At 50.5% G+C, this 56,171-nt stretch carries 63 protein-coding genes and 2 pseudogenes (1 of these 65 running past the window's edge); 45 read left to right on the top strand and 20 right to left on the bottom strand.

Annotated elements, in window-relative coordinates; all coding sequences use genetic code 11:
* The 9 genes from BUB68_RS09700 to BUB68_RS09660 all read left to right on the top strand — a co-directional run.
* Positions 1–211, top strand: the 3' portion of a protein-coding gene (locus BUB68_RS09700; RefSeq protein ID WP_073090690.1) for a DUF5662 family protein. The gene continues 383 nt to the left of window position 1, outside the view; the window shows 211 of its 594 coding nt (coding positions 384–594); its start codon lies off the left edge, out of view; its stop codon occupies positions 209–211.
* Positions 177–512, top strand: coding sequence for an arsenate reductase family protein (locus BUB68_RS09695; protein WP_073090687.1), 336 nt, complete (start codon positions 177–179; stop codon positions 510–512). Before BUB68_RS09700 ends, BUB68_RS09695 begins: the two co-directional genes overlap by 35 nt.
* A 32-nt stretch (positions 513–544) precedes the next feature.
* On the top strand, positions 545–1,582 hold the full coding sequence (locus BUB68_RS09690; RefSeq protein ID WP_073090684.1) for a Gfo/Idh/MocA family oxidoreductase: 1,038 nt from the start codon (positions 545–547) through the stop codon (positions 1,580–1,582).
* A 239-nt stretch (positions 1,583–1,821) separates the two neighbouring features.
* The gene (locus tag BUB68_RS09685; protein ID WP_073090681.1) at positions 1,822–2,307 is read left to right on the top strand and encodes a MarR family winged helix-turn-helix transcriptional regulator; all 486 of its coding nucleotides are present in this window, start codon (positions 1,822–1,824) and stop codon (positions 2,305–2,307) included.
* Positions 2,308–2,368: 61 nt separating this feature from the next.
* Entirely contained in the window at positions 2,369–3,463 is a 1,095-nt protein-coding gene (locus BUB68_RS09680; RefSeq protein WP_073090678.1) for an HlyD family secretion protein, read from the top strand.
* A complete protein-coding gene (locus tag BUB68_RS09675) occupies positions 3,444–4,595 on the top strand; it encodes an ABC transporter permease (RefSeq protein WP_073090676.1) in 1,152 nt (383 codons plus the stop codon). The genes BUB68_RS09680 and BUB68_RS09675 overlap by 20 nt, the downstream gene beginning before the upstream one ends.
* 127 nt (positions 4,596–4,722) lie before the next feature.
* The gene (locus BUB68_RS09670) at positions 4,723–4,995 is read left to right on the top strand and encodes a hypothetical protein (protein ID WP_073090673.1); all 273 of its coding nucleotides are present in this window, start codon (positions 4,723–4,725) and stop codon (positions 4,993–4,995) included.
* A 61-nt stretch (positions 4,996–5,056) separates the two neighbouring features.
* Positions 5,057–6,466, top strand: a complete 1,410-nt coding sequence (locus tag BUB68_RS09665) for a hypothetical protein (protein ID WP_073090670.1) — start codon at positions 5,057–5,059, stop codon at positions 6,464–6,466.
* A gap of 85 nt (positions 6,467–6,551) precedes the next feature.
* Positions 6,552–6,923 carry a hypothetical protein gene (locus tag BUB68_RS09660; protein WP_073090667.1) on the top strand — a complete coding sequence of 124 codons (372 nt, stop codon included), beginning with the start codon at positions 6,552–6,554 and terminating at the stop codon, positions 6,921–6,923.
* Between the two features lie 93 nt (positions 6,924–7,016).
* Here BUB68_RS09660 and nadE read toward each other — a convergent pair whose 3' ends face one another.
* From nadE to BUB68_RS09640, 4 genes are read right to left on the bottom strand one after another with little or no spacing between them, the layout of a single operon-like run.
* Positions 7,017–7,802, bottom strand: a complete 786-nt coding sequence (gene nadE / locus BUB68_RS09655; RefSeq protein WP_073090664.1) for an NAD(+) synthase — start codon at positions 7,800–7,802, stop codon at positions 7,017–7,019.
* A 17-nt stretch (positions 7,803–7,819) separates the two neighbouring features.
* The gene (pncB, locus tag BUB68_RS09650; RefSeq protein WP_073090661.1) at positions 7,820–9,037 is read right to left on the bottom strand and encodes a nicotinate phosphoribosyltransferase; all 1,218 of its coding nucleotides are present in this window, start codon (positions 9,035–9,037) and stop codon (positions 7,820–7,822) included.
* Positions 9,038–9,082: 45 nt separating this feature from the next.
* Positions 9,083–9,637 (bottom strand): cysteine hydrolase family protein, encoded by a 555-nt coding sequence (locus BUB68_RS09645; protein WP_073090658.1) that lies wholly within the window; start codon positions 9,635–9,637, stop codon positions 9,083–9,085.
* A 14-nt stretch (positions 9,638–9,651) separates the two neighbouring features.
* Positions 9,652–10,449 (bottom strand): NUDIX hydrolase, encoded by a 798-nt coding sequence (locus tag BUB68_RS09640; protein WP_256625861.1) that lies wholly within the window; start codon positions 10,447–10,449, stop codon positions 9,652–9,654.
* A gap of 262 nt (positions 10,450–10,711) precedes the next feature.
* Here BUB68_RS09640 and BUB68_RS09635 point away from each other — a divergent pair, with 262 nt between their 5' ends.
* Positions 10,712–11,848, top strand: a complete 1,137-nt coding sequence (locus tag BUB68_RS09635; RefSeq protein WP_073090653.1) for a cation diffusion facilitator family transporter — start codon at positions 10,712–10,714, stop codon at positions 11,846–11,848.
* A gap of 199 nt (positions 11,849–12,047) precedes the next feature.
* On the opposite strand, the gene BUB68_RS15815 is transcribed toward BUB68_RS09635, so the two are convergent.
* The 3 genes from BUB68_RS15815 to BUB68_RS09620 form a co-directional block, all read right to left on the bottom strand.
* Positions 12,048–12,428 (bottom strand): rubredoxin, encoded by a 381-nt coding sequence (locus tag BUB68_RS15815; protein WP_371914855.1) that lies wholly within the window; start codon positions 12,426–12,428, stop codon positions 12,048–12,050.
* 33 nt (positions 12,429–12,461) lie between these two features.
* Positions 12,462–13,148 (bottom strand): response regulator transcription factor, encoded by a 687-nt coding sequence (locus BUB68_RS09625; RefSeq protein ID WP_073090731.1) that lies wholly within the window; start codon positions 13,146–13,148, stop codon positions 12,462–12,464.
* Between the two features lie 104 nt (positions 13,149–13,252).
* The gene (locus BUB68_RS09620; RefSeq protein ID WP_256625859.1) at positions 13,253–14,050 is read right to left on the bottom strand and encodes a DeoR/GlpR family DNA-binding transcription regulator; all 798 of its coding nucleotides are present in this window, start codon (positions 14,048–14,050) and stop codon (positions 13,253–13,255) included.
* Positions 14,051–14,260: 210 nt separating this feature from the next.
* Here BUB68_RS09620 and BUB68_RS09615 point away from each other — a divergent pair, with 210 nt between their 5' ends.
* Together BUB68_RS09615 and BUB68_RS09610 are read left to right on the top strand one after the other, a co-directional pair.
* The gene (locus BUB68_RS09615; protein ID WP_073090647.1) at positions 14,261–14,644 is read left to right on the top strand and encodes a PTS sugar transporter subunit IIA; all 384 of its coding nucleotides are present in this window, start codon (positions 14,261–14,263) and stop codon (positions 14,642–14,644) included.
* Positions 14,645–14,839: 195 nt separating this feature from the next.
* Positions 14,840–16,150 carry a histidine-type phosphatase gene (locus tag BUB68_RS09610; protein WP_143188149.1) on the top strand — a complete coding sequence of 437 codons (1,311 nt, stop codon included), beginning with the start codon at positions 14,840–14,842 and terminating at the stop codon, positions 16,148–16,150.
* Between the two features lie 100 nt (positions 16,151–16,250).
* Here the strand turns inward: BUB68_RS09610 and BUB68_RS09605 are convergent, their stop codons facing one another.
* The 7 genes from BUB68_RS09605 to BUB68_RS09575 all read right to left on the bottom strand — a co-directional run bounded on the left by BUB68_RS09605 (position 16,251) and on the right by BUB68_RS09575 (position 21,496).
* Positions 16,251–17,210: a bile acid:sodium symporter family protein gene (locus BUB68_RS09605; RefSeq protein ID WP_073090644.1), complete on the bottom strand. Its 960-nt coding sequence runs from the start codon at positions 17,208–17,210 to the stop codon at positions 16,251–16,253.
* 94 nt (positions 17,211–17,304) lie between these two features.
* Positions 17,305–17,853, bottom strand: a complete 549-nt coding sequence (locus BUB68_RS09600) for a hypothetical protein (RefSeq protein WP_073090641.1) — start codon at positions 17,851–17,853, stop codon at positions 17,305–17,307.
* A gap of 136 nt (positions 17,854–17,989) precedes the next feature.
* A complete protein-coding gene (locus tag BUB68_RS09595) occupies positions 17,990–18,469 on the bottom strand; it encodes an acyl-CoA thioesterase (RefSeq protein WP_073090638.1) in 480 nt (159 codons plus the stop codon).
* Positions 18,470–18,632: 163 nt separating this feature from the next.
* On the bottom strand, positions 18,633–19,115 hold the full coding sequence (locus BUB68_RS09590) for a hypothetical protein (RefSeq protein ID WP_073090635.1): 483 nt from the start codon (positions 19,113–19,115) through the stop codon (positions 18,633–18,635).
* An 11-nt stretch (positions 19,116–19,126) separates the two neighbouring features.
* On the bottom strand, positions 19,127–19,351 hold the full coding sequence (locus BUB68_RS09585) for a hypothetical protein (RefSeq protein WP_073090632.1): 225 nt from the start codon (positions 19,349–19,351) through the stop codon (positions 19,127–19,129).
* 141 nt (positions 19,352–19,492) lie between these two features.
* Positions 19,493–20,491, bottom strand: a complete 999-nt coding sequence (locus BUB68_RS09580; protein WP_073090629.1) for a Gfo/Idh/MocA family protein — start codon at positions 20,489–20,491, stop codon at positions 19,493–19,495.
* Positions 20,492–20,725: 234 nt separating this feature from the next.
* Entirely contained in the window at positions 20,726–21,496 is a 771-nt protein-coding gene (locus tag BUB68_RS09575) for a response regulator (protein WP_178139505.1), read from the bottom strand.
* A gap of 310 nt (positions 21,497–21,806) precedes the next feature.
* Here BUB68_RS09575 and BUB68_RS09570 point away from each other — a divergent pair, with 310 nt between their 5' ends.
* Positions 21,807–22,202, top strand: coding sequence for an RrF2 family transcriptional regulator (locus BUB68_RS09570; protein WP_073090623.1), 396 nt, complete (start codon positions 21,807–21,809; stop codon positions 22,200–22,202).
* 845 nt (positions 22,203–23,047) lie between these two features.
* Positions 23,048–24,418 (top strand): replication initiation protein, encoded by a 1,371-nt coding sequence (locus BUB68_RS09565; RefSeq protein ID WP_073090620.1) that lies wholly within the window; start codon positions 23,048–23,050, stop codon positions 24,416–24,418.
* Between the two features lie 57 nt (positions 24,419–24,475).
* Here the strand turns inward: BUB68_RS09565 and BUB68_RS09560 are convergent, their stop codons facing one another.
* The gene (locus tag BUB68_RS09560) at positions 24,476–25,777 is read right to left on the bottom strand and encodes a histidine-type phosphatase (protein ID WP_073090617.1); all 1,302 of its coding nucleotides are present in this window, start codon (positions 25,775–25,777) and stop codon (positions 24,476–24,478) included.
* Positions 25,778–26,023: 246 nt separating this feature from the next.
* Between BUB68_RS09560 and BUB68_RS09555 the strand changes: the two genes are divergently transcribed.
* The 5 genes from BUB68_RS09555 to BUB68_RS15630 all read left to right on the top strand — a co-directional run bounded on the left by BUB68_RS09555 (position 26,024) and on the right by BUB68_RS15630 (position 30,154).
* Entirely contained in the window at positions 26,024–27,031 is a 1,008-nt protein-coding gene (locus tag BUB68_RS09555) for an ROK family protein (RefSeq protein WP_073090614.1), read from the top strand.
* On the top strand, positions 27,028–28,203 hold the full coding sequence (locus BUB68_RS09550) for an MFS transporter (protein ID WP_081371948.1): 1,176 nt from the start codon (positions 27,028–27,030) through the stop codon (positions 28,201–28,203). The genes BUB68_RS09555 and BUB68_RS09550 overlap by 4 nt, the downstream gene beginning before the upstream one ends.
* Before the next feature lie 14 nt (positions 28,204–28,217).
* The gene (locus tag BUB68_RS09545) at positions 28,218–29,087 is read left to right on the top strand and encodes a histidinol-phosphatase HisJ family protein (protein WP_073090611.1); all 870 of its coding nucleotides are present in this window, start codon (positions 28,218–28,220) and stop codon (positions 29,085–29,087) included.
* 17 nt (positions 29,088–29,104) lie between these two features.
* A complete protein-coding gene (locus BUB68_RS09540) occupies positions 29,105–29,941 on the top strand; it encodes a Cof-type HAD-IIB family hydrolase (protein WP_073090608.1) in 837 nt (278 codons plus the stop codon).
* An 84-nt stretch (positions 29,942–30,025) separates the two neighbouring features.
* Positions 30,026–30,154, top strand: a complete 129-nt coding sequence (locus BUB68_RS15630) for a hypothetical protein (protein ID WP_256625858.1) — start codon at positions 30,026–30,028, stop codon at positions 30,152–30,154.
* 179 nt (positions 30,155–30,333) lie between these two features.
* Here the strand turns inward: BUB68_RS15630 and BUB68_RS09535 are convergent, their stop codons facing one another.
* Both BUB68_RS09535 and BUB68_RS09530 read right to left on the bottom strand, forming a co-directional pair.
* A complete protein-coding gene (locus BUB68_RS09535; RefSeq protein ID WP_073090605.1) occupies positions 30,334–30,852 on the bottom strand; it encodes a phosphatase PAP2 family protein in 519 nt (172 codons plus the stop codon).
* Positions 30,853–31,023: 171 nt separating this feature from the next.
* Positions 31,024–32,397 (bottom strand): DUF389 domain-containing protein, encoded by a 1,374-nt coding sequence (locus BUB68_RS09530; protein ID WP_073090602.1) that lies wholly within the window; start codon positions 32,395–32,397, stop codon positions 31,024–31,026.
* Positions 32,398–32,617: 220 nt separating this feature from the next.
* Here BUB68_RS09530 and BUB68_RS09525 point away from each other — a divergent pair, with 220 nt between their 5' ends.
* The 11 genes from BUB68_RS09525 to BUB68_RS09475 all read left to right on the top strand — a co-directional run bounded on the left by BUB68_RS09525 (position 32,618) and on the right by BUB68_RS09475 (position 41,381).
* Entirely contained in the window at positions 32,618–32,797 is a 180-nt protein-coding gene (locus tag BUB68_RS09525) for a MerR family transcriptional regulator (protein ID WP_073090599.1), read from the top strand.
* Positions 32,798–32,823: 26 nt separating this feature from the next.
* A complete protein-coding gene (locus BUB68_RS09520; RefSeq protein ID WP_073090596.1) occupies positions 32,824–33,033 on the top strand; it encodes a hypothetical protein in 210 nt (69 codons plus the stop codon).
* A 73-nt stretch (positions 33,034–33,106) separates the two neighbouring features.
* Entirely contained in the window at positions 33,107–33,319 is a 213-nt protein-coding gene (locus BUB68_RS09515) for a MoaF N-terminal domain-containing protein (protein WP_073090593.1), read from the top strand.
* A 118-nt stretch (positions 33,320–33,437) separates the two neighbouring features.
* Complete coding sequence (locus BUB68_RS09510; protein WP_081371947.1) at positions 33,438–34,070, top strand: helix-turn-helix transcriptional regulator; 633 nt, start codon at positions 33,438–33,440, stop codon at positions 34,068–34,070.
* Positions 34,071–34,141: 71 nt separating this feature from the next.
* Positions 34,142–34,531 (top strand): RidA family protein, encoded by a 390-nt coding sequence (locus tag BUB68_RS09505; RefSeq protein ID WP_014431124.1) that lies wholly within the window; start codon positions 34,142–34,144, stop codon positions 34,529–34,531.
* A 57-nt stretch (positions 34,532–34,588) separates the two neighbouring features.
* On the top strand, positions 34,589–35,683 hold the full coding sequence (locus tag BUB68_RS09500) for a threonine synthase (RefSeq protein WP_073090590.1): 1,095 nt from the start codon (positions 34,589–34,591) through the stop codon (positions 35,681–35,683).
* A 181-nt stretch (positions 35,684–35,864) separates the two neighbouring features.
* Entirely contained in the window at positions 35,865–36,773 is a 909-nt protein-coding gene (locus tag BUB68_RS09495) for a LysR family transcriptional regulator (RefSeq protein ID WP_073090587.1), read from the top strand.
* Positions 36,774–37,361, top strand: a complete 588-nt coding sequence (locus tag BUB68_RS09490) for a chromate transporter (protein WP_073090585.1) — start codon at positions 36,774–36,776, stop codon at positions 37,359–37,361.
* A gap of 14 nt (positions 37,362–37,375) precedes the next feature.
* Positions 37,376–37,948, top strand: a complete 573-nt coding sequence (locus BUB68_RS09485) for a chromate transporter (protein ID WP_073090582.1) — start codon at positions 37,376–37,378, stop codon at positions 37,946–37,948.
* A gap of 191 nt (positions 37,949–38,139) precedes the next feature.
* Positions 38,140–39,792, top strand: a complete 1,653-nt coding sequence (locus BUB68_RS09480) for an FAD-dependent oxidoreductase (protein WP_073090579.1) — start codon at positions 38,140–38,142, stop codon at positions 39,790–39,792.
* Positions 39,793–40,028: 236 nt separating this feature from the next.
* Positions 40,029–41,381 carry an MATE family efflux transporter gene (locus BUB68_RS09475; RefSeq protein ID WP_073090577.1) on the top strand — a complete coding sequence of 451 codons (1,353 nt, stop codon included), beginning with the start codon at positions 40,029–40,031 and terminating at the stop codon, positions 41,379–41,381.
* A gap of 77 nt (positions 41,382–41,458) precedes the next feature.
* On the opposite strand, the gene BUB68_RS09470 is transcribed toward BUB68_RS09475, so the two are convergent.
* The 3 genes and pseudogenes from BUB68_RS09470 to BUB68_RS09460 form a co-directional block, all read right to left on the bottom strand.
* A complete protein-coding gene (locus BUB68_RS09470; RefSeq protein WP_073090574.1) occupies positions 41,459–42,304 on the bottom strand; it encodes an alpha/beta hydrolase in 846 nt (281 codons plus the stop codon).
* 16 nt (positions 42,305–42,320) lie between these two features.
* Positions 42,321–42,527, bottom strand: a pseudogene (locus BUB68_RS09465) (phenolic acid decarboxylase); the annotation flags it as partial.
* A gap of 257 nt (positions 42,528–42,784) precedes the next feature.
* Positions 42,785–43,156 carry a MerR family transcriptional regulator gene (locus BUB68_RS09460; RefSeq protein ID WP_073090572.1) on the bottom strand — a complete coding sequence of 124 codons (372 nt, stop codon included), beginning with the start codon at positions 43,154–43,156 and terminating at the stop codon, positions 42,785–42,787.
* 191 nt (positions 43,157–43,347) lie between these two features.
* Between BUB68_RS09460 and BUB68_RS09455 the strand changes: the two genes are divergently transcribed.
* From BUB68_RS09455 to BUB68_RS09385, 15 genes and pseudogenes are all read left to right on the top strand, one after another.
* Positions 43,348–45,096: a 1-deoxy-D-xylulose-5-phosphate synthase gene (locus BUB68_RS09455; RefSeq protein ID WP_073090569.1), complete on the top strand. Its 1,749-nt coding sequence runs from the start codon at positions 43,348–43,350 to the stop codon at positions 45,094–45,096.
* 177 nt (positions 45,097–45,273) lie between these two features.
* Complete coding sequence (locus tag BUB68_RS09450; RefSeq protein ID WP_073090567.1) at positions 45,274–45,909, top strand: TetR/AcrR family transcriptional regulator; 636 nt, start codon at positions 45,274–45,276, stop codon at positions 45,907–45,909.
* Between the two features lie 39 nt (positions 45,910–45,948).
* Positions 45,949–46,506 (top strand): flavodoxin family protein, encoded by a 558-nt coding sequence (locus BUB68_RS09445; RefSeq protein ID WP_073090565.1) that lies wholly within the window; start codon positions 45,949–45,951, stop codon positions 46,504–46,506.
* Between the two features lie 41 nt (positions 46,507–46,547).
* Positions 46,548–47,609, top strand: a complete 1,062-nt coding sequence (locus BUB68_RS09440) for an amidohydrolase family protein (protein ID WP_073090562.1) — start codon at positions 46,548–46,550, stop codon at positions 47,607–47,609.
* A 112-nt stretch (positions 47,610–47,721) separates the two neighbouring features.
* Entirely contained in the window at positions 47,722–48,672 is a 951-nt protein-coding gene (locus tag BUB68_RS09435; RefSeq protein ID WP_073090561.1) for an aldo/keto reductase, read from the top strand.
* 15 nt (positions 48,673–48,687) lie between these two features.
* Positions 48,688–48,990 (top strand): YciI family protein, encoded by a 303-nt coding sequence (locus BUB68_RS09430; RefSeq protein WP_073090558.1) that lies wholly within the window; start codon positions 48,688–48,690, stop codon positions 48,988–48,990.
* Between the two features lie 36 nt (positions 48,991–49,026).
* Positions 49,027–49,512 (top strand): acyl-CoA thioesterase, encoded by a 486-nt coding sequence (locus BUB68_RS09425; protein ID WP_073090555.1) that lies wholly within the window; start codon positions 49,027–49,029, stop codon positions 49,510–49,512.
* Positions 49,513–49,556: 44 nt separating this feature from the next.
* Entirely contained in the window at positions 49,557–50,546 is a 990-nt protein-coding gene (locus BUB68_RS09420) for an alpha/beta hydrolase (RefSeq protein ID WP_073090552.1), read from the top strand.
* A gap of 35 nt (positions 50,547–50,581) precedes the next feature.
* Positions 50,582–51,625: an aldo/keto reductase gene (locus BUB68_RS09415; protein WP_073090549.1), complete on the top strand. Its 1,044-nt coding sequence runs from the start codon at positions 50,582–50,584 to the stop codon at positions 51,623–51,625.
* A gap of 27 nt (positions 51,626–51,652) precedes the next feature.
* Positions 51,653–51,838: a twin-arginine translocation signal domain-containing protein gene (locus BUB68_RS09410; RefSeq protein WP_073090546.1), complete on the top strand. Its 186-nt coding sequence runs from the start codon at positions 51,653–51,655 to the stop codon at positions 51,836–51,838.
* A gap of 424 nt (positions 51,839–52,262) precedes the next feature.
* The gene (locus BUB68_RS09405) at positions 52,263–53,093 is read left to right on the top strand and encodes a carboxymuconolactone decarboxylase family protein (protein WP_218587690.1); all 831 of its coding nucleotides are present in this window, start codon (positions 52,263–52,265) and stop codon (positions 53,091–53,093) included.
* A 20-nt stretch (positions 53,094–53,113) separates the two neighbouring features.
* Positions 53,114–53,794, top strand: a complete 681-nt coding sequence (locus BUB68_RS09400) for a flavodoxin family protein (protein ID WP_081371945.1) — start codon at positions 53,114–53,116, stop codon at positions 53,792–53,794.
* Between the two features lie 83 nt (positions 53,795–53,877).
* A complete protein-coding gene (locus BUB68_RS09395; RefSeq protein WP_073090543.1) occupies positions 53,878–54,504 on the top strand; it encodes a flavodoxin in 627 nt (208 codons plus the stop codon).
* 56 nt (positions 54,505–54,560) lie between these two features.
* Positions 54,561–55,694 (top strand): DUF362 domain-containing protein, encoded by a 1,134-nt coding sequence (locus tag BUB68_RS09390; protein ID WP_073090540.1) that lies wholly within the window; start codon positions 54,561–54,563, stop codon positions 55,692–55,694.
* A 198-nt stretch (positions 55,695–55,892) separates the two neighbouring features.
* A pseudogene (locus BUB68_RS09385) lies at positions 55,893–56,171 on the top strand (transposase); the annotation flags it as partial.

Raw genomic sequence — 56,171 nt, 5'->3', positions numbered from 1 at the left:
TCAGGCCGAATACGAATGGTGGCAGAACAAATGCGCCACCGGCATCGGCATGAGCCCCAATATGCAGGCCTTTGTGGAAAGAATAATGAGCCAGCTGGCCAAAACAAACGATTTGACTTTGCTGCGCCCGGAATCAACCTGGGCCATTTATAAAGAAACTGTGAAAGAGGGAAAACATGAACATCCAGATTTTCGGTACCAAGAAGTGTAACGATACCAAGAAAGCCCAGCGGTTCTTCAAGGAGCGCGGGATAAAGTTCCAGTTCATCGACATGCTGGACAAGGGCATGAGCAAAGGTGAGTTCCAGTCCGTCGCCAAGGCCCACGGAGGCATCGATGGCATGATTAACCCAGACTGCAAGGACAAGGACGCCCTGGCCCGGGTAAACTATATGGCCGATAAGCTGGCAACCATCCTGGAGAACCAGCAAGTCATCAAGACACCAGTAGTAAGGAACGGCAAGGAGTCCACCTTGGGCTATGCGCCGGATGTTTGGAAAAACTGGCAGTAATTCATTCCCTGCCCCGGAGGAGGTAAATGCTTATGCATAAACAGCAGGAACTTGTAATCAGCTATATCGGCAATGGCAAGAGCACCAACCGCTATCATCTGCCCTTTGCCCTGAACAGGCCGGAGAAAATCAAGGTCAAGACCGTGTACCAGCGTACGCTGGGCAAAGGCAGCTGGACACCTGTTGCTGGCATCACGTATACGGATAATCTGAGCGAAATGCTGGCGGACCAGGAAATCCAGGCCGTGATCATCTGCACTCCTGTAGGAAGCCATAAATCGTTGGTGGAACAGGTGCTGAAAGCCGGAAAGCACTGCGTCGTGGAAAAGCCCTTTGCCCTGAACCTGAAAGACGCGGAAGATATGTTCCGTCTGGCTGAGGAAAAGGACTTGATTCTGGAATGTTATCAGAACCGCCGCTTTGACAGCGACTTCCTCACGACCCAGCAGGTTATTGAATCCGGCAGACTGGGCCAGCTCTTTGAAGTCAATATGAACTATGACTACTATCGCCCGCAGGTGCCGGAAGGCGAAAAAAACTATCGGCAGGACCAGGCATTCCTCTACACCCATGCCTGCCATACCGTGGATCAGGTGTTGTCATACTTTGGCCAGCCGCAGGATGTCCGCTGTGATGTGCGGCAGCTTCTGGGCAAGGGTCGCATGAACGACTACTTTGATCTGGACTTCTACTATGACGGACTGAAGGTCTCGGTTAAGTCCAGCTATTTCCGGGCCAAAGCCCGGCCAAGCTTTGCCGTATACGGTACCCGGGGCGTATTCATCAAAGAAACCGAGGACCGGCAGGAAGCCGACTTGAAGAAGTTCTATCTGCCTGCGGGCCACGAAGACTTCGGACAGGACCTGCCGGAACATTATGGCACGCTGATCTACTATGATGATGCCGGCCTTTACCACGAAGAAAAAGTTCCTACCATAACCGGCGACTACGCCCGCTACTACGATGCCCTCTATGAAACCATCCTCAACGGGGCACCACCGTTGGTAACCAAGGAACAAACACTGACACAAATGAAGATATTGGAACAGGCCGGGGAAAATCTGAGCTAAAAGCGGAAAAAGAAGCGTTTATGCCTGACAATCGTAAACTTTCTTGTCCGTCCATAAGAGAAATGATATCGTGAAGCTACAAATGGAATAATGAGAGCAGGCCATTGGTTTGCAACGGTAAGAGAGTCTTCAGGCTGATAACCTGCGAGGCTCTTTTATTTTGACCTTGACTTTTCTCAGAAAATCCTTATAATCGATAGTTAGTAAGCTAATTATCATTTTTACGAAAGGCAAATTTCATGAAACGGGAAATAATACCCAGCTTTGCCGAGCTGGAACAACACAAGCGGCTGATTCCTGAGATAAATCCGGCAGCGGTCATGGCCATGCTGAACATCAAGACCGCCAGCGAAGAGATTCAGCAATCCATCCTGGATGTGATACAACAACAGCATCATCTATCTGAGGGCAAGTTCTGCACCATGATTGTCCTGCATCAGCAAGGTGCTCAGGGCATAGCCCCTTCCGTATTGGCCGAGAAGGTAGGCGTGACCCGGGCTACCATCAGCAATATGCTGCAACGCATGGAACGGGACAATCTGGTTACCATCCGGCCGGCCGAGTCCGATGGACGGGCCAAGGTCGTATGCCTGACCGAGGAAGGCACCCGGCTGATGGAGGAAATCCTGCCGCCCCACTACCTACGAGTCAGCAAGCTGATGGAAAAACTCTCTCTGGCTGAACAGAAACAACTCATCATGCTATTGGAAAAGTTAAGTGCCTAAATCTTAGGTACTTTTCTTTCGCCCATATAGTTAGCAAGCTAATTAAAAAGGAGCAAAACGAATGAACACCATGAACAAAGCCAAACGAACTGGCATTATTTTCCTCATCCTGCTGATTGTCGGCGGGCTGGTCCTGATGTACAAGGGCAATGACGCCCTGGTGCTGGCCACCGAGAAGAAAGAAGGCATCCTGACGGCCGAACAGGTAAAGATGTCCTTTGATTCCGTCAGCGGCCGCCTGATCAAGGAAGCCGTCAAGGAAGGGGATTTCGTCAAAAAAGGCGATGTGATTATGGAGCTGGATTCCACAGACACAGATCTGGCCATTGCCAAGCTCAAGACTCAGATTGCCCAGATGGATGCCAATATCGCCTCCACCAGCGGCACGCAGGGCATCAACTTCATGAAAGCGGATACCGATGAAAGCCAGAGCTACCGGGGCATTGACCAGCAGCAGGCTGCCGTACAGTCGGCCAGCGTCACGCTCAAGAACGCCCAGCTGGATTACAACCGCAAGGCCTCGCTGGTGCAGGCAGGCGCCATTTCCCAGTCCCAGCTGGATGATGCGGAAATGACCCTCAACGTGGCCCGGGCTAATATGGAACAGCAAAAGCAGCTCTTGAGCAAGCTGACTGCTGCTACCAATGGCAGCGGCACGGATACCATTGCCCAGGAACGTCAGGCGGCCGCCAATATGTCCAACGATGTGGAGGCCCTGCGCCAGCAGAAAGCCGCTTTGGAAGTACAGCTCAAGGAACTGGAAGTGGCCAAGGAACGTCTGACCCTGCGGGCTCCGGAAGACGGCAAAGTCCTGAAGGTCCTGGCCAAAGAGGGCGAAATGATCAGCCCCTCCACGCCGGTTGTGCTGCTGGAAAGCAACCGCAGCTACTATGACATCTACATCAGTGAAAAGCAAGCCGCCGGACTCAGCGAAGGCATGACCATCAAGGGCTTGACCGTAGCCGGGGAAAAAGAAGTCACGGGCACCGTCCGTCTGCTCACGCAGGCACCGGGCTTTGCCGACCTCAAGAATTCCCGGGAAAAGGGCCAGTCTGACCTGTCTGCTTTCCAGGTACGCATTTACATCGACCCTCAGGAGGGCATTATCCCGGGCATGACGATTGGAGTGAACGCCAGTGAATTCGCTAAGAGATGAACTAAGATTCCTGTTTTCCGGACAAGGCATGCCCTATGAAAAGGTTTGCCTGATGGTGGCCATGGTCATCACCATCTTTATGTCAGTGATCCTCTCTGGCAATATTGCCAAAGATGCCAAGGTGGCCATTATCGACCTGGACAATTCCGCCTATACCCGTTCCCTGATCAACCGCATCGAGGCTTCGGAATTCATGAAGGTAACGGCGGTATTGAATACCCCGCAGGACCCCAAGGAACTGTTTTATCAGGACAGGGCCGTTACCGTGGTCTACTTCCCGCAGGGGCTGGAAAAAGACCGCTACACAGGCACAGCTGCCAATATTGGCGTCTTTTACGACAACACCAACACCGCCAATACCAGCAATATCAAGGAAGCGCTGAATGAAATCATCGGCCTTGACAATGCGGCGGCCAGTGGCGATGTCGGCAGCAGCAACGACAATCTCCAAGGTTCTGTGAGCCTGGCCGTCCGCAATCTCTTCAATCCTCAGGATTCCAAGGACAACGGGGAAACCCTGGGCTTTCTCCTGTTCTTCGGTTCCATGTTCTTCACGTTTGCCACCATCGGCATGATTCCCCGGCTGCGGCTCAGCCATCAGCTGGATGAAGTCCTGCTGCATGGCACGCCCTGGGATTTGCTCATCCGTCTGCTGCCTTACGGTTTCTGCCTCCTGGTCTCCTGGGTGGTGGGCCTCGCCATCCTGCGAGTCTGGGGCGACCTGACTTTTTCCGGCAGTCTGCTGGCATTCCTCTTCGTGCAGCTCTTCTTCATCCCCACCGTGGGAGCCCTCTCCCTGTTCTTTGGCTGGACTGCCGCCAATCCCGGCATTGCCTCCAGCCGCATGATTCTCTTTGTCCCCGGCGGCTTTATCCTGGGCGGCATGACCGGCCCCACCACGTTTTTTGCCGACTGGGTGGTAAAATTCAGCCATATCTTCCCCCTGACCTGGGAATTCCACTTCCAGCGGGATATCATCTCCCGGGGAGCCGGCCTTGCCGATATCAGTCAGACCTTCGGTGCCTTCATGGTCTACATGGGCATTGTGGGCATAATCTTCTGCCTGCGCTTCTACTCCGCCAAGAAAGAGCTTCTGGCCCAACAAGCAGCTGAACAGCAGGAAGCGGTATGATTGTCATGCCCCCCTGACATCTTTAATGAAAATATAATGTCTTTTTAATCTCAATCCAATATGCCATATTTATAATGATCCTCATGGAAAATAAACACATGGATGACGATAGATGAGGAGAAGAAATATGAACAAGAAATTTATGGCAGCAGCTGCTTTGGTGGCAGCAACGTTTTCTGCCGGTCTTATCGGCAATGTGGCCAGTGCCAATCCGGCACCAGCTGCCAAGGCACCGATTGTCCAGCAGCAGGATCAGAAGGACGTCAAGGCTCCTAATGAAAAGCCCCAGAAGAATGACATTAAAAAACAGCATGGAGAACAGGTAAAGCAGCAGCCTGCTCAGGGCGGCCACGAGAAACAGCAGCCCAGTGACAAGCAGCCGCTGCCCAAGACACGTTGATTTTACCTAAGGCAGGAGCCACCAGCTCCTGTCTTTTTCTACCTGAAGGAGCGAGACAAATATGTCCTTTCTGACACCAAAACAAAAACAGCGCCTTATCGCTGCCAGCCTGGCCTGTCTAGGCGCTATGGGCAGCTCATATGCCGCGGTTTCAGCTGCCGGCAATATGCAGCCACCGGCCATAAATGGCATGGCCCAGCCACCGGTTCCCCCAGAGGGGAAGCTGCCCCCCGGGCCACCGCCTGACGGCAAGTTCGGCGGCATGCAGGAGGCCAAGAATGATGCCCAAGACCTCAAAGCCACAGAAACGATTGATGGCACGGCCCGCAACATCAATGAGGTAAAGCTAGCCAATGGCAATACCGATGAGAACGTCCTGCTGGTACGCAATAACGGCAGCCTTACCCTTCAGGGAGCAGAGCTTACCAAGTCCGGGGACAGTTCCAGTGCCGATGCCAGCAACTTTACCGGACAGAATGCCATCATCTTGGTCAATAACAGTACCGCTGAGCTGGAAAACCTGAACCTCTTCTCCGATGCCGATGGCGCCAATGCCATCTTTGCCACGGGCGAAAAGGCACAGATTCAGGCCAAGCACATCAAAATCCATACCAGGAACAACTCTTCCCGGGGCCTTGACGCGACCTATGGCGGCACAATACAGGCCGAAGATGTGGACATCGTGACCGGAGGTGCCCATTGCGGCGCTTTGGCCACCGACCGGGGCGAAGGCAATGTCATCGTCAATGACGCACGGATCCAGACCTCCGGCGAGGGCAGTCCCTGCATCTACTCCACAGGCAATATCCAGCTGACCAATGGCACTGGAGAGGCCCGCGGCAGCGAGATTGCCGTCGTGGAAGGCAAGAATTCCATCGTGCTCAAGGATTCCACCCTAACCGGCCATGTAAAGCACGGCGTGATGCTCTATCAGAGTTTTTCCGGGGATGCCAACGTGGGAATTGCCCAGTTCTCTGCCACCAATTCCACCCTGAACAACCAGTCTGATGGCCCCATGTTCTATATTACCAACACCACGGCCACCGCTACCTTAGAAAACACGACACTCAACCAGTCAGGCGACATCCTCGTGAAGGTAACCAGTGATCGCTGGGGCAGCGAGGGGAAAAACGGCGGTGACTTTACCCTGAAGGCCAAAAACCAGCTGTTGACCGGTCAGATTCTGGCCAACAACATCAGCAAGGTCACGCTCGAACTGGGAAGCGGCAGTACCTTTACCGGCACCATCAACAAGGATTATCAGGCCGAAGCCGCCAATGTAACCCTTGCTCAGGATGCCAGCTGGAACCTGACCGCCGATGCCTATGTGACGACCATCAGCGATGCGCAGCAGGATTTTGGCAATATCCAAAGCAACAAACATAATATCTATTATGACAAGTCCGCCAATCCCGCCCTGCAGGAAAAAAGCCTCAAGCTTCCCGGCGGTGGGAAACTTATGCCGCGCTGACAAAAATTCTTCTTTACAAATTACCGTTTTTCATTTATGCTTTGCCTAAGAAGCATTATCTATCATATATGAGGGAAGTGAGAGCATGACATCACTTAATGGTATAGCCCCCAATATGTTTTATGGCAGGCCTCCCCAGCCAATAAAACAACCGTCCTACAAAGAGGATGAGATTACAGCCCTGAAAGCTCAGGAGAGCAATTACGAAACGCAAATCACCCAATTGCAGGGAAGCAACAATGAGGACAGCCAGGCCAAGGTGCAAAGCCTGCAAAGTGACCTGGCGACAGTCGAAGAGAAACTCGATAACTTAAAACCGATTTCCATGGTCAAGCCCCATGATGCTCCTCCGCCACCGCCCCACCGGGCAGTCCCCACGGACGAAGAGATGAATGCCCGCTTTGGTGCTGCCTACTCGGTGGAAATCAGCAGCTTGAAGATGACCGACAGGGAATAACGTTTCCCCCATTACCAAATAAACGCAAAGAGATGTCCAGATCATGATACCGATATCTGGACATCTCTTTATTTTATCAGGCTGAAGAGTCCGCTACCGTTCCACTACGGGCAGCAGCTCCAGCTTATGTTTGTTCATTTCGTGACGGCGGTCAATATTGGCCTTGACTGCTTCGTCCTCGCATATGCCGGTCCGGATATACTCGTCCAGGACGGCATAGGTAAAACCGAGGTTGTCTTCGTCGGTCTTGCCGCAAAGCCCGTCAGAGGGGGCCTTATGGACCAGCTCAGCCGGCAGGCCGAGGCTGTCGCCGATGGCCAGCACTTCCGTCACGGTATAGGCGGCCAGCGGTGCCACGTCGCCAGCACTGTCCCCGAACTTGGTGGAGTAACCTACATAATCCTCGCTGGCATTGCAGGTATTGATTACCCTTCCCCCTGCAGGGACGCCCTGTGCCACGGCATACAGCACGGCCATGCGGAGCCTTGGCGCCAGATTCTGGGTCAGCGCCTCTGTCACGGCAAAGTGGAAGTTATGGTGGTTCGGAACTTCCGTATATTGCAAGGCCTTCAGCATTTCCTTGAACGGCGTGCCAATATTCACGATGCGGTATTGGATGCCCAGATGGTTGACCAGCCGGAGCGCATCATCCATATCCGCCTGCACGCCATTGGGCATGAGCACGCCCACCACCCGGTCTTTCCCCAGGGCCTCTGTGCACAGGGCAGCTGTCACCGAAGAATCCTTGCCGCCGGAAATGCCCACGACCGCTTTCGTTTCCGGGCCGCCGTTCTTAGAAAACCACTCCTTGAGAAATGCCACTATCTTCCGTTTATCCTCCTCCGGATTGAACGGAGGATATTTTTTTGCCTCTGCCATGTTCATCGCCTCATTTCTTAGTCGTTGTGTTTCAGCCGCCAGTCAATCGTCCGTTGCAGGTAATCCACATACTCCTGATTCCTGCACATGCCCTTGCCAGCCGTATCACTGATCTTGGCCACATCCTGCCCATTGCACTTTGTAATCTTCATCACGATGTTCAACGGCTCGACATAGGTATCATTGGCGATATAGGTGCCGATGCCAAAGGCGACCTTGGCTTTGCCGGCAAAATAACGGGCAATCTTATCGGCCTTCTCGAAGTTCAGGGAATCGGAGAACAGCAGGGTCTTGGTGGCCGGGTCTATGCCCAGACGGATGTAGTGGTCAATCAGCTTGTCTCCCCAGACATAAGGGTCGCCGGAATCATGGCGCACACCGCTGAACAGGGTGGCCAGCGGTTTGTCAAAATCCCGCAGGAAGCAGTCCGTAGTAATGGTATCGGTCAGGGCTATGCCGTTATCCACGCCGTACTCTCTTACCCAGGCCTCCAGCGCCACCTTGTTGGAATAGCTCGGATTATAGAGATGGTTGCCCTGCCCCATGGCCATGATCCATTCATGGGCCATGGTTCCCACAGGCTTTACCCCATACTTCTTGGCCAGATAAACATTGGAAGTGCCGACAAAATAGGAGCGGAGCACATCCTCACGGTCGAGCGCAGCGAACTGCTCGATGGCGTATTCCTGCGCCTCGGCACAAAGGCGTCTGCGCAGGCCGAATTCCGAGAACACCGGCAGCCAGTAATGGCCCTCGCGCAGCATATCCGCCTTGGCCCGGGTGCGCTCCTTGGAAGACTCCAGCAGCGCATCATAATCGTCACGGAATCGGAAATAAACCTCATTCACGATGGCCAGCGTGGGAATCTCATACATGGAGGTGTCCAGCCAGGTGCCCGCCGCTTCGATATGCAGGCCGTTGTCCCCGCCAGCTTCGATGAGGAAATCTGCAAAATTCGGTTGCCACAGGCGGAGATGGTTGATGTAGGATTTCTTGAGCCATTTGATGCCCGCAAGATACTGCAGCTCGTCTTCGGTAAAACGCAGGCTGCAATAAGCCTTGAGCTGCTCCCGGATTTCTTCCACCATCTCCGAAGTAAACTGCACATCCGTATTGCGGCATTTGAAAGTCCAGGTCGTCTCGTATTCACTGGCCTGATGAAAGATGGCCTGTCCCATGCTGAATTTATAAAGGTCTGTCTCCAATAAGGAGTTGATAATCGGATTGAACTTCATTTTGCCTGCGGGCCACGCCTGCCCGCTTCACCTCCCTTTCCCAGGTTATTTCCGCCAGGGCTCCTGTCCCTGATGGACCACTTCCACCTGAATCGCCTTCATGGCGTTGAGGGCCGTGTCATGTGATTCCGGGCTGACACCTGCACAGCAGGCAGCATCCACCAGGATATGGGCATTGGGGCAGGCCGTCTTGGCCACCACCGCATTGGACAGGACGCAGATATCGGTGCATAAGCCAACGAGCTCGATGGTACCGAGGTCCGCTGCGTTTTCATGAAGATAATTCCCGAGGTCAAACGAGCCAAAGGTTTCCTTGTTGACGATTTTGTCCTCTGCCGCGCTGCCGAGGCGCCCGTCCAGCTGCCAACCTTCCGTATCCTTTAGGCAATGCGGCACCGGCAGGTTCCTGCCCTCCTCGGTCTCCCGATAATCAGCGCCATGGGTGTCCCGGGTAAAGATGATGCTGCTGCCATTTTGGCGGGCTTCCGCAATCTTTTGGGCAACCTGCGGAACAATGGCCACAGCTGCCGGCGAGCCCAGCGCTCCATCCACAAAATCCTTCTGCATGTCAACTACAACCAATACATTTTTCCTGCTCATTGCTATCCGTCCTTTCAAACCTCAAATTCGGCCGCACCCAGATATTTATACATGGTTGTCGGCGGTTTGCCCTCCGCGTCAAACTTGCCCAGTTCCTTGACCAGATGCTTCTTCACATATTCCCGCAGGAACATCTTGCGGAAATTTGACCGGTCCAGTTTCTGGAACAGGATGGCCTCATGGACCTTCATCAGTTCCGCAATGTCAAATCTTGACCGGTCATTCAGCAGGGCAAAGGCATCATTAGTATAATTCAGCCTGCCCCGGAGCCGCTTCATGGCGGCCAGAATCAGTTCGCCATGGTCAAACGCGAGATTGTTCATGGTGATGGAGCACCTGTTCCCCACAAAGTAGGTGGAAAGCTCCCCATTCTCATCATAGCCCTTGCGAATCTTGAACAACTTGGCCTCCTTGGCATCATCCCCAGCCTTGATGGTCAGCAGCCGTTTGGGAACCAATGCCGTATAGACCACGCTGACCACATGGGTACGGGGGTCCCGGTCAGGTGTACCCACGGTGATAAGCTGCCGCAGGTCAATGCCATCGGAAACCTTGACACCCGTCTCCTCATACAGCTCACGGGCCGCCGCCTCGTCAATGGACTCCTTTCCCGCCTCCAGGAAGCCGCCGGGGATGGCCCAGTGGTTTTTGTAAGGATGACCTCCGCGCTTGATCAGCAGCACATTGAGCTCATTGTCCTCATCCACCGTGAGTATCACCACATCCGCAGTGACAGAGGGCCGCTCATACTTGCTGGCGTCATACTGTTTCAGGAACTCCTGCTCCTCTTTGTTCATTCCTTCTGTATCCATTGTCATGCCTCGCTTTTGTCCTTTTCCCGTATTTCCTTGAATCATTCCAGATAGGTAATAACTACCATAAATAAAGTAGTAACCTTAACTACGTTTAGTATAGTATAAAGTACCATACTATGTCAATCTTTTTCGCACAAAACTTCGCCGTTTTTTATTTCCTATGGATAAATCCTGACAAGATAAAGGCGTTTTCAGCCTTTCGTCGAAACATCATAGATATAAGAACTTATACAATAATCACAAAGGAGGAAGATTTCATATGAATGACATCATCTCACCTATAGAAACAACCACCAACCGGGACCGCATCATCATCAGGACCAGCATCATCGGCATCCTGACCAATGTGCTGCTGGCCGCCTTCAAGGCCGCAGTCGGCCTCATGTCCAATTCGATTGCCGTGATCCTGGATGCCGTCAACAACCTATCTGACGCCCTTTCGTCCATCATCACGATTGTGGGAACAAAACTGGCAGGAAAGCTGCCGGACAAGGAACATCCTCTCGGATATGGCCGGATTGAATATCTCAGCGCCCTGACGGTAGCAGGCATCGTGCTTTATGCAGGCATTACCTCAGCCGTTGAATCGGTCAAGAAGATCATTTACCCAGAGGAACCGGTCTATGGTATGGTCGCCCTTGTCATCATTGCCACAGCCGTAATCGTGAAGATTGTCCTGGGAAAATATGTCAAGACGCAGGGCGAAAAAGTAAATTCCGGCTCCCTGGTGGCTTCCGGCGCGGATGCCATGTTCGATGCCGTGCTTTCTTTTTCCGTGCTGGTTTCGGCCATCATCTTCCTCACCACCAGCATATCGCTGGAAGCTTATGTGGGTGCCGTAATCTCCGGCTTTATCATCAAATCCGGCATCGACATGATACGGGACACGGTGGATGAAATCATCGGCAAGCGTGCGGACAAGAAAATCTCCCGGCAAATCAAGGAAATCCTGACCAGCGAGCCGGAGGTGCGGGGGGCCTATGACCTCGTCCTGTACAACTATGGCCCCAACAAGGATTTGGCTTCCGTCCACATCGAGCTGCCCGACACCATGAGCGTCAAGGATGTCGATACGCTTACCCGCAAGGTGGAAACCAAGGTCTATGAGCAGACCGGCATCATCCTTGCAGGAGTAGGGGTATACTCCTGCAATACCGAAGATAACGAGACGGCAAAAATACAGCACGATGTGCGGGAAAGGATAACCGCCTACGACTGGGCCTTGCAGATCCACGGCTTCTATGTGGATACTGCGTCCAAGGATATGCGCTTCGACGTGGTCATGAGTTTTGACATCAATCCCAAAAAAGGCCTGCATATCCTTTATGAAGAAATGAACCAGGCCTATCCGGATTACACCGTCCATATCGTGTCGGATGTGGACGTATCCGATTAAACCGCTGTGTACAGACAGCAAAAAGGGTTGCCACCCATTTGTTATCCATGAAATGATAACAAATGATGTGACAACCCTTTTTTATGCTTGAAAAGAGCGAACAAGCAGCGCTCGATATTCCTCGTGAAAATTTCCCACGTATTACCGACGGCGGCAGACCGAAACCTGCCACCCAATCGGCAAAATGCCCGGCCTGCCCTTACGCCTTGTTGAACTTATCCTTGCTCTGCTTGCAGCGCGGACATTTCCAATCGGCAGTCAGGTCCTCAAAGGCCGTCCCTGCCGGTATGCCATGTTCCGGGTCGCCAACGGCCGGATCATAGACCTGCCCGCAGATGGAGCAGATATATTTGCCCGTGGCCTCCTCTGCCGGCAGGAGATAATAGCGGGTCTCCCAGACCAGCAGGAGACCGCTGATAAGAATCATCAGCAGGCTGTCAATCCCCAGCAGGACCGGCAGAGAAAGGGAAATGCCGACGATATTCACCAGCCCCCAAACGATGGTGCAGGCCAACGGGCAGACGAAACCGATGGTCAAAATAGCGGAAGCCGCATGGAAAAAGCGGATAGGAAGAACCAAGCGGCCCTTCGCGCCAGAATTGGCGCAAGATGTTCATAGCACTTCTCCCTGCTTGAAAACAGCCTTGCAACCTAAGCCACGCACCGTAAGGATCTCAAAGTCAGGATAATTCATGAACTTATGGCGCAATTTCTTGATATGGGCATCCACATTCCGGATATCGGTGTCCTTTTCCATGCCCCAGATTTCATCCACCAGTTCCTGCCGGGTAAAAATCTTGTTCGGCTGATTCAGCAGTTTGAACAGGAGGTAAAACTCCTTGGGCGGCAGCTCCCATCTTTGCCCCTGCGTTTCCACGGAAAGCGCGGCATAGTCCAGTACCGTCCCCCGGATGGTCAGCCGTTTCTCACTCAAAAGCTGGGCCCTTCTTAAAAGTGCTCCGATGCGCAGGAGCATTTCCCGCAGGTTGATGGGCTTTACCATGTAATCGTCCATCCCGGCCAGGAACCCCTTTTCCATGTCCTCCATGCTGTCTTTCGCCGTGATCATCAATATGGGCAACGGATAGCGCGCACCGCGCAGCTCCCGCGTCAAGGCATAACCGTCCATGTGCGGCATCATGACATCGCTGACAATGATGTCAATATGCTCCTTGTCCAGAATAGCCAGCGCCTCCTCGCCGTCAAAAGCCGAAAACACATGATACTGGGCCTGCCGCAGCTTGGCACAGATCATGCGATTGAGGCTCACATCATCCTCCGCTACCAAAACAGAAAACACCGCACACACCCCTTTTCCATTTTTCATTGCCTGTATCTTACTATTTCTTTATGACCTCAATATGACATTTCCTGCTGCTTCCAAAAAAATTTCCTTTCCCTTCCTCAGACCAGATAGACTTCTGTGCCACCAGCCTTGATTTCCTGCACCAGTTCAGGATTGGCACCGCTATCCGTGACCACAGCCTCGATTTCGGGGAGCCTGGCCACTATCTCGAAAAAGTCCCCGCCCAGCTTGGCATGGTCAGCGGCCACAATCACATGGCGGGACTGGCGGATGAGCACGCGCTTCGTTTCTGCATCGGCATAATCCGGCACTGTAAGGCCATGCTGGGCATTGAGGCCATTGGCACCGAGGAAAAGGTAATCGATGCGGAAACGCTGGATGAAATCCGTGGTCAACAGGCCATTGAACCCGCGGATATCCTCATTGAACTCCCCCGGAACCATGATCAGCCGGATGCCCTTGGCACTGCTCAGCACCTGAGCTGTATCCAGAGAATTGGTCAGCACGGTAATGTTCTTCTTGCCCCTCAGGGCCTCGGCGATGCGTTCCGCCGTTGAGCCGCAGTCAATGAAAACCGAATTGCCCTCGCTGACCATGGCGGCACAGCGGGCAGCAATCCGCTGTTTCTCCAACGGCAGCTGCGTCTGCCGGAATTTCAGGCTATATATGACCGCTGTGCCATGATTGATGGCCGCGCCCCCACGAATCAAGGTAACCAGCCCCTGCCCCGCCATGACTTCCAAATCCCGCCGGATGGTCATGGCGGAAACGTCCAGCACCTTGCATAAATCCGACGTATAACCGGTATGATTCTCTTCCAAATACCGGAGTATCTCTTCCCTTCTTGCCGCCGCCTTCATCCGCTGCCGCCACCTTTCCTGTATGACTTCACTCAAATATTCTGTCTTTTGTTACTTTATATTGTTATTTTACCATATAATCAGGCTATGAATTAACATTTTTGCTTATTTTATCCGCCAAGATAACAGAATATGTGTTTTTAGCCTTGTCTCCGTATTTCTCGCTTGCTACAATACAGACAACAAGCAACATCCGGATGACCGAACAGAAGAATCAATCGTATATGAAAAGAAAGGATGTTTCCAATGAAAACCATCATTGTTTCCAATACTACCCTTGCCTCTGCTCTGAAGGAATCCTTGGCAGAATACATCTACCGGCCTGCCTGCGCAGCCTTTTGCTTCGCGCATCCTGCCCATCAGCAAACAGCAGCCAAGCTGAACGAATATCTCCAGGCCTGCGAAGAACAGAATCCCCATGAATCCTACCTCATCCTCGCAGATGCCTTCGCCTCCACCGCCTACAATGAAACAGCTCTCCTGTTGGAACGGCTGAGCCTCCAGGACCGTGCGGTCATCTACACCGGCGCCAGCCTGCCCATGCTCCTCCAGCTCTATGATGAAGACGAGTCCGCCACAGATATGGAACTCTGGAAAAAACTCCAGCCCATCCTGCAAAAAACCGCATAAAAAGAAAGCGTCCCCACCCAGTCGCCACAGACAGGCTGATTTGATGGGGACTTTCCCTTCGCCAAAAACAGATTACAGGATCGAGCATAACTTCATGTTCAAGGATATTTCATAATCTTTCGGATTGTTTTGTCCAACATATCCGTTTATAATTGATGCTATAAGAAAGATCAATATATTTTAGGAGGATTTGCCATGAACTTGAAGAAAATGGCCGCTGCCATCTGCCTTTCTCTGGTTACCCTGTCCAATGTGGTACAGGCGGAGCACCCCCCTGCGTTCCAGAAGAACTATCAGTTGAAAGAAATGGTGGTCCTGAGCCGCCACAATATCCGCTCTCCCCTGTCCGGCAATGGGTCTGCACTGGACAGCCTTACGCCCCATACCTGGTTCAAGTGGACCTCCGGTCCCAGTGAGCTTTCCCTGCGTGGCGGCCAGCTGGAAACCATGATGGGACAGTATTTCCGCCAACGCTTGGTACGGGATGGCCTGATTACGGAAAACTACCTGCCGAAAGAAGGCGAAGTCCGCTTCTATGCCAATTCCATGCAGCGCACCATTGCTACGGCTCAGTATTTCTCCAGCGGCATGCTGCCAGTAGCCAATGTCACCATCGAGCATAAATACGCCCCCAGCAAGATGGACCCGGTTTTCAAATCCCAGCTGACCTTTGTCAGCGACGCATTCCTCCAGCAGGCCATGAAAGAAATCAGCTCCCTAGGCGGAACCAAAGGACTGCAAGGTATAAATGACAAATTGTCCCGTGAATACCGGGTACTGGAAAAGGCACTGGACCTGAAGGATTCTCCCCTAGCCAAAAAAGACGGCTTCACCAGCTTCCGCCATGACGATTTGCAGATCATACTGGAAGTGAATAAAGAACCGGCAATGAAAGGTTCTCTGAATCTGGCCAACTCTGCCAGCGATGCGTTCATCCTGCAATATTACGAAGAAATGGACAAGACCAAAGCCGGCTTCGGCCACAAGCTTTCCCAGCAGGAATGGGAAGATATTGCCCGGGTGAAGACCGTGGCCAGCGATGTGCTCTATGCGGCGCCAAGTGTGGCCGTGAATTTGGCTCATCCCTTGTTGAAGGAAATGGACAAGGAGCTAAAGACCCAGGGACGCAAGTTCACCTTCCTCTGCGGCCATGAACCCAACATCGCCAGCGTGCTGTCGGCACTGGAGGTGGAGGCATACAGTCTGCCCAACAGCATCGAGAAAAAGACGCCCATCGGTTCAAAATTGGTTATCGAAAAATTTGCCGGCAAGGATGGCCAGGAATACGCCGCCTTCAGCCTGGTCTACCAGAGCACAGATCAGCTCCGTGATCGCACGGCGCTGACCCTGGAGAATCCCCCGGAAGTTTTCCCGCTGAAACTCAAGGGCTTGAAAGCCAATGCCGATGGCCTGTATCGCTTACAGGATGTACAAGCCCGTTTCCAGCAAGCCATTGATGCCTACAACAGCCTGCCACGGGATAAAACAACAGCCAAGGCAGCCTAAACTACGCCCTCATCCCTATAATGAACGAACTCCCCCATAAGCAAAGCAGTCAGCTTATGGGGGAGTTTGTTATACCTGCGCAAGCCGATATAGATGCGCGTTATTTGACGGTCTGTACGGCAGGCATTTCCTCTTTGCTCATACGGCTCGACAGATAGTTGGCCGCCAGTGAGCCGGAAATATTGTGCCATACGCTGAAGATCGCACCGGGAATTGCCGCGGCGGGACCGAAGTGGAGCATGGCCAGGGAGGTTGCCAGCCCGGAGTTCTGCATCCCCACCTCGATGGAAACCGCTTTCGCCTTGGCCATATCCATATTGAAGGCCTTGGCCAGCAGGAACCCCGTACCGTAGCCCAAAAGGTTATGGCACATGACCACAGCCATAATGAGCAGCCCCGTCTCCAAAATCTTCTGGGCACTGACCGCGACCACGCCACCAACGATCAGGACAATGGCGATAACGGAAACCAACGGCAGGAGTTTGACCACCTTCTGCACCTGCTGTTCAAAGAAGGAATTGATGACAATCCCCAGCACAATCGGCAGGATTACCACCTGGACAATGGATATCATCATGGCGGACAGGGAAATGTCCACCCAGGCACCGGCCAGCCACCAGGTAAGCAGGGGCGTGACGATGGGGGCCAGGATGGTGGTGGTCATGGTCATGGATACCGACAAAGCCACATCCCCGCGGGCAAGGTAGGTCATGACATTGGAAGAGGTGCCTCCCGGGCAGGTCCCCACCAGAATGACACCAGCGGCCAGTTCAGGCGGCAGGTTGAATCCTTTGGCCAAGGCATAGGCCAAAAGCGGCATGATGGTGAACTGGGCCAAAGCCCCGATAAACACATCCCGCGGACGCTGGAATACCAGCTTGAAATCCGAGAGCCTGAGCGTCATGCCCATGCCGAACATGACAACGCCCAACAGCATGCTGATATTCGGGGCCACCCATTTGAAACTCACCGGCTCCAACAAGGCTATCCCCGCCACCAGGACGACCAGTACAGCCATGTACTTAGAGATAAAAGCACTGAGTTTTTCCAGATAATGCATAAGACCAATCCTTTCCAAATATGATGTTTACAATATTACAACTGCTGCAGTAAATTGTCAACACATAAAAGACTGTCGTATGCGATACAGATATTTAGCTCATTGTCTCAATCTGGTTCCTGATCCGGAATACGTCCACCACCAATTCCCGTTCCTGAAGTTCATCGATATAGCAGAGCGCATGCTTCTTATCGATTGTAGCAGTCAGCATTTCGCCCTGTACTTCCCCCGTTTCATAGCGACGCTTATAGCGCATGGCGATTTCATGGTCTGGCGTCCAGGATAGCCCATAGACGGCCCTATGGGGGCTCACGCCGCGATAGATGGTGATCTTATCGGGCAGAGCATCAAAATAAGCCTGTTCTGCAGCATTCATCAACTTCGTTGCCTTACGGAAATAGGCAACGATTTCCTCCCGGCTTACATTCGCATCCTGATTGGGATCTTCCTCATCCAGCCAGCTCTTCTTGAGGTACAGGGAATAATCCTCCAAATCCATGCAGTCACAGCAGAGTTTGAACCATGTCATTTTCATTGGAGCCGGTATGGACGCATAGATAGCCGGAAGGTCTGCATGATCCAAGGACAGGCTGCCAAAATGTCCTATGGTTATCGCCTTGATTTCTTCCAAATCCGTTTTCATAGCCTCATCTCCTATCGTCTCCATTATACCAGCTGCTTCTGGCAAATGAAGCATTCCTGCTATTTTCAGCATTATTTTCTCCAGATACCACAAAAGCTCCAGCGATTCAAAATCGCCGGAGCTTTTGTTTCAAGCATCACTTATTTGCCTTTTTGGCTTCATCACGTTGTTTTTTGCGCTGATGATAAAGCTCATGACGTTTTCTGGCAGCCTCAAAAGCAGCCTTTTCTTCTTCCGTTTTCAATTCCAATGGCGGCACAGCCATTGGACGACCATTGCGGTCTAAGGCCACCATAGTGAAATATGCCGATAATGCATGCTGAGGCCCCTGTTCTGCTTCTAATACTTCCACCTCTACATTGACCGCTACTTCCATAGAAGTATGTCCCACATAGATGACTTCAGCCGTACAAGTCACCAAATCACCAATGAGTATCGGGGTATGGAATTCCAGTTCATCCACCCGCGCAGTCACTACATTAGAGCGGCTGTACTTGCGCGCAGCTGCATACGCCGTAGAATCCATCATCTTCATCAGCTCGCCGCCATGAACATTTCCGCTGGGGTTCGTCTGACTCGGCATCATAACTTCACTTAAATAAATCTTATTTGACATAAAACCTCCACTTAGTAGAAATAAATTTGCTTGATTCTTTTGCTATTATAGCATAAATATACAGTATCACTGTAACATTTATGACATGAAAAACAATTTTATTTCTTATAAGTTACAATTTTTGCCAAAACATGTCTGTAACCACATCACATAAGATCTGCAATCATTCCGGGCTATAGCCCAAATACCGAAAGACATTCCGCAAAGGCTGCTTATCACGGATGTCCAGCCAATCATCCGGGCAGCTGTCATCGTCAATCAGAATCAGCAAGTAATCCAGAATCATCCGCCGCGCTGCCCATAGACCGACTTCACTGGCGGTATACCGCTGGCCAGTCAAGCGCACAGAACCGTCTATATAGCTGTCGGCGATAATCAAATCCCCCAACACGGAGACCACCGCTTCCAGCGCGGACCAGACTGGCAGGAAATCATCGCCCGGCTCCAGCTCCCAATGCGGGCTGTGCGCCACAATCTGATAAGCCATCCGCAGCGCATGTATCTGCGCAATGCCCTCCATCGCCGTCAAGGATTCTGCTTCCAGAGCCGCCATCATTGCCGTATACCGCGCACATGGCCCCGCCTTCGTCCGGGCCGCCTCAGCCAGCCGGGCTTCACGGACTTTGGTAAAATCAATAACTGCCATGCTTCCCTCACTCAACAGGAACTATTTCCCAAAACAGGATGCCTGACCTGACGCAAAGCCCGCACACAGATGAGCCGCAGGGCCTCCGCAAGCTCTACATCCGTCCGCTGACTGCCATTTTCGTAAACACACAAGGGATTTTCCAAGCCAATCTCGCTTGCTGGCATATAAACATACTCACCAGTGCTATGATCACCGAAAATCACACCGCTCTTCAATTCGGATATGGTAATCAATCACGCCACTCCTTATCATAATATTCATCGTAAATATCGTATTACAAGAAATTATGCCTGTCAAATCTCCTTGCCTTGGCCCACCATTCAGGTACTGCTGTCCTGTATGGAATCAGCGGATGCGCATCGGTGGAAAATCGCTTATTGCCGGTCACAACCAAACACGATGCCCGCATTTTTGCGGGCTTTTTCAGCTGTTTCCATGACAGAAAGCGATACATCCAGTCCCGCTTTCATGCACATATAATCCCCTTCATGATAAATCCGGGCAAATTCCTGGAATTCATGTACCATACGGTTGGAATAACGATTCAGCTCATAACGTGTCACACTGCTTTCCCCCAGGTAAGACACTTCAAAGGCACGAAGTTCATTAGGCTTGCCCACCACACGCATCCATCCCTTCTCCCCCTGCACAGTAATGAAACAGGGGCTTTCCGAATCCTTCGCTCCCAGGGCCAGCGCTGTAAAACCGGGATACTCCATGAGTAACGTACCAGAAGTATCAATCCCATTGAACCCGATATGCGGCACATACGACACATTATCTGGAACACCAAAAAGTCCTATGATGAAATTCAGATTATAAATGTTGATATCATAGAGCGCACCACCGGATAGCTCCGGATCAAAAGCAGGCAGCACTTCTCCTTTCAGATACCGGTCATAACGGCTGGAATATTGTGAGTAATTAGCTGTAATGGCCCGGATTTTCCCCAGCTTTGGCAAAACCACCTTCATGGCCTTGAAATTCGGCAGATAATGTATCGTCACAGCTTCAAATACATAGCGCTTCTTTTCCAGTGCCAGCTCCCGCAATTCTGCCACCTCTGCAGCTGTAGAGGCAAAGGGCTTTTCCACAATGACATGCTTGCCGGCTGACAACGCACGTTTAGCATACTCATAATGAACACTGTTGATCAGCCCAATATAGACAAAATCAATATCAGAACTGGCCAACAGCTCAGCATAGTCTGTATAGACAGCCGGGATGCCATAGCGCTGGGCCAAAGCCTGCGCCTTATCCTTGCTGGCAGGACGGGCCAATATTGCCGTTACCTGTACCTCTGGCACCTCCTGCAGCGCTGGCAGTGCGCCTTCCTTCACGATAAACCCGGTTCCCAGAATTGCTACCTTCATACCGTTCATCCTTTCTTGCCCTGATTGATACGCGTTTTCCTGTTTTCACTCAATCCTATCTTATCACGAGCAGAAGGCGTCATTCAACGCTTCTACATTCAAAAAGCTCCAGGATGTCTTAAACAAGCCTGGAGCTTTTTGCCAATAAAAACAGTATAGACGATATTCCTTCGTAATCATATATTTCTGCAGCTTTCATCATTTCCAATATGGGAAAAATCCTCCCTGTGACAATCAGATCTTGCGTTCTATATAATCAAGCAATTGTTCCCTGGTATTGGATTTGAGGAAGTATCCCCTGGGTTTCAGTTCCATGACCCGTTCCACATTTTCTTTGCCTGCCACACCAGTCAGAAAAACGACAGACGTATTCTTGAAATTCTCATTCTGTTTGAGCATCCGGAATACCTGTGGCCCATCCATAACCGGCATCTCATAATCCAGGAGAATCAAATCCACTGGATTTTGCCGTAGGAATTTAATGACCTGCGTCCCTTCAGTAACCACAAAGGTACTGTATTCATCCTTCAGCCACTCACGCACCATTTTGGCATAGACAGGATCATCATCGACAATCAGGATCCGCTTGGAATGGCTGTTTGTATGCCTCTTCACCACCAGTTCCAATTCATCCATTTTAAGCGGGCGATTGAGCCATTCATACTCACCAGCCTGAGGAACCTGCATCATAACATCGGCATAGTCGCTGTTTTCGCCCAGTAATACCATCTCTCCGTCTTTCTTGGCAACCATTTCAATAATCCGTCGCAAAGACGCCATATTTTCTTCATCTGCTGCGATATTTTTAGGAAGATAAACCAGAAACAACGGACGTGCCATGACTTTTTCACTAACCTTGGCAAAATCCCCCATGAGTAAATCAACACTATACCTTAAGTCAAGCAGCTTCCGCTCAATGCTCTTCACAATAACACTATATTGATACATGACAATAACAATATTTCTGTTGCACCCTTTCATCTTCCGTATTGTACTATCACTCATCTCAAATTCTCCTATCTCTAAAATATTCACTGGACGCAAACCATATCCTTGTATGTTCCCAGTTGATCTTCCCATCTGCTTACTCGCATAATTCGACAAATCACAACCATATCCTGCCGAGCCCCAATATGCCATAGGAAATTTTCCAACGCCACAAAAAGGATTGTTTCCAGATCTTGCCCTTGCAAGCATACAGTCTCAATTGATACGACTCAATTGAAAACTGTTTTCCTCATAAACTTGCAAGCCTATTCACCTTGCAGTATAATAGGCAGACATAGTAAGATATCACATGAATGGAGCTGATTGCATGATTTCTACCCGTGGACGCTATGCTTTGCGCGTTATGCTGGATTTAGCCGAAAACGAAAAAGGAAAATATATCCCACTGAAAGATATTGCGGCTCGTCAGGAACTCTCCAAGAAATATCTGGAGATCATCGTCAAAGACCTGGTAAAAGGAGGCCTGTTGATCGGTGCCAGCGGCAAAGGTGGCGGTTACAAGCTCTGCCGGCGCCCGGAAGAATATACCCTCGGTGAGATTATCGAACAAATGGAAGGCAAACAGGCCTCTGTCGCCTGTCTGGCCAGCCAGGACAATGAATGCCCCCGTAAATCTTTTTGTAAAACACTTCCACTCTGGACCGAATATAACAATCTGGTCCACGATTTCTTCTACAGTAAAAAATTAAGCGACCTGCTCTAAATATGGCTATTGCCACATCTTAAAAAAAGCCTTTTAGCACAAAAAGACCTGATTTTTTCCCTGAAATCAGGTCTTTTCTTCGTAAAAACCATTATAGTGGGTACTTTTGTCGGTAAAACCTCATTTTACAAAAGGAAAACTTTATCACATAATAGTTATCAACAGGGTGTGGATAACTTATTCCCTTTGTTTTCAAGGATTTGTCTGATTTATCCACAAGGTTTTGTGGGTAAATCAGACAAATTTCCCCACTACAAATGAATAACCGACAAATCATACCACCATAAAAAAATTTCGCCCTTTTTCCCCTCAATTTTTACCGACAAATCATACCACCACAACGCATTTTCCGACATTTCCCCCCACCATAAAAAATGCTCGCCAACCTTGTCACATCAACATTTGAAAGCCATCGCTTTCGTTTACAAAAGTTATCCACCGACATTTTCCCCCACCATAACCGACAAAAGTCCCCACGACAAACTAAAAAATACCGACAAATCATACCACCACAACGGTAAATAATGCGGGAACCCCCTAGAGCCACAAGACTTCCCGCATTGTTCCGACAAATCATACCACCACAAAAATCTTTCCGACATTTTCCCCCACCATAAAGGCTTGCCCACGAATCGAACAAGTGACTTCAGCCCTTGATATTACTGGCCTGGAGCTACTTCCGACAAATCATACCACCACAACGCCCCCTATATATATTATTATATATTTATTTTATATAGAATATATAAGCATACTATTTATCGTAGAAAAAGTATATTGCTAAATTCTACCGCAAATAGTATAATAATAACAATGATCGGCATACTCGGAAAGGATATGTATTTATGTCAGCCAAAATGAGCTTCATCGCATCACAGCCAACTGAATATTTGTATCAAAACTTAGAATTTGATACACCCACAAAATTTGCTAATGAACTAATGTTTGCCAAGCACTCACTACGAGAAAATGAGATGAAAATATGGCTTCTGACAGTAGCCTCTTTAGCTAAAGAAAAAAGCCTGAACCATGATGTCTTCTATGAATATAACATCTCAGTCCTCGCAGATAAACTCAATATCAACAAGGACAAAGGCTGGCGAAACATCATCCGCGAAGCAATCGATCGTGTTTCCGATAAAAGTCTGAAAATTGTCAAACGCTATTCAAGTGAAGAAGACAAACATAACTGGTTAAAAATACCACTATACAATTCGGTTGAATACAATGATTTCAACGACACCGTTTCTGTTTCCATCAATCAGAAAATGCTTCCTTATCTGCAGGATTTCACTGAAAAATTCACTGAAGTAGATATTGATGAAATGCTCGCAATCCGTGGGATAACACAACTAAAAGTATTCATGGTCGTCAAAGAGCTCATCTCAGAAGGAACTTATACCATCAGCATTGAACGATTCAAGGAACGTTTGAATATGTCTACATCTTCATATGCCAACTTCCGGGACTTTCAACGTGATGTACTGAAGAAAGCAGAGCAACAAATACGCAAGAATACCTCACTTAAGCAATTCCATTTCACCCATGATGGCAGAGGGCGCAGAGCTGCCCAAAACATTACCATCCATTTGACTGACACAGATATCAAGACTTTAGCAGCACCTAGGAAAATACTGACCACAGAGGATAAAATCGCCAATCTGGATTCCGAACAATTACGTCTGTTTGATGAATTTTCATCCTTTGGGATAAAACCGGAATCTACCTGCCTGGAAATCATCACCAATTATAAACTAGATGTTCTGAAGAGCAACCTCGCCTACTATAAAGACCAATTGAAGAAGCGCAAACCTGGACAGGAACCTTTGAGTGCAGGATATCTGATTACCTGTGTAAAAAAGGATTATGCCAAATCCCGACGCAAAACTTGGTTGCGTAAGGCCGATACAAATGGCAGCGTGGAAACTGAGCTGCAAAAAACGGATATGCAGTTGGAGGATGTCTACAAGACTTGCAAGAACAATGCTGGTATGCTGATCAAAAAAGGGAAAATGAAAAAGCTGCTGGAAATCTTCGATGCAGCAGCTTTATCCATGGAAAACATGGCTAGCAATATGGGCATTCCTTATAATGTAGAAGAAGCCAGAATAAAGATTCAAAAGCGGGACCTGCGTAACAGGGATACCATGTTATTCCGGGAACATCTGGCCCAACGCCTGATGTCAGGATATATTACCATGGACAATATGATGTAAGAATGAAAAATAAGCTATGGGAAGCGTATAACGCTGCCATAGCTTATTTTTTGCCATTCAGGCTGCCTTAGGCTCGGTTTTATCCTGCGGCAGGTTGTTGTAAGCATCAATGGCTTGCTGGAAGCGGGCCTGTACATCCTGTAAGCGATACAAGCCGTCCTTGTTGGCCTGTAAGCCTTTGAGTTTCAGGGGGAAGACTTCCGGTGGGTTATCCATCGTCAGAGCCGTACGGTCACGGAGTTGGTCTGTGCTCTGGTAGACAAGGCTGAAAGCAGCATAATCTTTGCCGGCAAATTTTTCGATAACCAGCTTGGAACCAATGGGGGTCTTTTTTTCGATACTGTTGGGAAGATCATATTCTTCTACATCGAGAGCAGCCAATACACTGGCAATGTTGGAATCATGACCGCAGAGGAACGTGAATTTGCGTCCCGGGGTGTTCAATTCCTTGTTCATTTCTGCCAGCAGTGGGTGGGCCACATTCACGGCCACGCTGGGGGCCGTGAAGAGAACATCCCCATATACGTCTTTGACTTTGGCAATCTGTTCCCATTCCTGCTGAGAAAGCTTGTGGCCAAAGCCGGCTTTGGTCGTATCCATTTCCTCATAGTACTGCAGGATGAATGCATCACTGGCGGAGTTGGCCAGTTTCAAGGAACCTTTCATCGCTGGTTCTTTGTTTACCTCCAGCATGATCTGTAAATCGTCATGGCGGAACCTGGTGAAACCGTCTTTTTTAGCCAGCGGAGAATCTTTCAGATCCAGTGTCTTTTCCAGCACTCGGTATTCAGTGGCCAGTTTGTCGTTGATTCCTTGTAGTCCTTTTGTTCCACCCATGGCATTGATTTCTTTCATAGCTTGTTGGCGGAAAGCGTCGCTGACAAAAGTCAGCTGAGGATTGAAAACCGGGTCCATCTTGCTGGGGGCATATTTGTGTTCGATGGTGACATTGGCTACTGGCAGCATGCCGCTGGAGAAATATTGGGCTGTAGCAATGGTGCGTTGCATGGAATTGGCATAGAAGCGGACTTCGCCTTCTTTCGGCAGGTAGTTTTCCGTAATCAGGCCATCCTGTACCAATCGTTGACGGAAATACTGCCCCATCATGGTCTCAAGCTGGCCGCCGCGCAGGGAAAGCTCGCTGGGGCCGGATGTCCATTTGAACCAGGTGTGGGGGGGAAGATTTCCCAGAGCAGAACCATTGCCAGACAGTGGCGAACGGATATTGTGGCGGCTCAGAACCACCATTTCTTTCAACTGATAGTCCTCTTGGAAAGCAGCGGGGCGCTCCGCCTGTACCGCACTGGAAAGTGTGACCAGGGAAAGGCAGATAGCGGCGGCCAATTTCTTTAAGTTCATGGCAAATCTTCCTAAAATAGATATTGATTTTTCTTACAATATCATTATAGGTGAGTAATCAAGATGAAACAATCTGAAGTCTTATAAAAATATCCTTAAAAATGAAGTTATGCTTGAATACTAAGGTAATTTTTGCGGGACGAAGCTGGTAAGGATCAAGCAGGTTAGATCCTGGTTGTTGACAAGGCAGTCGAAATTTTATATCATATGTTTATAAAGTTATTATATAAACTTGATGGAGTAAGTATGAACAAAAAAGATGTGCGCAAGCATAACTTGCAAAAAGTACGGCAGGCACTGCGGTCACTCAGGCAGGCGACCAAGCCGCAACTGGCGGAAAGTACCGGGCTCAGTGTCATGACGGTGAACACCTTGGTGAAAATATTGCAGGAGCAAGGCGAAGTGGAGCTGCTGGAGGCGTTCCTGCCCTCGGCCTCGGAGGACGGAGGTCGGCCAGCCCGGCAGTACCGGTATCTGGCCGACAGGCTGCTGGCCCTTACGCTTTGTTTCTATGAGGAAGATGGCACGAATCGGCTGGAAGTGAATGTCGAGAATCTTTTCGGCGATTCCGTTTTTTCCGAGAGGCTTGCCTGTCCGGATGTATCCTTGGATTTTCTGTTGGCCAGGATCCGGCAGTATCAGGCGCAGTATCCGCGGCTGGCGCTGGTGATGATGGGACTTCCAGGCGTGGAAGTGGATGGTGCAATGGCTGTTGTCGACTACCCGGCGCTGAAAGGCGTGCGGTTGCGGGAACAGCTGGAAGCCTCCACAGGGCTGCCCATTCGTCTGGTCAACGATATAAACGCGGCTGTATCGGGGTATGGCATGACCCTGGGAGAGACCTCCCGGCAGGAAACCGTGGTCGGTATCTATTGGCCACGGAATTATCCGCCGGGGGCAGGCATATTGCTGAATGGCAAGCTCTACAAAGGGCGAGACGGCCTGGCGGGGGAAATATCCTGCTTGTTTGACCGCGGTTTGTATCAGCCCAGGGAATTATCTGCGGCGCAGGTGGCGGAAAAAATCGTTCATTTTGTCCGCTTCTGGAATCCCCATCGCATGGTCTTGTATTTGGAGGACATAGCACCAGACAGGGAGGCAGAAATCCGGCAGATATGTGCCGCTTCTCTGCCGGAACGCTTTATGCCGGAGATTGTTCTGGGCAGGCCGCTGCGGGAAGATTATCGGCGCGGCATCCATGCCCTGGCGGGGAATTTCTTGGAAAATCTGAGTAGGATAGGAGATGTTTTATGAGTCAGGATAAGGATAGGTTAAAGGCCAAGGAGCGGTATGCAGCGGGGAAGATGCGGCAGCATTCCACCAGAGCCTTGTTTTTCATCGGCGGTTTCGGGGCAGCCTCCTGGGCGCCATTGGTGCCGCTCTTGCGGGAAAGGCTGGCTATCGGCGAGGATGTGCTGGGCATGCTGCTCCTGTGCATCGGCATCGGCTCGCTTTTGACTATGCCTTTGTCCGGGGCAGCCGCCGTGCGTTTCGGTTGCCGGAAAACGCTGACAGTGGCTGCCACGGTCTTTGCCCTGCTTTTGTTGGTTTTGTGTCAGGTAGACAATATGGTTCTGGCGGCGGTTTCTTTGCTGGTCTTCGGCGCGATGATGGGCTGTATTGATGTGGTCATCAATATTCAGGCGGTGCTCGTGGAAAAAGCGGCCAAGCGCCGCCTGATGTCCGGCATGCATGCTCTTTGGAGTGTCGGCGGCTTTATCGGCGCCGGGCTATTTGGTATCTGGGTGGGCACGTTGGGACTGACACCGTTGATTTCCACCTGCATTGCCGTGGGGATAATGTTGCTCACGCTGGCCTTTTTTGCCTGTCATCTGCTGCCCTTTGGCGGCGAGAGCGGCGGAGCCATGGTGGCGATCCCCCGGGGAATCGTGGCCTTTGTGGGCGTGGTGGCCTGCATTGCTTTCCTGGTGGAAGGGGCAATCATGGATTGGAGCGGTGTTTTCCTCACCACGGTCAGGAATTTTGACTTGTCTCTGGCGGGCACAGGCTTCACGGTTTTTTCGGCAGCCATGCTCATCATGCGGCTGCTAGGGGATGTTACCGTGCAGCGGCTGGGGCAGAAACCCGTGGTGGTAGGTGGCAGCCTGCTGGCTTTACTGGGTTTCCTGCTGGTGATCTTTGCGCCCGGTTCGCTGCTCTTATACACAGGCTTCTTTGCCATTGGTATCGGCAGTGCCAATATCGTGCCGGTGTTCTTTTCTTTGCTGGGCAAGCAGAAGGATATGCCCATCAGCATGGCGGTGCCGGCGGTAAGCACTCTGGGGTATCTGGGCATCCTTATGGGGCCGGCGGCTATCGGCTTTCTGGCTCATCAGACCAGCCTCTATGCGGCCTTTGGCCTGCTGGCGGCTTTGGTGGCATCGCAGGCTGCTATCGCGGCTTATGTCTATAAGAAAGTATTGTAGAGGGGGATTTTCTTATGTGGGCAGATTATCATGTGCATACGGAGTTCAGTGACGATTCCCATGAACCGATGGAGGAACAGGCCAAAAAAGCCGTTTCGCTGGGCTTGCAGGAAATGTGTTTCACCGACCATGTGGATTATGGCATCAAGAAGGATTGGGATGAGGGGAATATCGAGTACCGTGGCGGCGATGGCATCGGTCTGGCGGCAGATGAATTGCAGCCTTTGGCCAATGTGGATTATCCTCAATACTTTGCGAAATTCAGCCGGGTCAAGGCCGAGTTTGCGAAGGAAATCGCTTTACGCTGCGGCTTGGAGTTTGGCGTGCAGGTTGGCACTATCCCGAAATATGAGGCGTTGTTTGCGGAATACGCAGACAAGCTGGACTTTGTGCTGCTGTCCATCCATCAGGTGGAGAACAAGGAATTCTGGAATCAGGAATTCCAGCAGGGCCGCAGCCAGCAGGAGTATAATGAGCGGTACTATCAGGAAATGTATGATGTGATGAAAAATTTCAAGCATTATGCGGTGCTGTCGCATCTGAACCTCATCAGCCGTTATGACAAGCAGGGAAAGTATCCTTTTGCCGCAGTCCGGGATATGGTAGCGGAAATCCTGAAGCTGGCCATTGCCGACGGCAAGGGCATTGAACTCAACACATCCTCCTGGCATTATGGTCTTGATGACACCATGCCTTCTCGCGATATTTTGCGGCTCTACAAGGATTTGGGCGGCAGGATCATCACGATTGGTTCCGATGCCCATTCCACAACGTATCTGGCCGACCACATGGAAGATGCCCAGGCTATCCTGCGGGATGAGATTGGCATGCAGGAAGTCTACACGTTCAAAAATATGGAGCCTTTTGGGCATAAATTGTTGTAAAAATTGGAGTGGATATCATGAGCAAGATTATTTTCATTGATGTGGATGGTACGCTGGTGGATTATGACAATGTTTTGCCGGAATCGGCGGTGGAGGCTATCCGTCAGGCCAGAGCCAATGGGCATAAGGTTTATATCAGCACAGGGCGCAGCCGGGCAGAGGTCTATCAGGAGATTTGGGACATCGGCCTTGATGGCATGATTGGCGGCAATGGCAGCTATGTGGAGGATAACGGGCAGGTGGTCATGCATCAGCTGCTTACGCCGGAGCAGAGCCGCCGCATTGTGGACTGGCTCCATGAACGCAAGCTGGAATTCTACATCGAAAGCAACAATGGCCTCTTTGCCAGCGAGAACTTTGAGACCAGAGGCGAACCGGTCATGCAGGAATACTCGGCCCGCAAGGGGCAGGACAATGCTGCGAAGATGACCGTCCGGCAGGCATTCCCGGAAATGATTTTCGGCGGAGAGCTTTACCGTGATGATCTGAACAAGGTCAGCTTTATCCTCGAAAGCTATGAAGACTTTCTAGCGGCGAAGGAAGCCTTCCCGGATTTACAGGCAGGCACCTGGGGCGGCGTCGGGGAAACGGCCCTGTTCGGTGATTTAGGTGTCAAAGGCATCACCAAGGCCCATGCCATTGATGAGCTGCTGAAGCATATCGGCGGCAGGATTGAGGACACCATCGCTTTTGGTGATGCCAGGATTGATATCCCCATGTTTGAATACTGTGCCATAGGGGTGGCCATGGGCAATGGCGGCGAGGAAATCAAGGCTATGGCCGATTTCGTGACGGATGCCGTGGCCGATGATGGCCTGGCCCATGCTTTCCAGCGATTGGGGCTGATTGGATGAAAAAGTATCGCGTTTATCAGGTGGATTCCTTTACCAAGCAGAAATTTTCCGGCAATCCGGCCGGGGGGGCCGGAAGCAGATGGCTTGACCGAAATGCAGATGCAGCAGCTGGCCCGGAAACTGAACAATTCGGAAACGGCCTTTATCTTTGCGGGGGGATTGCCCTGTGGCCATTGCTTCGGCGGGTCATCCCAAGGTGATGGTGGGGATTAAGGAGCATAGTGGAAAAGGAAGGACAGAAGCCAACCAAAATCCAGATTTTCGGGCAGGCTGTGATTGTCTTTGCTGCGGAAATCGAAATGTGACTCCTGCTATTCAGGAATAGGGGCAGGATTAAACACCAAGGAGGCGTCATCAGTTGATGACGCCTCCTTGGTGTTCTTGGAATGAGCTTAGTATTTGCTGATAAAGATGAATGTACGCAGACGCCAGACCAGGCTGCTGCCGGCCAAAGCCACGATTATGCCGGCCAATACATCCGTGGGGTAGTGGACGCCTGCATATAGCCGGGAAAAGGCCATGATGACGGCGAAAAACAGGAAAAAGAACCGTGGCCAACCCTTGCAGGTCCGCCAAAGGATAAAGGCTGCGGCAAAGGCACAGACCGTATGTCCGGAAGGGAAGGAAAAAGAATGGGGCGGCACCCCTAGGGGGGTGAGTTCCGGAATCTGCAAGAAAGGACGCGGGCGCATGACTAGATGCTTTATGCATTCGGCTATGCCGCCGCTGAGCAGCAAGGCGCTTAACGTCAGTATTCCCTGTTCACGGGTAGATTGGTGCAGGGCCATAATGACGGCGATTACCAGCCAGATGGCACCATAATGGCCGATATTGGTGATTAACATCAAAATAGGCGTCAGCAAATCCATACGGATATGTTCCTGAATGAAGAGGAGTATTGTTCCGTCCATAAGATACCTCGCATTGTTTACTGTGTCAGAAAGACATGTCCGCCTATTATAGTGCATTCGGGATAATTTTGTCAATGAGAAAAAGCACAGTGGCTTACAGGAAAGATCAAGGCAAGCACAAGTGGTACCGCCCCTTTGCGTGAAAGATAGCTATGCTTGAATTATAGCTGTTTACTTTGCTTCCGGTAGAATTTTCAGGATAAAGCTTACTGGAAGTTCGGCTTCGGCATTGAGCCATTTTTGCAAGCGGGCTTGTTCGTCTTCGTCAAGGGTAGCTTTGCAGGTAATGATGGCCAGAAAGCCCGTGTAGACGATCTGACCTTCCTTGTTTTCCGTGGCGATGGCGGCTCCTTCAATGCCGGCGAAGGCTGGGAACAGGATAGGGGCTTTTTCCCGTATGTTGGCCAGCAGCTCTTGGTCGGCCTCGAATCGCTGGTAGGCGGGGCTGTAACGCATGCTCAGTTCCTTGTATTTGCGTAAATCTTCCTGGGCCTTGGCAAGGCTGGCTCCGCCAGCGGCGTTCCACTGGGTGTTGATGAGGTTTTGGACATCCTCAGCGCGGACGGTGCCGGACAGATCGTTCTGAATGATATGCAGGTTCCAGTCTGCAAAATGGGAATAAGTCTGCAGCTTTTTTTCCAGTTCGGCCTGTTCTTCATCTGTAACCGTCCGGCCGATAAGAGTCAGATCCAGTTTTTTCTCCTGGGGAGTCAGATGGAAGGCAACGACCTGCGGGTTTCCCTGCTGGAAATTGCTTTCGATATAGGCTTTGACCTGAGCATGTTCCAGATTGTTGCGGATGCTCTGGTAGGCCATATACATGCTGGGCAGGATTATGAGCACGCCCAGCAGGGAGAGAAGCCAGCGCTGGCGGCGAAAAACCTGTTCGGAGACGTAGGTCTTGGCGGGAATTTTGATGAATTTCAGCACGATAAAGGTGGTCAGGCAGATGAAGAAACTGTTGATAAAGAAGAGATAGAGCGCGCCAAAGAAGAATTTTGGCGAATAGGTGGCCAGTCCATAGCCTGCCGTGCACAGGGGCGGCATCAGGGCGGTGGCGATAGCTACGCCGGGAATTACATTGCTCTTTTCGATGCGGGTGCTGCCGATGATGCCGGCCAGGCCGCCAAATATGGCGATAAGGACGTCCCAGATGGTTGGTTCCGTGCGGGCCAGTAGCTCCGTGGAGGCAGTGTCGATGGGGGAGAGGGTAAAATATACCGCCGAGGTCAGGACGGAGAGAATGACCTGAAATACGAGCTTCAGGAAGGATTCCCGGACATAGGCACTATCATAAGTAGCCATGCCATAGCCCAAGGACATGATTACGCCCATCAGCGGCGAGATCAGCATGGCGCCGATGATGACGGCGGTGCTGTTCATGTTCAGGCCGATAGAGGCAATGAAGATGGCAAGAATCAGGATGCACATGTTCGTGCCTTTGAGGGTGCCGCCGCTATGGATGCGTTCCGCGATTTCCTCCAAGGGGGCGCGGTCCTTTTCCAGGTCAAAGATATTGGCGGCGACGGTTTTGAGGGGATTCATAGGCAAACCTCCTTTGGTGAAAAAATGGAACATCCGTTTCTGCATAACTTCGTGATGGAGGAGAAAATTCCTGCTGTCAAATTGGCTGATTCAAAATAAAATAGCGGGCAATAATGGTAAATGAACTAACTAATCTGCATTGCAGGCTGAGAAGAAAAATGGATATAATAAGTCTATGAGGGAAATCAGCTGGTGCTGAAGCAAGGAAGGAGCTGAGGCTATGAACGGACATCTATTCAGGATCGGCGAGGTGGCGAAGGTTTTCCATATTCCGGTGAAAACCCTGCGCTTTTACAGCGAGATGGGGCTTTTGCCGCCGGCCTATGTCGATGAATCCTCTGGCTATCGTTATTATTCTGTGGAACAATTTGTACGCATCGATTTGGTCCGCAATTCCTGACTTCTGCCCGCAGGTCTGATGCCAGAGTGCAGCCGGCAGGCGTCTATGCCTGCATCATCTTTGATGATAATGTGCATCAAAAGGCAAAATACTATGCCATTCTGATGGCGTTCCTGCATGACAACGGCTATGAGCCCTGCGGGGATTTTATCGAGGAATGGATTATTCCCCGGCTGCAGGACGGCAGCGAATCCACGCTGATCAAATTGAAAATAAAGATTGCCAATCCGTCTTGACTCTTCTGTAAGGGGAGACAATATAATGGTGACAGCATAAGAAAGCCGGAGGTCACCAGAACAGGCTGCTGCCTTGCAGATTGAAGGGTATACCTTGGTTTCGCCGCGGAAGGGCATCTATCTGCTGGACTATATCGAAAGCCATGTAAAGGCGCTATCGGTTACCTTTGTCCTGGACATGAACCGCAGGATGGGGACGATTATGCGGGCGCAGCTGCCTGCCAGGGAGGAAGCGGATATTTCCCAGTTGGTACGGGCCAAGGAAAATATGACCATGGCAAGATAACGAATTTCCCTGTGGGTTTTTACGCTACCGAGTTGTAATGGGGAATATTTTATATAAAAAAATATATGTATTGACATAATATATAATTTTTTATATAATACATTACAAGAGGTGATGGATGATGAATCCGAAGCTAAAGTCCTATATCCCCGTTGCCGATATGATAGCCCGGACCTGGGGCGCTGAATGTGAGGTGGTTCTGCATGATGTGGCAGATCCGGAGCACAGTGTGGTATATGTGGTCAATGGCCATGTAACAGGCCGGGAGATTGGCCAGGGATTTGAGCACTTTGTCAAAAGTGCCCTGGAACAGGGCAATACAAATGAAGATTTTGTAGCCAATGATTTCTTCCGCAAGAAAGGCAAGCTGATTCGCACCTCGTCTGCGATGATTCGTGATGATGAGGGCAAGCTGATTGGTGCACTCTGCATCAATATCGACATGACGCGGATGTTGCAGCAGGCAGAATACATTCAGTCCTTCCTGCCTCAGGCTCAGGAAAAAACAGCGGTCAAGAAGGCTGTTTCCCCTGACCGGGTAGAAGATATGGTCTTTTCGCTGATTGATAATATCCTGGCCGACTGTGAGACAGCAGCCCTTTCCCGTGAGGAACGCATAGCCAAGATACGCTTTATGGACACACGGGGCATCTTCCAGCTGAAAGGCAGTATTGAGCAGGTGGCGGAGCGCCTGGGTGTAAATAAGGTTACGGTATACAGTTATTTGGATGAGGTTCGCGGTAAACGCTGAGCCTTATTTTATAAGATGAATGTATAAATTTTTATATAAATATAAAATATTATTTAAAAGGAGGAAATATCATGAGAAACGTTGAACCAGCAGGGGTAAAGGCTATGGGGCATTATATGCCGGGAATCGTTTCCGGGAACAATCTCTTTGTTTCGGGGCAGCTGCCCATTGATCCGCAAACGGGCAAAGTGATAACAGGTGGTGCGTATTTCCAGACAGAGCGTGCCCTGCAGAATATGGAAAAAGTGCTGATGGGAGCAGGTGTCAGCCGTGATCAGGTCGTGATGATGCATGTTTATGTGTCGGATATTGCTTATTGGGATGAGGTCAATGAAGCCTATGCCAAGTTTTTCGGCAGCCATAAGCCGACTCGAACGGTGGTACCTACCGGCAAGTTGCATCATGGCGCATTGGTGGAAGTGGAAGCCGTGGCCGAACTGCGGGAATGGGCCATCGACTGAAAACGAGGTTTGGCAGGATTTTGCGCAGGTTTTTATCGTTGAAGGGAGCGAGTCAGAATGAAATATGTATGCAGCAAATGCGGTCATGAAGAAGATGTTCAGACCTTGAAGATAAAATGCGATTGCGGCGGCTTGTGGAAGCTGGATTTTCAGCCGCCTAAGTTCAGCCGGGATTTGATTGACCAGGATACCTGGAGCATTTTCCGCTATCGGAAGTTTATGGCTTTGCCCGATGAAAGCTGGCGGCAGGTTTCTCTGGGCGAGGGGATGACCCCCATCGTTCCGTTGGATGAAGATGTGCTGGTGAAGATGGACTATTATATGCCCACCCTTTCCTTCAAGGACCGGGGGGCTGCCGTATTGGTGGCTTATATGAAATGGCTGGGGGTCAAACATGCCGTTCAGGATAGCAGCGGCAATGCCGGCAACAGCGTGGCGGCTTATGCTGGCCGCGTGGGCATAGATTGCGAAATCTTCGTTCCCGAGGGAACCTCCGATAAAAAGATCCGGATGATTGAGGCACATGGCGCCAAGGCAAATGTGGTTCCCGGTAATCGGGACCATTGTGCCGATGTCTGCCGGGCTAAGGTGGAAAATGAAGGCGTGTATTATGCCAACCATGTGTATAATCCCTTCTTCTACGAGGGAACCAAAACTTATATATACGAAACCTTTGAGCAGTTGGGCAGGATTCCGGAGCATATCTTCATCCCGCTGGGCAATGGCACCTTGTTCATCGGCGTCATGAAGGGGCTGGAGGAGCTGCTGGCCAGCGGAGCCATCGACCATTTCCCTCAGGTCGTGATTGTGCAGAGTGAACGCTGCCAGCCCTTTATCAAGGCCATGGAAAAAGGCGGTCATGACATTTCTCCGGAGCCGGTGGAACGCACGCAGGCAGAGGGAATCGCTATCGGCTTACCTATGCGGAGCGCAGAGATTCTGGACTATATTTACCGCTACAAGGTAAAGGCGGCCACCATTCCTGAGGACAAGATTCTCGCTGCCCGGGAAAAGCTGTCCCGCAGGGGCATATATGCAGAACATACCGCCGCTGCCGTATATGCTGGTTATTTACATTATTGCGAAGAACATGGACGTACCCGTGATGCCCTGATTTCCATGTGCGGAGCTGGGCTGAAGTCTGACCACTAAAGATAGTGAATGAAATCCCCTTAAGTGAGCACTTTTTCAAGGGCTTGCTTAAGGGGATTTTTGACTTATTTGCAGAAAGACTTGCAAAATGCAGGTAGTAGCGGTATGATATAGCAAGTACATATAAAAAAAATATTAAAGACGGTAACGTATATAAAAAAAATATAAAGGAGGAAATACCTTGGACTTAAAGCAGTTGCATTATTTCATGACCATTGTCAAGGAACAGCAGATTACCGCAGCCGCCAAGAAATTGAATATGACTCAGCCGCCGTTATCCCATCAGATGAAGCTGCTGGAAAAGGAACTCGATACCCAGCTGTTCAAGCGCGGTTCGCAGTACATCGAGCTTACGGAGGCAGGCCGCCTGCTGGCGCGGCGGGCACAGCAGCTTCTGGATATGGCAGAGACCACAGTACGCGAGATAGATGAGCTTAGCCAAAGCCTGCAGGGAACGTTGTCCATCGGGACGATATCGTCCTCCGGCAGCATCCTGTTGAGCCCAGGCATGCAGAAATTCCATCGGGAGTATCAAGGCGTTCATTTTGAAATACATGATGCCAATACGTATCAGCTGATTGAGGAGCTGGAGAAGGGCATCATTGAAATCGGCATTGTGCGCACGCCCTTCAATACCAGTCCCTTCAACTGCCAGTTCCTGAATACGGAACCCATGGTGGCGGTCATGACGGCGGATTTGGACTGGTGCCCCCAGCAGGAGAAAATTACCGTGACAGAACTAAACAAGCGCCCGCTGATTATTTATCGGCGCTTCCAGCAATTATTGCAGGAGGTCTTTGACCAAAAGCAGATAGAACCGGAGATATACTGCCGCAATGATGATGCCCGCACCACCATCCTCTGGGCCAATGCGGGCCTGGGGATTGGCATCGCGCCGCTTTCAGCAGTGGATTTGGCGGCCCATGACCAGCTGCATATCAAGATTATTGATGAGCCAGCCTTGGAAACCCATATTGCGGCGGTTTGGCGGAAGAACACGAGTCTTTCCCGCATCGGCAAAGAATTTTTGACTGCCCTTTGCGGTCTGGAAGTTGCAGCAGATGCAGCGATGAATCAGGAGGGAAAATAAATGTCCAATGAAGAAATGAAATCTGTGGCAGCAGCTTGTCCCAACTTTTATTGGAAACTCTTCCAATCCACTTTTCTCATCAGTGCCTTTACGGTCGGCGGCGGCTTTGTGATCATTCCGCTGTTGCGGGCAAAATATGTGGATGAATATGGCTGGCTCAATGATAAAGAAACCTTGAATCTGGTATCTATTGCCCAGTCCATGCCCGGTGTGGTAGCCGTCAATGCTTCTATCATCTTAGGCTATCGTATGGCGGGGATTCCCGGCGCATTGACGGCTTTAGCGGCCACCATCCTGCCGCCCCTTATCACCTTGTCCGCCATTTCCTGTGCCTATGACTGGTTTGCCAGCAATCCCTATGTGCGCTATGCCCTGAAGGGAATGCAGTGTGGGGCTACAGCGCTGATTGTCAATGTGGCCATCGACCTGCTGCAGAAGCAGTGGTGGAAGAAACTCATTTGGCCACTGGCAATCATTGCGGGTACTTTTGTGGCCAATTTCTTTTTTGGTATCAACATCATGCTGCTGGTCGTGATTGACGGCATTCTGGGCTTGATGTTCCTGCGCGGTGCGGAGTATGGGAAATAAGGAGGGAGAGGCATATGATTTATTTGACATTGTTTTGGGAATTTGCCAAAGTCGGCATTTTCTGCGTAGGGGGTGGTTATGCCTCGATGCCGCTGATTCAGGCCGCGGTGGTGGATTCTTATCATTGGATGAGCCTGGGGGAATTCGTGGATATTTTCACCATTTCCCAGATGACGCCGGGGCCGATTGGCATTAACGCTGCTACCTTTGCCGGTATGAAGATTGCCGGAATTCCCGGTGCCGTCTGTGCTACGGTGGGTTTCTGCACGCCGTCCTTTATCCTGGGCATCGTTCTGGCGAATCTCTTTTTCAAATACGGCGATATCGGCCCCATCCGCGGCATCCTCAACGGCCTGCGTCCCGCTGTGGTGGCCCTGATTGCCGCCGCAGGTATCAGTTTCGTGGTGCTGGCTCTCTGGAATACGGAAACCCTGCCCGAAGACCTGACCACCATTGATCCCTTGGGGGTAATCATCCTGCTGGCCTCAATCGTGGCTGTGCGCAGGAAAATCGGCGTGATAAAGCTATTGGCTGGCACGGGCATAGCCGGTTTAGTGCTGGGCATAATCCAGCAGACTATGCATTGATATGTACACGAGAAAACACTAAAAGCGGCCGTATAAGCAGTACGGCCGCTTTTAGGCTGCGCAGTATATTTCAGAGTATAATGATATGATCTATTATACTGAGCAAAGTGATTGAATCACGAACTTTTGCTCGGTAAATTGCTATAATCATAACAACTTCGAGAAATTGATATTCGTTTGGAGGTATGATTATGGCAAAATATATCGTGGTTGGTGGCGTGGCAGGCGGTGCTACGGCAGCTGCCCGTCTGCGGCGGCTGGACGAAGGGGCAGAAATCATTCTGGTGGAGCGTGGCGGCGATATTTCCTTTGCCAATTGCGGCCTGCCCTATTATGTAGGGGGCGTTATTCCCCGACAGGAAGATTTGCTGGTAATGACGCCGGCCAAATTCTGCGGGTTGTTTCACGTAGATGTGCGGGTGCAGAGTGAAGTCATAAAGGTGGATACGGCAGCCCGTCAGGTAACCATTCGCCACGGCGAGGAAGAATATCCGGAAAGCTATGATGCCTTGCTGCTGTCCCCTGGTGCCCAGCCCCTGCGGCCGCCGATTCCGGGCATTGACCATGAACGCATTGTAACCCTGCGCAATGTACCGGATGCTGCGGTCTTGAAGAAGCTGGCCGGGGATTATCCCCAGGGGCGTGCCGTGGTGGTCGGCGGCGGTTTCATCGGCGTGGAAGCGGCGGAGAATCTGCAGGCTCAGGGCCTGTCCGTGACATTGGTGGAAGCAGCACCCCATATTCTGGCTCCCTTTGATACGGATATGTCAGCCCTGGCAGAAGCTGAACTGCGCCAGAACGGCGTGAAGCTGCTGTTGGAGCAGGGTGTACAGGAATTCCTTCATCATGAGGATGGCACCATTGGCGTTAAAAGTCCTCAGGAAGTGCTGACGGCTGATTTTGTGGTGCTGGCCATCGGCGTGCGCCCGGATACGGCATTCCTGCAGGATAGCGGCATCGAGCTGGGGGAAAGGGGGCATATTTTAGTGGATGAATATATGCAGACCAGCGCCCCGGCAGTCTTTGCCGTAGGTGATGCGGTGATGACCTTTGACGGCCTGACGGGAAAGAAGGCGGCGCTGCCTTTGGCTGGTCCCGCCAATCGTCAGGGACGGCTGGCCGCTGACAATATTGCCGGCAAAAAACGCAAGTATGCCGGCGTGGTGGGGAGTTCTGTGCTCAAGGTCTTTTCTTTGACTGCTGCCGCTACCGGCAAAAACGAGCGGGCCTTGCAGCAGGCGGGGCTTGTTTATGGCAAGGACTATCGTTATACCATCACTTATCCCAATGACCATGCGTCCTATTATCCCCAGGCGGAGCCCTTCGCCCTTAAAGTGCTGTTCAGCCTGCAGGATGGCAAGGTCCTTGGTGCCCAGGCAATTGGCAAAAAGGGCGTGGATAAGCGGATTGATGTGTTGGCTTCTGTTTTGCGTTTAGGCGGCACGGTGTATGATTTGGAAGATTTGGAGCTTGCCTATGCGCCGCCCTTCTCTTCAGCCAAAGACCCGGTGAATATGGCCGGATACTATGGCGATAACATCCTGCAGGGCCTGACCAATCCCCTGTTGCCGGCGGAACTGGCGGCAGAACAGAAACGGGGGGCCTTGATCATCGATGTGCGTCCGCCGGAAATGTTTGCGGCAGGCCATGTAGAGGGAGCAATCAATATACCGGCGGCAAAAATGCGGGAACAGCTGGATAAGCTGGATAAAAAACGGCCCCTGGTGGTCATCTGCAAAATTGGCATGAACGGATATTTCATGGAACGTATGCTGAAGCAGTCAGGCTTTGAGGTGCGCAATATGATGGGTGGTTTCACCTATCTGCAGGGAATCTTGCCCTGACAAAAACGTTTCAAAAGTTTTACCCCAAACGACAACAAAGAGGATTGACAGGTCAATGCTTTGCTGTTAATATACTAATCAACATATTGGTCACCGGAGGACAGAGTGCCGTAGCACGGGGGATAGCAGGATTTCCTGCAGGCCGCCTGTCGGATAAGGTGTCGGGTGAGCCCGGATTCTGTATTAAATGCAGAACCCGGGCCTTTTTGTATGCCCGGGCTGCTGAAGGAGATTGTATGCATTCAGAAATCTTTTCGAAAATGCCGCCGACGCGGCTGTTCTTTCACTGTGCCCTGCCAGCTATGGCGACATCCCTGGCGGGAGGGCTCTATGCCATAGTGGATGGCATCTTTGTGGGACGCTATCTGGGCGCTGAGGCTTTGGCGGCCGTCAATATCGTCATGCCGCTGATCATGATTGTGGAAGCCCTGGCCAACATGGTGGCAGTGGGGACTTTTGTACATATTGCCACCTTGCTGGGGGAAGGAAATCGGCAGGAAGCTTCCCGGGCCTTTTCTTTCTCGGTAAAGTTTATCCTGCTCTTTTCCACCATAACTGCCCTTATGGGCTTTGCCTCGGCAGAAATGCTGGCCGCATGGCTAGCCCCGGGAGCAGAGGGAGAGACCTTGCGTCTGGCGGCAGATTATCTGAAGATCTACGCCCTGTTTGGCCCACTGATTCCCATTTACTTTGCCACGGATAACTATTTGCGGGATTGTGGCTGTCCCAAACTGAGCATGGGCATCAATATACTCACCCAGGTGCTGAATATCGTTTTGGACTTCCTGTTTATTGCCGTGTTGGGATGGGGCATTGAAGGCGCAGCTCTGGCAAGCTGTATCTCCATTGCGTCGGGATCAATCATTACCTTGGCACTCTTTGGCGGTCGGCGGCTGGATGTCTATTACACCTGGGAGAATATTCCGGTGAGCCGTTTCCTGCGGATACTGGCCAACGGCTCCAGTGAGTTTTTGACCAGCATTTCCTCGGCCGTCATGGGTTTGATGCTGAATTTTTTCCTGCTCAAATACGGTGGGACTTCAGCGGTGGCCGCCTTTGCCATCGTCATGTATGTGGACAGCATCATCGGTATGTTGAACTTCGGTCTTTGTGACTCATTGCAGCCTGCTTTGAGTTATTGTCATGGGGCAGGGGAAAAGGCACGGCTCAAGGCCATTTTCCGCCGCATCCTTTGGGCCTCGTTCGTTATGGCAGTGGCCACGTTCTTCTTTTTGGAATTGGCCGGGCCGTATATGGCAGGACTTTTCAGCCAAAGTGAGGACGGAGAGCTGATGCAGTTCAGCAAAGATGCCTTGACCATCTTTGCTTTTTCCTATCTGGCGGGGTGGATGGACCTGTGCTTCTCGTCATATTTCACGGCCTTGGACATGCCGGGGCGTTCCCTGCTGCTGTCCTTCGTGGGCACGCTGGTTTTGCCTGCCGCATTACTGTTCCTGCTGGCCCCTGTCTATGGCTTGCTGGGAATCTGGCTGATGCCGCCGATAGCCAGCTTCTTCAGCGGAATCTTGGCCCTGTTTCTCTATCGGAACAGCCAGTCTGATTGGGGCAGAAAATTGCTGACCAGTTAGTCCTGAGAAAATGGTGTTTTATTAATATTTATTTTTGCATGATATAAAGGGTATCTGAATAGGTATCCATTGTAGTGTTATTTTTTTAGTTGTGTAACAAAGTAGTCAGTTACTGCTTGGCAAGCACCTTTGATATCATGGGTAAAGCCATGGTCTTCTCCGGGAACAAGCTTTAGCTGACCATTGAAATAAATTCTGTGATACCGCTGGCTGTAAGTGTAGGGGACGATGACATCCCCAGTGCCGTGAATCATGAAGGCAGGCCCCTGGTATCTGACTGCTGTTTCGTAGATTGGGAGCGTTTGGGCGGTCAGAACATAATTTTTGCCTAGTTGAAGGTTGTTATAGAGAGGAATAGTTTCTGGGAGATTATTAGCGTCATAATGAGCATTCATACAAATTCCGCGAATGGCATCATCTCGCAGTACAGCTGCTGGTGCCATCAGAGCCAGACTTTTGACTTTTTCGGTGCCAAGAATACCCGCAGTCATGCTGGCCACCACGCCGCCTTGGGAATGGCCTGCCAGGGAAATGGAGGTCACATGGGGGAGTTTGGCAGCGTAATCATAAACCTTTTTAGCATCCTCGATTTCATTGAGTACCGTCATGTCCTGGAAGAGGCCTTCACTTTTGCCATGGCCGTTAAAGTCAAAACGGAGGCTGGCAATGCCATTCTTTTCTAAGTTATTGGCAAGCGTATGTATCAGCTCCGTATCCTTGTTAGAAGTAAAACCATGGCAGACAATCACCAGTGGGTAATCCTTTGCTCCATCAGGAGTCTGAAGTATAGCGGAAAGTTTACCATGGTCACCTTGAATGCTCAAATCCTTGCTTTGGGCAAGGCTGACTCCCGTGCCTATGGTCATCAGCCCCATGGTTAACAGTGAAGCGGTAATAAGTTTTCTCAACTGAAAAAGTTTCATGCTCTTACCTCCAATATTATTTTTTCAGGCGGTTGTAGCTGGTATCAAAGTAGCGGCCTTCACGAATATCATTGGTCATTCCGTCATAAGGAGCTTCGGCGATAACATCTTCATTGTCAAGTCCGGTCTTGTCGATATAGGTGATTTTGGCAAACTCAGGCACTAAATACTTAGGATAATTCTCGTATTTCTCCCGAGATTCCTGCATAAGGTCGATATGTTCATTTTGGAAGCTTCTCTGATTTTACGTCAGGCAATTAACAGGGAGAAGCAGCGGCTTCAATGGTTGCGTGATGAGCAGGCCAAACTCCCGAAATAGTTAGATATGCTGTGCCATGGGCAATGGCGGTGAGGAAATCAAGGCTTCAGCAAAAGAAGTAAAAATCTGATTTGATGGTCTGGCTTTTGAGTGATGCAAAAAGAAAAATGGTGCTAACTTTGCGGTTGGCACCATTTTTCTGCATTTTGGGGATATGGGAATTAAGATTTGAGTTTTTCCGAACACTTGAGAATTTCATCGTAATGGGTAATCTTGTAATCCAGCCGCTCAATGGTGGTTTGCAAGGTTTCCAGCTGTTCCTGCAGGCGGGCACGCTGCTCTACTAAAATATCCTTGCGGGCTGCCTCGGTACCTTCCTGGAAGAATAGGGCAACGTAGTCGATAAGGGCTTCTACCTGCACCCCGGCGCCGCGCATGCACTTGACAAATTCCACCCAGCCGCAGGAGGCCTCGTCAAAATCCCGGATGCCGTTTTCCTTGCGGGGGACATGGGGGATAAGGCCAATCCGTTCATAGTAACGGATTGTGTCAGCGGACAAATCGTATTTCTCACTTACTTCTTTGATGGTCATCTATCTCACCTCACTTTGGGGAAACTCATATCATGCTTTAAGTTTAACACTTGGAGTTCGCTCTAAGTCAAGAACATTTTACAAAATTTTTTTTACAAAAGGCTATTGACTTGAAGTTTGCTCCAAGGTATAGACTTACAATCATCAGCTGAAATTTTGAAGTTTGTAAGATAGAGCAAAGGAGCAAGTTTATGTATTTAGAGAAAGTCAATGGCCCCCCGGATATCAAAGGTTTTTCGGCAGAGCAGCGTAAGGTGCTGGCTCGCGAAATGCGGGATGCCATGCTGAAAAGAGCAAGTATCCATGGCGGCCACTTCGGCCCGGATTTTGGTATTGTGGAGGCTACTATCGCCCTGCATACGGTCTTTGATTCACCGAAGGACAAGTTTGTCTTTGATATTTCCCATCAGGCCTATCCTCATAAGATGCTGACAGGCCGTAAGGATGCCTATCTCTATGAGGAGCATTATGACGATGTGTCGGGTTATACCAACCCCGAGGAAAGCGCGCATGATATGTTCAATGTGGGACATACCTCCACTTCCATCAGTCTGGCAACGGGACTGGCCAAGGCACGTGACCTCAAGGGCGACAAGGAAAACATCATTGCCATTATCGGTGATGGTTCCATGAGTGGCGGCGAAGCCTTGGAAGGGATGGATACTGCCGGGGAAATGAAGTCCAATCTGATTATTATGTTCAACGATAATGACCAGAGCATTGCCGAGGTGCATGGCGGCATGTATAAGGACTTCAAGGAGCTGAGGGATACCAACGGCCAGTCGGAACGTAACCTGTTCAAGGCTATGGGGCTTGATTATCGCTTCGTGGCCGATGGCAATGATGTCGAGGCGATGATTGCGGCTCTGGAGGAAGTCAAGGATATCGATCATCCTGTGGTGTTGCATATCGTTACCAAAAAAGGAAAAGGCTATAAGTTTGCCGAAGAGAATAAGGAAGAATGGCATTGGCATATGCCTTTTGATATTGAAACGGGCGAAGTAAAACAGCCCCTGGTTGATCCCTATGCCGAGCAGACGGCAGAAACCTTCCTGCGGCTGGCCAAGGAAGATAAGAATTTCATTGCCATCTCTGCAGCTACTCCGGCCAGCATGGGGCTTATGCAAGCTCGTCGAGAGGAGCTTGGAGAACACTACATTGACGTGGGCATTGCTGAGGAGCAGGCTGTGGCCATGGCTTCCGGGCTGGCACGCAATGGCGCTCATCCCGTATTTGGCGATTATGCTTCCTTCTTCCAGCGCACTTATGACCAGCTGGCGCAGGATGTCTGTGTCAACAACAGCCCCGCAACCTTCCTGGTGTTCTGGGCCTCCATGTACGGCATGAACGATGTGACGCACCTGGGTTTCTATGATATTCCCATGATGAGCAATATCCCGAACCTCGTGTATCTGGCACCGACTTCCCCGGAAGAATATCAGGCCATGCTGGATTGGGCCATCCCCCAGGATAAATATCCCGTGGCTATCCGCGTTCCTCATGCCATGGTGGGCAGCTCCCAGCGTCCGGTGCGCAAGTCTTATGACGAACTCAATCGGTACGAAGTGGTGAAGGAAGGCAGCCATGTAGCCCTACTCGGCTTGGGCAATTTTTACAATCTGGCGGAAGAAACTGCGGCTGAACTCAAAGAACAGGGTATCGAGGCCACGCTGATCAATCCGCTGTTTATCACCGGGCAGGATAAGGAACTGCTGGAAAAATTGAGGGAGAACCATGAACTGGTGGCAACCTTGGAAGATGGCGTGTTGGATGGCGGTTTCGGCGAAAAGATTGCCCACTTCTACGGCGCAGACAAAATGAAGGTATTGAACTTTGGTTTGGCGAAGAAGTTCTATGATCGCTATGACTATAATGCCCTGGCTAAAGAAAACCACCTTACGGCAGAGCAGATTGCAGAGGATATTCTGGCTAAATTGTAAGGATATCCAACGCAGGTGGCAAAAGCTGTGTGAAAGCCTGTGATAACGATTTTTGACCAGTCAATTGACTGGTCAAATTTTTTACAAAATATATTGACATAGTGTCATTATAATCTTATAATACAAAGTGTCAATAAAAGTTACATTGTGTCATTTTACTGCGACGGAGGAATATATATGCCAAAGATATCAGAAGAAGAGATGCTGGCACGGCGGGAAAGTATTGTCGATGCCTGTGCAAAACTGTATGAGACGATGAGTTTCAAGGACATCACCCTGAAGGAAGTTGGGAAGGTCACGACCTTCAACCGCACTGCCATCTACAATTATTTCAACACCAAGGAGGAAATCTTCCTGGCGCTGATGCAGCGGGAGTATGAATTATGGGTGGCAGATCTGGAGGGCATGATGGCAGCGCATGATACTATGAGCCGGGAAGAACTGGCCTCTGCGCTGGCACATTCATTGGAGAAACGGCAGCGTCTGCTGAAACTTCTGTCCATGAATCACTTTGATATGGAGGAGAACAGCCGTCATGAGAATCTGGTAGAATTCAAGAAAGCTTATGGTGCTTCCATCAAGGCGGTGCATCGTTGTCTGGAGAAGTATTGTCCGGAGATGAGCGAGGAGGAAAAGACAAGCTTCCTTTATGCCTATTTTCCCTTTATGTATGGCATCTACCCCTATGTGATGGTTACCGACAAGCAGCGGCAGGCCATGGAAGAAGCCGATGTGGGGTTTCGTTACTATACGATTTACGAGATTACCTACAACTGCCTGCGCAAGCTGCTAGGCGTCGAGAAGAGCGTGTAAGATGGACCAAATCCGTTGAATGTGTAAGGAGGAACGAAGATGAAAGTTTTGGTAATGCATGGCAGCAAGCGCAAGAATGGCAATACGGGGCTGCTGGCTGGTGAGTTTATCCGTGGTGCCGAGGAGGCTGGCCATCAGGTAGAGCGGGTGGAACTGGGCGATATGAAGTTCGGTGACTGTCTGGGCTGTATGGCTTGCTGGAAGAATCCGGGTAAGTGTGTGCAGAAGGATGATATGACAGTGGTACTGGAAAAATTTGGGCAGGCGGATGCAATTGTGTTTGCTTCTCCCATGTATTTCTTTTCCTGGACCAGTCTGATGAAGCGTGGCATCGATAGACTGTATCCTTATATGACCATTGCCAAGGATAAGACCTTTTACCTTATCACGGCAGGGGGCGTGCCGGAAGAAAAGCTTTTTGACAATATGCTGCAGGATTTCCAGAAATATGTGGAATGTTTCAATATGCATGGCGGCGTGAATAACCGCAATGGCGGTCATATTCTAGGCAAGGGCACACTAGCTCCGGGCAGCGTTCAGGAAAGTGCTGCCATGCAGGAAGCCTATGAGATGGGGAAGAATCTCGGCAAAAACTAAAGGCTGAAGCCGGTTTTTCATGTTTTAGGAGCTATAGGATAATGAAAAGACGCGATTTCTTGAAAGTAAGCGCCTTGGGCGCATTGGCACTCTTGGGCACAGGTGGCGGTCTGCTCGAAACGGCTGCTGCCTCGCCGCAGGAGGTAAGGCTTCCACGTGGGCGCAAGATTGATATGCATGCCCATGCCATGCTGCCAAGTTATTTGGAAGGGCTGAAGGAACTGGGCATAGACGCAGCCCTAGAGGAAGGCTATCCCTTACCCAAGTGGTCGGAGGAAGCGCATCTGGCCTTCATGTCAGAGGCGGGAATTGACTATACGGTGCTGTCGCAAGCCACGCCGCATATTTACAATGGGGACGAAAAACTGTCCTGCAAGGTGGCACGGCGGATAAATGTGGAAACAGCGGCATTATGTCAAAATTATCCGGACAAATTCGGTTTTGCAGCGGCTCTGCCCTTCCCAGCCATTGATGGTTCCATCGAGGAAATAGCTTACGCTATGGATGAATTAGGAGCCATCGGCGTGAAGGTGCCCAGCAATGCCCAGGGAATCTATCTGGGGGATGAACGCTGGGAGAAAATCTTTGCCGAGCTTGACCGCCGCAAGGCGCTGGTCATCGTCCATCCCAGTCCCGCCCCGCAGCTACCAAGGCAGGGGACGGTAACGGGCAGGGTTATGGCGCTCTACGAGTATCCGGCAGATACCACCAGAGCGATGCTGAATCTGCTCGCCAGCGGCATGCTGGAACGCTATCCCCGGATAAAACTGGTAGTGCCCCATTGCGGCTCTTTCCTGCCCTATATGAAACAGCGGGCGAAGGCCATGTTTGCCATGCTCGCCGGGATGAAGATGATGGAGCCGGTGGATATGGAAAAAAGCATGGGCAATCTCTATTTTGACCTGGCCGGAGATCCCATGCCCGATGCGCTGGATATGCTATTGAAAATCACGGATCAGGAGCATATCCTGTATGGCAGTGATTATCCCTATGTACCAGCACCGGTGCTGCTCCAGAAGAAAGCGGCTTTGGACAGGGAACTTGCCCAGCGTGAATGGCTGGAACAGATATATTGTCAAAATTCGCAAAAGCTGATTTCTTAATAGCGAAAATTTTTTTACTTTTAATATTGACATGGTGTCATTTAGAGAATATAATACAATCATCAAATAAAAGTTACACGGTGTCATTTAAAGCGCGAGAGGAGCATATACAATGAGTGAGAAGAAAATGCCGAAAATAGCTTTGGGGGCCTGGTCCTGGGGTTCTGGTGCAGTTGGCGGTGATCAGGTGTTTGGCAATCATCTGGAAAAGGAAGATTTGCAGCCGATTTTTGACGCGGCCATGCAGAACGGGCTGAACCTTTGGGATACGGCCACGGTTTATGGCATGGGGGCTTCGGAGGATATTCTGGGCAGCTTCGTGCGTCAGGTCAAGGCTGAGGATGTCATTATCTCCACCAAGTTCACTCCGCAGATTGCGGGGATGTATGGAGATTCTATGGCAAAGATGGCAGAGGCAAGCTGCCAGCGTCTGGGTATTGATGTGATTGACATTTACTGGATCCACAATCCCATGGATGTGGATCGCTGGACACCGGAGCTTATTTCCCTGCTGAAAGCTGGCAAGGTTAAGCAGGTGGGCGTGTCCAATCATGATCTGTCCCAGATTAAGCGGGCCAATGAAATCCTACAGGCAGAGGGCTTCAAGGTTTCTGCGGTGCAGAACCATTTCAGCCTGCTCAATCGTTCCTCAGAGCGGGCAGGAATCCTGAAATATTGCAAGGAAAATGATATCAAGTTCTTTGCCTATATGGTATTGGAACAGGGCGCGCTTTCCGGCAAGTACGATACAAAACATCCCTTCCCCGCAGGTTCTGACCGTGCCAAGAGTTATAATCCCATTTTGGCACAGCTGGAAGACCTTACGGCGGAGATGGCAAAAATCGGTGAAGCGCATGGCCTCAGCGTGGCACAGGTTGGCACGGCCTGGGCAATCTCCAAGGGGGTACTGCCCATTATCGGCGTGACTAAGGTACGCCATGTGGAAGACGCGGCCAAAGCTGCTAGCGTAACGCTTACCGCAGAAGAAATTTCCCGTTTGGAAGAACTGGCGGACAAGACCAATGTATCTACGATTCGTGAATGGGAAAAGAAAATGGACTGATAGGGGGATAATGTTATGTTTATCATCAATCAGACACTTAAAGCAGACAAAATCCCTGCAGGTAAGGGGGAAGAACTCTTTAAGCAGCATATGGCATGGTTTACCAAGCATTTTGACGCAGGAAATTTTATTCTGGTCGGACCTTATACCGATAAGGAAATGGCCGGCATTATGATTTCTCCGTCTGAATCCAAAGAAGCGGTGGAGAAGATTCTGCAGGAAGATGTGTATTATGCAGGTGGCCTCGCTGACTATGAAGTTCGGTCTTTCACCGCAGGCAAGATAGCAGCAAATTTTGCTGAATTTGCAGGTAAGTAAGGCATTATAAGCGGTGTTTACGCGAATGGAGAGTTTATGTCGAATAAGATTTATTTGAGTGAAGTGATGATGCCCAGCCAGACGAACCCCAATGGCAATGTTCATGGAGGCGAATTGATGAAGATGATGGATTCCACGGCATATGCTGCGGCCCGCAAGTACAGCCGCTCTAATGTGGTCACGGCCCGGGTGGATGAGCTGGAATTTCATATCCCGATACTCATTGGTGATTTAGTGACCTGCACGGCCGAGGTCATCTATGTAGGTCACACCTCCATGGAAGTCGCGGTCAATGTGGAAGTGGAAGTGCTGGAGGCTGACCAGGGACCGCAGCATGCGCTGTCCGCGTATTTCACCATGGTGGCATTAGACCGCAATGGCCGTCCCATGGCCGTACCGCCGTTGGAACTTGAAACCGAAGAAGAAAAGGCAGCTTTTGAGGCTGCTAAAAAACGCCATGAGCTTTACCATCAGCGAAAAAAACAGCGGGAAGAAGCGGCTGCGCGTGTGATTGGCAAATGAAATAATACTCGACTTGAAGTTCATAAGACAGGAGGATGGCAGGAATGAAATGCAGAGTGGGAAAATTTTTGGCGGCAGGAATTTTAGGCTTTAGTCTGACTTTGAGCAGTTTTACCGCATGGGCGGCACCGGCCTGGACATTGCCGGAAAGCGGACTGAAATTGGATGATGCGGCTAAGCAGGCGCATGTGGCAGCCATGATGGAGTCGCTCAAACATCCAAAAGGAAAGCCCGCACCCTATGAAGCTCCGGATGGCTGGTCTTATGAAACATATGATGCAGGTAATGTGACCATGGAAAAGCTGGTCAATCCTGCGGCTGGCACGGACAGGATTATTTTCCATCTGCATGGCGGCGGCTATATTCTGCCACAGGACAATAATCACCGTCAAATGACGGAAAAGCATGGTATATTGGCCAACGCTCGGGAAATGTATCTGGTGGATTACCGCATTGCCCCGCAGCATACTTATCCTGCTGCTTTGGAGGATGCAGTAGCCGCCTATAAGGATTTGCTGGCCAGCGGCAAAGATGCCAGCAGAATAATCGTTACCGGTGATTCGGCAGGCGGCAATCTGGCTTTGGCATTGTCCTTGTATCTGAAAGAAAACAAACTGCCCCAGCCTGCCATGCTGATCCTGATTTCCCCGTGGACAACGCTGGAAACGAATCTGCCTTCCCGTAAGTATAATGCCAGCAAGGATTTGATTTTGGGCAGTAATAATCCCATTATGTATGGGGAAGTGAAGAACCCTTCCTATGGCAAGGGTTATAAAGCAAAAAATCCCCTGCTGTCTCCACTGAATGCGGACCTGTCCAGCCTTCCCCCAATGCTGATTCAGGTTGGCAGTTATGAACTGTTCTTTGATGAAGGTATTGACCTGGGTAAAAAAGCCTCTATGCAGGGCGTAGATGTAACCATGACGGTTTACCCAGGGATGTCCCATGATTTTGCCCTGCTCCTGCCGGAACTGCAGGATAGCGTGGATTCCTTTGTGGAAATCCGTGATTTTATCAACCGGCATATGAAATGATGATGATGGATTTAATGACGAGATGGTGAGAATGCATGAAATATACACAATTAGGTAATTCTGATTTACAGGTGTCCCGTATTTGCCTGGGCTGTATGGGCTTTGGCAATGCTGCTACGGGCCAGCACAGCTGGACGGTCGACGAAGCGGATACGCGTGAGATTGTAAAGCATGCGCTGGATGAGGGCATAAATTTCTTTGACACGGCTATTGCTTATCAAAATGGTACCAGCGAAGAATATTTAGGCAGGGCGCTGAAGGATTATGCCAAGCGGGAGGATGTGGTGGTGGCCACGAAATTCCTGCCCCGCAGCCAGCAGGAAATCGAAAAGGGCGTGACTGGTCAGGATCATATCCAGAGACAGTTGGACCTTAGCTTGCAGCATCTGGGCATGGATTATGTGGACCTCTATATCTATCATATGTGGGATTATCAGACGCCTATCTATGATATTCTGGATGGTATGACGCAAATGGTCAAGGCAGGCAAGGTTCGTTATATCGGTATCGCCAACTGCTATGCCTACCAGTTAGCCAAGGCTAATGCGCTGGCAGAAAAAGAAGGTTTTGCGAAGTTCGTATCGGTGCAGAATCATTACAATCTGCTGTTCCGGGAGGAAGAGCGGGAAATGAGCAAACTTTGTGCCGAGGATAATATTGCCATGACGCCATACAGCGCGCTGGCCAGCGGCCGCCTTTCCCGCAGGCCGGGAGAAATTTCCCGGCGCTTGCAGGAAGACAGTTATGCCAAGCTCAAATATGATGGCACGGCTGATACGGATGAAAAGATAATCCTGCGGGTGGCAGAACTAGCCGAAAAATATCAGGTATCCATGACAGAGATTTCTCTGGCCTGGCTGCTCACAAAAGTCACCGCTCCCATAGCTGGTGCCACGAAACTGTATCATATTGACGGTGCGGTAAAGGCGGTGGAGCTTGACTTGTCAGATGAGGATCTTGCCTATCTGGAAGAACTCTATATCCCTCACAAGCTGGTGGGCGTGATGGCGCAAAACACCCGCAGCGGCAATAAAAAAGAGCAGGTTTGGATGAAGAATGCACCCAAGGGTATGCAGTAATAGTGCTTTTTACAGGCAGGTGTGTGTATGAACAGGCGGGAGTTTTTGAAAGTCAGTGGCATGGGGGCGGTAACCTTCTTTTTGACAGGCTGCGACAAATGCGGCATGGATGGCCCTTGCATTTTCAAGGATGCGATTGAAAATACCTTGAAGCAACGTACAAATTATTTTTGCGGCAAACGGAAAATATGTTTATCAGTGCCCATGAAGTAGATAATCTCCCGACCAAAATCATCCTCTCTACCAAGGGACTGAAAGTATCATAAATGAAAATTTTGAGAAGGTTATTGTTATACGAGGAGAACGCAATGTTTATCATCAATCAGACACTTAAAGTAGACAAGATTCCCGCAGGAAGATGTGTATTATGCAGATGGCCTCGCTGACTATGAAGTCCGGTCTTTCACCGCAGGCAAGGTAGCAGCAAATTTTGCTGAATTTGCAGGCCGGTGAAATCCGCTAAGCCCTCTGTCGCGAAAGGTTCAGACCGCGTGAGACAGAGGTTTTTTTAAATAATGCTTGACCTGAAGTTCACTTCAAGTGTTAAGGTAGAAATAACCGGATATCATCGGATAGGAAGGAGAGTCGCGTGAAGGGAAAGAAAATCTTGGCCGCAGCAATAGCTGCAGGCATGATCATGACAAATTTTACATTTATGGAGGCAGCTATGGCACAGACGAAAAAAGCAGTAAAGATTACACAGACCGCAGGCAGAACGCAATTAGGGGAATTTGCCCCGGATTTTGCCCGCTATAATGATGATATTCTCTTTGGAGAGGTATGGTCAAAAAATGATGTCCTGTCCCTGCATGACCGCAGCATCGTGACGGTTTCGGCATTGGTGGCCAGCGGCATGACGGACAGCTCTTTGAAATATCATCTGCAGTCGGCGAAGAAAAACGGCGTTACCCGTGAGGAAATGGCTGAGGTCATCACCCAGCTGGGGTTCTATGCGGGCTGGCCCAAGGCTTGGGCGGCGTTCAATCTGGCCAAGGAAGTCTATAACGAGCCAGCTACCAAGAATACAGAGACCAAAGGAAACAATCATATGGATTTGGAAACCATCAAAGAAACCAGTCTGTTCCCCGTTGGCGGTGAAAATGTCAACTATGCCCAGTATTTTGACGGCAAAAGCTATCTCCATATGGTTTCTCTTGACCAGGTAGTGATTGGCAATGTGACCTTTGAGCCGGGCTGCCGCAACCATTGGCATATCCATCATGCCGACAAAGGCGGCGGGCAGATGCTGCTGGTCACTGCCGGCCGTGGCTGGTATCAGGAATGGGGCAAGCCTGCTCAGGAATTGAAGGTGGGAGATGTCGTGCATATCCCCGCAGGTGTCAAGCACTGGCATGGCGCCGCCAAGGACTCCGCCTTCCAGCATATTGCCATCGAGGTGCCGGGGGAAAATACTTCCAATGAGTGGTGTGAGCCGGTGGAGGAAAAGGAGTATAACAAGCTGCCCTGAAAATAAAAGGATTGATGTGTATGAACAGACGAGAGTTTTTGAAAGTCAGCGGCATGGGGGCGGTAACCTTCTTTTTGACCGGCTGCGGCCTGTCAGCCCTGACCGGCGATGAGTCAAAAGCAAATGTGGTCCCGGAAAAGGGCAGCGTATCAGGAGGTGCGAATATGAAAATTGTGGTAATCACCAGCAGTCCCCATCCGAAAAATGAATCAACATCCATTTATCTAGCTGACCGGTTTACGGATGGAGCCAGAAGTGCCGGCCATGAGGTCTTTACCTTTGATGCAGCCAATGAGGAAACGCACCCTTGCCGTGGCTGCGACAAATGCGGCATGGACGGCCCGTGCATTTTCAAGGATGCCATTGAAAACACACTGATGCCCAAGATGCTGGAGGCAGATTTAATCGTGCTGACCACACCGCTGTATTACTTTGGCATGTCGGCGCAGTTAAAGACGATTGTTGACCGCTTCTATTCCCGCACGGGCAAGCTGCATGGCAAGAAATCCATCATGATGGCCACGGCCTACAACAGTGCCGATTGGACGATGGAAGCATTGGTCAATCATTATAACACGCTGGTACGCTACATGGAATGGCAGGATGTTGGTCAGGTGATGGCCACGGGCTGCGGCGCCCGCTCCCTGGTGGAAAAATCCCAGTTTGCCGATATTGCCTACAAAATCGGAGCGAATCTCTAAAAAGGCTTGACTTAGAGTTGGCTTTAAGTGATAGAGTTTAACCATAAATGTTGATGTGAGCTGACCGGAAAGGAGCAAAACGCATGAAGAAATTATGGATTGCCTGCTTGTCCATGCTGATGGTACTGGGGCTGATGGGCTGCGGCACGGATAATGGCAAGGCCGAGGAAAAGACACCGCCAGCTAAAACGGTGGCTCAGGCGGCTAATACTGATGCTGCGGCAGCAGGAGATAAGATCTTAGTCGCTTATTTTTCCGCGACAGGCAATACGAAGCAGCTGGCGGAGAATACCGCCAAGGCCCTGGGCGCAGATTTGTATGAAATTCGGCCGGAATCCCCCTATACGGCCGAAGACCTGAATTACAATGATGAAACGACCAGGGCCACGGTAGAGCAGAAAAATGATGGCTTCCGCCCCTCCTTAGCGGACAAGAATGCCCCCATTGCCAGTTACAAGACCATCATCCTGGCCTATCCCATCTGGTGGGCCCAGGCTCCCCGCATCATGGATACCTTCGTGGAAAGCTATGACTTTACGGGCAAGAATATGACGGCTGTCTGCACCTCCGGCGGCAGTGATATCGGCAGCAGTGCAGATTACCTGGCCAGGATTACCAAAGGCAAGGCCAATTGGAAACCGGGCAAGTTATTCAGCCCGCAGGCCGGCGCCGATGAAATCAAAGCCTGGTACAATGGCTTAGGCTTCTAAATTGCATATCATCAAGAAATTTATGAGCAGTATAGATTGGCTGGGGGGATTGTGTAATGAAGGAAAAAATGACCCGCAGGAATTTTGTAAAGCTGGCAGGTATGGCTGTTGCTATAGCCGCTTTGCCAGGGTGTGCGACCTTTGCCGCTGACGAAAAAGGTGCAGGCGCAAATGAGCCGCTGGAAAAGGCGAAAGTCGCTGGTACCGGCGGGGAGCACTATCTTCCCTATAGTGGGCGGCAAGGGGCAGAGTCGGTGGTTTATTTTACCCGCGACCTGTCGGCGGCCGGACTGCTGAAAATCTATGACAAGGTGAAGGACAAGCTGGGCGGCAAGGTGGCCGTCAAACTGCACACGGGTGAACCCCATGGCCCCAATATTATTCCCCGTCCATGGGTGAAAGATTTGCTGCAGAACCGCCTGCCGGAGGGCACCATCATCGAAACCAACACCTATTATGGCGGTGGCCGCGATACCACCGAGAAACACCGGGAGACACTGAAGACCAATGGCTGGACGGATTTCACCACGGTGGATATCATTGATGCAGAAGGCACGGCCATGCTGCCGGTGCCAAATGGCAAGTGGTTCACAGAGATGTCCGTGGGCAAGGATATGCTGAAGTACGACTCGCTTTTGACCTTGACGCATTTCAAAGGGCATGCTATGGGCGGTTTTGGCGGCTCCAATAAAAATCTCGGCATTGGCTGTGCGGATGGAAAAATCGGTAAGAAGATGATTCATGCCGGAGAAAGCGGTTCCCAGTGGGGTGTGACTAATGAGGAGTTCATGGAGCGCATGACTGAATCCACTCAGGCAACGGTCACGCATTTCAAGGACAAGATTGCCTTCATCAATGTGATGCGCAATATGAGTGTGGATTGTGACTGCGCCGGTACCTCGGCTCAGCCTGTCGTCACGCCGGATATTGGCATTGTGGCCTCCCTGGATATCCTGGCTGCGGACCAGGCTTGTGTGGACTGTGTCTACGCCCTGCCGGAGGAAAGCAAGCATGATTTGGTGGAGCGCATGGAATCCCGTCATAGCATGCGCCAACTGACCTATATGAAGGAAATGGGCATGGGCAATGACCGCTATCAGCTGATTGACCTCGATAATGGCGACAAAGTGATCACGGCTGCCGAAGCCGTAAAGGATATCAAGGGAACCTGGGGAACAGGCCAAGCTTGACTCTTTCTATCAACAGTACCTCAAGTAAATAAACCCTAAGACAGCAGATTTTGACCGGTCAATTGACTGGTCAAAATTTTGCTCATAATACTGATATGGTGTCAATAATGCTGTGCAAAAAATAGCTTGACTTGAAGTGATAAACTAAAGTTGTAACACCAGTGACTAATAAAATATAATATCCTTGGAGGTTTTATTATGCCACAACATTACGACGAAACATTTAAAAAGCAGATTGTCCGCCTTCGGCTTGAAGAAGGCCGATCTATAAGAAGCATCATTGAAGAGTATGGAGTGTCAAAAGCCAGCATTATCAACTGGTGCAACGAATTTCGCGAAGAATGCCAGAACAATCCTGAAAGCCAGAATGAATACGACTCCATGAAAGAAATACGTAAGCTCAGAAAGGAAATGGAAGAACTTAGAAAGGAGAATCTTTTCCTAAAAAAAGCAGCGGCATTCTTTGCAAAGGAAATC

Origin of the sequence: Pseudoselenomonas ruminantium (assembly GCF_900142515.1) — a bacterium.
Taxonomy (GTDB): domain Bacteria; phylum Bacillota; class Negativicutes; order Selenomonadales; family Selenomonadaceae; genus Selenomonas_A; species Selenomonas_A ruminantium_D.
Note: the sequence above shows the minus strand (reverse complement) of the source record. Positions and strands in the feature narration are given on the sequence as shown.

Excerpts from the sequence above, each read along its gene's own strand:
- BUB68_RS09600 (WP_073090641.1), bottom strand. The coding sequence starts at position 17,853 with ATGAAAACGGATTTGGAAGAAATCAAGGCGATAACCATAGGACATTTT.
- BUB68_RS09615 (WP_073090647.1), top strand. The coding sequence starts at position 14,261 with ATGAAAACCATCATTGTTTCCAATACTACCCTTGCCTCTGCTCTGAAG.
- BUB68_RS09435 (WP_073090561.1), top strand. The coding sequence starts at position 47,722 with ATGAGTGAGAAGAAAATGCCGAAAATAGCTTTGGGGGCCTGGTCCTGG.
- BUB68_RS09570 (WP_073090623.1), top strand. The coding sequence starts at position 21,807 with ATGATTTCTACCCGTGGACGCTATGCTTTGCGCGTTATGCTGGATTTA.
- BUB68_RS09575 (WP_178139505.1), bottom strand. The coding sequence starts at position 21,496 with ATGAGTGATAGTACAATACGGAAGATGAAAGGGTGCAACAGAAATATT.
- BUB68_RS09425 (WP_073090555.1), top strand. The coding sequence starts at position 49,027 with ATGTCGAATAAGATTTATTTGAGTGAAGTGATGATGCCCAGCCAGACG.
- BUB68_RS09410 (WP_073090546.1), top strand. The coding sequence starts at position 51,653 with ATGAACAGGCGGGAGTTTTTGAAAGTCAGTGGCATGGGGGCGGTAACC.
- nadE (WP_073090664.1), bottom strand. The coding sequence starts at position 7,802 with ATGGCAGAGGCAAAAAAATATCCTCCGTTCAATCCGGAGGAGGATAAA.
- BUB68_RS09455 (WP_073090569.1), top strand. The coding sequence starts at position 43,348 with ATGTATTTAGAGAAAGTCAATGGCCCCCCGGATATCAAAGGTTTTTCG.
- BUB68_RS09480 (WP_073090579.1), top strand. The coding sequence starts at position 38,140 with ATGGCAAAATATATCGTGGTTGGTGGCGTGGCAGGCGGTGCTACGGCA.
- BUB68_RS09440 (WP_073090562.1), top strand. The coding sequence starts at position 46,548 with ATGAAAAGACGCGATTTCTTGAAAGTAAGCGCCTTGGGCGCATTGGCA.
- BUB68_RS09505 (WP_014431124.1), top strand. The coding sequence starts at position 34,142 with ATGAGAAACGTTGAACCAGCAGGGGTAAAGGCTATGGGGCATTATATG.
- BUB68_RS09680 (WP_073090678.1), top strand. The coding sequence starts at position 2,369 with ATGAACACCATGAACAAAGCCAAACGAACTGGCATTATTTTCCTCATC.
- BUB68_RS09580 (WP_073090629.1), bottom strand. The coding sequence starts at position 20,491 with ATGAAGGTAGCAATTCTGGGAACCGGGTTTATCGTGAAGGAAGGCGCA.
- BUB68_RS09415 (WP_073090549.1), top strand. The coding sequence starts at position 50,582 with ATGAAATATACACAATTAGGTAATTCTGATTTACAGGTGTCCCGTATT.
- BUB68_RS09485 (WP_073090582.1), top strand. The coding sequence starts at position 37,376 with ATGATTTATTTGACATTGTTTTGGGAATTTGCCAAAGTCGGCATTTTC.
- BUB68_RS09530 (WP_073090602.1), bottom strand. The coding sequence starts at position 32,397 with ATGAATCCCCTCAAAACCGTCGCCGCCAATATCTTTGACCTGGAAAAG.
- BUB68_RS09550 (WP_081371948.1), top strand. The coding sequence starts at position 27,028 with ATGAGTCAGGATAAGGATAGGTTAAAGGCCAAGGAGCGGTATGCAGCG.
- BUB68_RS09445 (WP_073090565.1), top strand. The coding sequence starts at position 45,949 with ATGAAAGTTTTGGTAATGCATGGCAGCAAGCGCAAGAATGGCAATACG.
- BUB68_RS09610 (WP_143188149.1), top strand. The coding sequence starts at position 14,840 with ATGAACTTGAAGAAAATGGCCGCTGCCATCTGCCTTTCTCTGGTTACC.
- BUB68_RS09450 (WP_073090567.1), top strand. The coding sequence starts at position 45,274 with ATGCCAAAGATATCAGAAGAAGAGATGCTGGCACGGCGGGAAAGTATT.
- pncB (WP_073090661.1), bottom strand. The coding sequence starts at position 9,037 with ATGAAGTTCAATCCGATTATCAACTCCTTATTGGAGACAGACCTTTAT.
- BUB68_RS09545 (WP_073090611.1), top strand. The coding sequence starts at position 28,218 with ATGTGGGCAGATTATCATGTGCATACGGAGTTCAGTGACGATTCCCAT.
- BUB68_RS09470 (WP_073090574.1), bottom strand. The coding sequence starts at position 42,304 with ATGAAACTTTTTCAGTTGAGAAAACTTATTACCGCTTCACTGTTAACC.
- BUB68_RS09395 (WP_073090543.1), top strand. The coding sequence starts at position 53,878 with ATGAAGAAATTATGGATTGCCTGCTTGTCCATGCTGATGGTACTGGGG.
- BUB68_RS09685 (WP_073090681.1), top strand. The coding sequence starts at position 1,822 with ATGAAACGGGAAATAATACCCAGCTTTGCCGAGCTGGAACAACACAAG.
- BUB68_RS09660 (WP_073090667.1), top strand. The coding sequence starts at position 6,552 with ATGACATCACTTAATGGTATAGCCCCCAATATGTTTTATGGCAGGCCT.
- BUB68_RS09665 (WP_073090670.1), top strand. The coding sequence starts at position 5,057 with ATGTCCTTTCTGACACCAAAACAAAAACAGCGCCTTATCGCTGCCAGC.
- BUB68_RS09540 (WP_073090608.1), top strand. The coding sequence starts at position 29,105 with ATGAGCAAGATTATTTTCATTGATGTGGATGGTACGCTGGTGGATTAT.
- BUB68_RS09645 (WP_073090658.1), bottom strand. The coding sequence starts at position 9,637 with ATGAGCAGGAAAAATGTATTGGTTGTAGTTGACATGCAGAAGGATTTT.
- BUB68_RS09595 (WP_073090638.1), bottom strand. The coding sequence starts at position 18,469 with ATGTCAAATAAGATTTATTTAAGTGAAGTTATGATGCCGAGTCAGACG.
- BUB68_RS09420 (WP_073090552.1), top strand. The coding sequence starts at position 49,557 with ATGAAATGCAGAGTGGGAAAATTTTTGGCGGCAGGAATTTTAGGCTTT.
- BUB68_RS09670 (WP_073090673.1), top strand. The coding sequence starts at position 4,723 with ATGAACAAGAAATTTATGGCAGCAGCTGCTTTGGTGGCAGCAACGTTT.
- BUB68_RS09490 (WP_073090585.1), top strand. The coding sequence starts at position 36,774 with ATGTCCAATGAAGAAATGAAATCTGTGGCAGCAGCTTGTCCCAACTTT.
- BUB68_RS09390 (WP_073090540.1), top strand. The coding sequence starts at position 54,561 with ATGAAGGAAAAAATGACCCGCAGGAATTTTGTAAAGCTGGCAGGTATG.
- BUB68_RS09525 (WP_073090599.1), top strand. The coding sequence starts at position 32,618 with ATGAACGGACATCTATTCAGGATCGGCGAGGTGGCGAAGGTTTTCCAT.
- BUB68_RS09555 (WP_073090614.1), top strand. The coding sequence starts at position 26,024 with ATGAACAAAAAAGATGTGCGCAAGCATAACTTGCAAAAAGTACGGCAG.
- BUB68_RS09460 (WP_073090572.1), bottom strand. The coding sequence starts at position 43,156 with ATGACCATCAAAGAAGTAAGTGAGAAATACGATTTGTCCGCTGACACA.
- BUB68_RS09475 (WP_073090577.1), top strand. The coding sequence starts at position 40,029 with ATGCATTCAGAAATCTTTTCGAAAATGCCGCCGACGCGGCTGTTCTTT.
- BUB68_RS09430 (WP_073090558.1), top strand. The coding sequence starts at position 48,688 with ATGTTTATCATCAATCAGACACTTAAAGCAGACAAAATCCCTGCAGGT.
- BUB68_RS09510 (WP_081371947.1), top strand. The coding sequence starts at position 33,438 with ATGATGAATCCGAAGCTAAAGTCCTATATCCCCGTTGCCGATATGATA.
- BUB68_RS09640 (WP_256625861.1), bottom strand. The coding sequence starts at position 10,449 with ATGGATACAGAAGGAATGAACAAAGAGGAGCAGGAGTTCCTGAAACAG.
- BUB68_RS09635 (WP_073090653.1), top strand. The coding sequence starts at position 10,712 with ATGAATGACATCATCTCACCTATAGAAACAACCACCAACCGGGACCGC.
- BUB68_RS09695 (WP_073090687.1), top strand. The coding sequence starts at position 177 with ATGAACATCCAGATTTTCGGTACCAAGAAGTGTAACGATACCAAGAAA.
- BUB68_RS09535 (WP_073090605.1), bottom strand. The coding sequence starts at position 30,852 with ATGGACGGAACAATACTCCTCTTCATTCAGGAACATATCCGTATGGAT.
- BUB68_RS09400 (WP_081371945.1), top strand. The coding sequence starts at position 53,114 with ATGAACAGACGAGAGTTTTTGAAAGTCAGCGGCATGGGGGCGGTAACC.
- BUB68_RS09605 (WP_073090644.1), bottom strand. The coding sequence starts at position 17,210 with ATGCATTATCTGGAAAAACTCAGTGCTTTTATCTCTAAGTACATGGCT.
- BUB68_RS09590 (WP_073090635.1), bottom strand. The coding sequence starts at position 19,115 with ATGGCAGTTATTGATTTTACCAAAGTCCGTGAAGCCCGGCTGGCTGAG.
- BUB68_RS09560 (WP_073090617.1), bottom strand. The coding sequence starts at position 25,777 with ATGAACTTAAAGAAATTGGCCGCCGCTATCTGCCTTTCCCTGGTCACA.
- BUB68_RS09405 (WP_218587690.1), top strand. The coding sequence starts at position 52,263 with ATGACAAATTTTACATTTATGGAGGCAGCTATGGCACAGACGAAAAAA.
- BUB68_RS09690 (WP_073090684.1), top strand. The coding sequence starts at position 545 with ATGCATAAACAGCAGGAACTTGTAATCAGCTATATCGGCAATGGCAAG.
- BUB68_RS09565 (WP_073090620.1), top strand. The coding sequence starts at position 23,048 with ATGTCAGCCAAAATGAGCTTCATCGCATCACAGCCAACTGAATATTTG.
- BUB68_RS09500 (WP_073090590.1), top strand. The coding sequence starts at position 34,589 with ATGAAATATGTATGCAGCAAATGCGGTCATGAAGAAGATGTTCAGACC.